The organism is Alteromonas sp. NFXS44 (assembly GCF_040148705.1).
In the GTDB taxonomy this organism is placed as follows: Bacteria; Pseudomonadota; Gammaproteobacteria; order Enterobacterales; family Alteromonadaceae; genus Alteromonas.
Map to the genome: position 1 here is coordinate 1 of NZ_JAGDEA010000002.1, position 57671 is coordinate 57671.

Annotated in this window: 58 protein-coding genes, 4 tRNA genes and 1 rRNA gene (1 of these 63 running past the window's edge); 37 read left to right on the top strand and 26 right to left on the bottom strand. The window is 49.0% G+C overall.

All coding sequences use genetic code 11. The features are described from left to right. The 16 genes from rrf to J3369_RS03225 all read left to right on the top strand — a co-directional run. Window positions 1–103, top strand: a 5S ribosomal RNA gene (gene rrf, locus J3369_RS03150); the annotation flags it as partial. A gap of 515 nt (window positions 104–618) precedes the next feature. Beyond that, window positions 619–1215 (top strand): PEP-CTERM sorting domain-containing protein, encoded by a 597-nt coding sequence (locus J3369_RS03155; RefSeq protein ID WP_303575694.1) that lies wholly within the window; start codon window positions 619–621, stop codon window positions 1213–1215. A 144-nt stretch (window positions 1216–1359) separates the two neighbouring features. Continuing rightward, window positions 1360–1911, top strand: a complete 552-nt coding sequence (gene gmhB, locus J3369_RS03160; RefSeq protein ID WP_349583735.1) for a D-glycero-beta-D-manno-heptose 1,7-bisphosphate 7-phosphatase — start codon at window positions 1360–1362, stop codon at window positions 1909–1911. A gap of 136 nt (window positions 1912–2047) precedes the next feature. Further along, entirely contained in the window at window positions 2048–3037 is a 990-nt protein-coding gene (gene murB / locus J3369_RS03165; protein ID WP_349583738.1) for a UDP-N-acetylmuramate dehydrogenase, read from the top strand. Further along, complete coding sequence (gene birA / locus J3369_RS03170) at window positions 3034–4020, top strand: bifunctional biotin--[acetyl-CoA-carboxylase] ligase/biotin operon repressor BirA (protein WP_303575691.1); 987 nt, start codon at window positions 3034–3036, stop codon at window positions 4018–4020. Before murB ends, birA begins: the two co-directional genes overlap by 4 nt. After that, complete coding sequence (locus J3369_RS03175) at window positions 4010–4750, top strand: type III pantothenate kinase (RefSeq protein WP_303575690.1); 741 nt, start codon at window positions 4010–4012, stop codon at window positions 4748–4750. The genes birA and J3369_RS03175 overlap by 11 nt, the downstream gene beginning before the upstream one ends. Before the next feature lie 116 nt (window positions 4751–4866). Beyond that, window positions 4867–4942 (top strand) — tRNA-Thr (locus J3369_RS03180). Between the two features lie 13 nt (window positions 4943–4955). Beyond that, window positions 4956–5040, top strand: a tRNA-Tyr gene (locus J3369_RS03185). A gap of 33 nt (window positions 5041–5073) precedes the next feature. After that, window positions 5074–5148: transfer RNA gene (locus J3369_RS03190), tRNA-Gly, on the top strand. 8 nt (window positions 5149–5156) lie between these two features. Beyond that, window positions 5157–5232, top strand: a tRNA-Thr gene (locus J3369_RS03195). Between the two features lie 70 nt (window positions 5233–5302). After that, entirely contained in the window at window positions 5303–6487 is a 1185-nt protein-coding gene (tuf, locus tag J3369_RS03200) for an elongation factor Tu (RefSeq protein ID WP_349583742.1), read from the top strand. A 141-nt stretch (window positions 6488–6628) separates the two neighbouring features. After that, complete coding sequence (locus J3369_RS03205) at window positions 6629–7078, top strand: hypothetical protein (protein ID WP_303573929.1); 450 nt, start codon at window positions 6629–6631, stop codon at window positions 7076–7078. Then, on the top strand, window positions 7065–8339 hold the full coding sequence (locus tag J3369_RS03210) for a hypothetical protein (protein ID WP_349583745.1): 1275 nt from the start codon (window positions 7065–7067) through the stop codon (window positions 8337–8339). The genes J3369_RS03205 and J3369_RS03210 overlap by 14 nt, the downstream gene beginning before the upstream one ends. A gap of 23 nt (window positions 8340–8362) precedes the next feature. After that, a complete protein-coding gene (locus J3369_RS03215; protein WP_303573927.1) occupies window positions 8363–9943 on the top strand; it encodes a sensor domain-containing diguanylate cyclase in 1581 nt (526 codons plus the stop codon). A 209-nt stretch (window positions 9944–10152) separates the two neighbouring features. Next, window positions 10153–11826, top strand: a complete 1674-nt coding sequence (locus tag J3369_RS03220) for a carbon starvation CstA family protein (RefSeq protein ID WP_119499905.1) — start codon at window positions 10153–10155, stop codon at window positions 11824–11826. A 139-nt stretch (window positions 11827–11965) separates the two neighbouring features. Continuing rightward, window positions 11966–13033 (top strand): CNNM domain-containing protein, encoded by a 1068-nt coding sequence (locus J3369_RS03225; RefSeq protein ID WP_303573926.1) that lies wholly within the window; start codon window positions 11966–11968, stop codon window positions 13031–13033. 7 nt (window positions 13034–13040) lie between these two features. Here the strand turns inward: J3369_RS03225 and pdsS are convergent, their stop codons facing one another. Then, window positions 13041–15218: a proteobacterial dedicated sortase system histidine kinase gene (pdsS, locus tag J3369_RS03230; protein WP_349583750.1), complete on the bottom strand. Its 2178-nt coding sequence runs from the start codon at window positions 15216–15218 to the stop codon at window positions 13041–13043. Between the two features lie 6 nt (window positions 15219–15224). Continuing rightward, a complete protein-coding gene (pdsR, locus tag J3369_RS03235; RefSeq protein ID WP_119503272.1) occupies window positions 15225–15914 on the bottom strand; it encodes a proteobacterial dedicated sortase system response regulator in 690 nt (229 codons plus the stop codon). 258 nt (window positions 15915–16172) lie between these two features. Between pdsR and pdsO the strand changes: the two genes are divergently transcribed. From pdsO to trmB, 4 genes are all read left to right on the top strand, one after another. Then, window positions 16173–16907 carry a sortase-associated OmpA-like protein PdsO gene (gene pdsO, locus J3369_RS03240; protein WP_349583753.1) on the top strand — a complete coding sequence of 245 codons (735 nt, stop codon included), beginning with the start codon at window positions 16173–16175 and terminating at the stop codon, window positions 16905–16907. A gap of 100 nt (window positions 16908–17007) precedes the next feature. Beyond that, window positions 17008–17937 (top strand): ABC transporter ATP-binding protein, encoded by a 930-nt coding sequence (locus tag J3369_RS03245; protein ID WP_349583756.1) that lies wholly within the window; start codon window positions 17008–17010, stop codon window positions 17935–17937. A 2-nt stretch (window positions 17938–17939) separates the two neighbouring features. Beyond that, window positions 17940–18713, top strand: coding sequence for an ABC transporter permease (locus J3369_RS03250; protein WP_119499909.1), 774 nt, complete (start codon window positions 17940–17942; stop codon window positions 18711–18713). A gap of 2 nt (window positions 18714–18715) precedes the next feature. Continuing rightward, the gene (trmB, locus tag J3369_RS03255; RefSeq protein WP_349583759.1) at window positions 18716–19387 is read left to right on the top strand and encodes a tRNA (guanine(46)-N(7))-methyltransferase TrmB; all 672 of its coding nucleotides are present in this window, start codon (window positions 18716–18718) and stop codon (window positions 19385–19387) included. Window positions 19388–19456: 69 nt separating this feature from the next. Here the strand turns inward: trmB and J3369_RS03260 are convergent, their stop codons facing one another. Then, entirely contained in the window at window positions 19457–20185 is a 729-nt protein-coding gene (locus tag J3369_RS03260; protein WP_303573914.1) for an EAL domain-containing protein, read from the bottom strand. 309 nt (window positions 20186–20494) lie between these two features. On the opposite strand from J3369_RS03260, the gene panP reads away from it, so the two are divergent. After that, complete coding sequence (gene panP, locus J3369_RS03265; protein WP_349583762.1) at window positions 20495–22123, top strand: pyridoxal-dependent aspartate 1-decarboxylase PanP; 1629 nt, start codon at window positions 20495–20497, stop codon at window positions 22121–22123. A 98-nt stretch (window positions 22124–22221) separates the two neighbouring features. Here the strand turns inward: panP and panC are convergent, their stop codons facing one another. From panC to sfsA, 7 genes are all read right to left on the bottom strand, one after another. Beyond that, complete coding sequence (panC, locus tag J3369_RS03270; protein ID WP_349583765.1) at window positions 22222–23070, bottom strand: pantoate--beta-alanine ligase; 849 nt, start codon at window positions 23068–23070, stop codon at window positions 22222–22224. Between the two features lie 3 nt (window positions 23071–23073). Beyond that, window positions 23074–23868, bottom strand: a complete 795-nt coding sequence (gene panB / locus J3369_RS03275) for a 3-methyl-2-oxobutanoate hydroxymethyltransferase (protein WP_119499914.1) — start codon at window positions 23866–23868, stop codon at window positions 23074–23076. Window positions 23869–23929: 61 nt separating this feature from the next. Continuing rightward, window positions 23930–24433 (bottom strand): 2-amino-4-hydroxy-6-hydroxymethyldihydropteridine diphosphokinase, encoded by a 504-nt coding sequence (gene folK / locus J3369_RS03280; RefSeq protein WP_349583768.1) that lies wholly within the window; start codon window positions 24431–24433, stop codon window positions 23930–23932. Beyond that, window positions 24426–25802 (bottom strand): polynucleotide adenylyltransferase PcnB, encoded by a 1377-nt coding sequence (gene pcnB, locus J3369_RS03285; protein ID WP_502877402.1) that lies wholly within the window; start codon window positions 25800–25802, stop codon window positions 24426–24428. The genes folK and pcnB overlap by 8 nt, the downstream gene beginning before the upstream one ends. A gap of 31 nt (window positions 25803–25833) precedes the next feature. Next, window positions 25834–26766 carry a tRNA glutamyl-Q(34) synthetase GluQRS gene (gene gluQRS, locus J3369_RS03290; protein ID WP_349583771.1) on the bottom strand — a complete coding sequence of 311 codons (933 nt, stop codon included), beginning with the start codon at window positions 26764–26766 and terminating at the stop codon, window positions 25834–25836. A 66-nt stretch (window positions 26767–26832) separates the two neighbouring features. Beyond that, window positions 26833–27282, bottom strand: coding sequence for an RNA polymerase-binding protein DksA (dksA, locus tag J3369_RS03295; RefSeq protein WP_119503274.1), 450 nt, complete (start codon window positions 27280–27282; stop codon window positions 26833–26835). A 220-nt stretch (window positions 27283–27502) separates the two neighbouring features. After that, window positions 27503–28204 carry a DNA/RNA nuclease SfsA gene (gene sfsA, locus J3369_RS03300; RefSeq protein ID WP_349583774.1) on the bottom strand — a complete coding sequence of 234 codons (702 nt, stop codon included), beginning with the start codon at window positions 28202–28204 and terminating at the stop codon, window positions 27503–27505. Window positions 28205–28273: 69 nt separating this feature from the next. Here sfsA and pepB point away from each other — a divergent pair, with 69 nt between their 5' ends. After that, entirely contained in the window at window positions 28274–29557 is a 1284-nt protein-coding gene (gene pepB, locus J3369_RS03305; RefSeq protein ID WP_349583777.1) for an aminopeptidase PepB, read from the top strand. A gap of 85 nt (window positions 29558–29642) precedes the next feature. On the opposite strand, the gene J3369_RS03310 is transcribed toward pepB, so the two are convergent. Beyond that, window positions 29643–29825 (bottom strand): helix-turn-helix domain-containing protein, encoded by a 183-nt coding sequence (locus J3369_RS03310; protein ID WP_119499919.1) that lies wholly within the window; start codon window positions 29823–29825, stop codon window positions 29643–29645. 174 nt (window positions 29826–29999) lie between these two features. Between J3369_RS03310 and J3369_RS03315 the strand changes: the two genes are divergently transcribed. Next, window positions 30000–30608 (top strand): YhgN family NAAT transporter, encoded by a 609-nt coding sequence (locus tag J3369_RS03315; RefSeq protein ID WP_349583780.1) that lies wholly within the window; start codon window positions 30000–30002, stop codon window positions 30606–30608. Further along, a complete protein-coding gene (locus J3369_RS03320) occupies window positions 30608–31186 on the top strand; it encodes a YjaG family protein (protein WP_349583783.1) in 579 nt (192 codons plus the stop codon). Before J3369_RS03315 ends, J3369_RS03320 begins: the two co-directional genes overlap by 1 nt. A 174-nt stretch (window positions 31187–31360) precedes the next feature. Here J3369_RS03320 and rsmD read toward each other — a convergent pair whose 3' ends face one another. Next, complete coding sequence (gene rsmD, locus J3369_RS03325) at window positions 31361–31951, bottom strand: 16S rRNA (guanine(966)-N(2))-methyltransferase RsmD (RefSeq protein WP_303573906.1); 591 nt, start codon at window positions 31949–31951, stop codon at window positions 31361–31363. 85 nt (window positions 31952–32036) lie between these two features. Here rsmD and ftsY point away from each other — a divergent pair, with 85 nt between their 5' ends. Genes ftsY through ftsX form a run of 3 tightly spaced genes read left to right on the top strand, consistent with a single transcriptional unit; the run spans window position 32037 to window position 35032 of the window. Beyond that, window positions 32037–33323, top strand: coding sequence for a signal recognition particle-docking protein FtsY (gene ftsY / locus J3369_RS03330; RefSeq protein WP_349583786.1), 1287 nt, complete (start codon window positions 32037–32039; stop codon window positions 33321–33323). A gap of 42 nt (window positions 33324–33365) precedes the next feature. Further along, window positions 33366–34055, top strand: coding sequence for a cell division ATP-binding protein FtsE (gene ftsE, locus J3369_RS03335; RefSeq protein WP_119499924.1), 690 nt, complete (start codon window positions 33366–33368; stop codon window positions 34053–34055). Continuing rightward, window positions 34052–35032, top strand: coding sequence for a permease-like cell division protein FtsX (ftsX, locus tag J3369_RS03340; protein ID WP_303573904.1), 981 nt, complete (start codon window positions 34052–34054; stop codon window positions 35030–35032). Before ftsE ends, ftsX begins: the two co-directional genes overlap by 4 nt. Before the next feature lie 81 nt (window positions 35033–35113). On the opposite strand, the gene J3369_RS03345 is transcribed toward ftsX, so the two are convergent. Continuing rightward, window positions 35114–36352 (bottom strand): EAL and HDOD domain-containing protein, encoded by a 1239-nt coding sequence (locus J3369_RS03345; protein ID WP_349584546.1) that lies wholly within the window; start codon window positions 36350–36352, stop codon window positions 35114–35116. Between the two features lie 153 nt (window positions 36353–36505). Next, on the bottom strand, window positions 36506–37723 hold the full coding sequence (locus J3369_RS03350; protein WP_349583791.1) for an EAL and HDOD domain-containing protein: 1218 nt from the start codon (window positions 37721–37723) through the stop codon (window positions 36506–36508). Window positions 37724–38155: 432 nt separating this feature from the next. Between J3369_RS03350 and rpoH the strand changes: the two genes are divergently transcribed. Then, a complete protein-coding gene (gene rpoH / locus J3369_RS03355) occupies window positions 38156–39010 on the top strand; it encodes an RNA polymerase sigma factor RpoH (RefSeq protein ID WP_303573902.1) in 855 nt (284 codons plus the stop codon). A gap of 40 nt (window positions 39011–39050) precedes the next feature. Here the strand turns inward: rpoH and J3369_RS03360 are convergent, their stop codons facing one another. From J3369_RS03360 to pip, 6 genes are all read right to left on the bottom strand, one after another. Next, the gene (locus tag J3369_RS03360; RefSeq protein ID WP_349583794.1) at window positions 39051–39245 is read right to left on the bottom strand and encodes a YrhK family protein; all 195 of its coding nucleotides are present in this window, start codon (window positions 39243–39245) and stop codon (window positions 39051–39053) included. 3 nt (window positions 39246–39248) lie between these two features. Next, entirely contained in the window at window positions 39249–39707 is a 459-nt protein-coding gene (locus J3369_RS03365) for a carboxymuconolactone decarboxylase family protein (protein WP_349583797.1), read from the bottom strand. Between the two features lie 101 nt (window positions 39708–39808). Further along, window positions 39809–40615: a helix-turn-helix domain-containing protein gene (locus J3369_RS03370; protein WP_349583799.1), complete on the bottom strand. Its 807-nt coding sequence runs from the start codon at window positions 40613–40615 to the stop codon at window positions 39809–39811. 26 nt (window positions 40616–40641) lie between these two features. Next, window positions 40642–41562 carry a bifunctional GNAT family N-acetyltransferase/hotdog fold thioesterase gene (locus J3369_RS03375; protein ID WP_303573898.1) on the bottom strand — a complete coding sequence of 307 codons (921 nt, stop codon included), beginning with the start codon at window positions 41560–41562 and terminating at the stop codon, window positions 40642–40644. Window positions 41563–41702: 140 nt separating this feature from the next. Beyond that, on the bottom strand, window positions 41703–42140 hold the full coding sequence (dtd, locus tag J3369_RS03380) for a D-aminoacyl-tRNA deacylase (RefSeq protein ID WP_349583802.1): 438 nt from the start codon (window positions 42138–42140) through the stop codon (window positions 41703–41705). Beyond that, complete coding sequence (gene pip, locus J3369_RS03385) at window positions 42137–43114, bottom strand: prolyl aminopeptidase (protein ID WP_119499933.1); 978 nt, start codon at window positions 43112–43114, stop codon at window positions 42137–42139. The genes dtd and pip overlap by 4 nt, the downstream gene beginning before the upstream one ends. Before the next feature lie 86 nt (window positions 43115–43200). Here pip and J3369_RS03390 point away from each other — a divergent pair, with 86 nt between their 5' ends. Beyond that, window positions 43201–43443: a DUF6677 family protein gene (locus J3369_RS03390; RefSeq protein WP_119499934.1), complete on the top strand. Its 243-nt coding sequence runs from the start codon at window positions 43201–43203 to the stop codon at window positions 43441–43443. Next, a complete protein-coding gene (locus J3369_RS03395) occupies window positions 43440–44090 on the top strand; it encodes a DUF2959 domain-containing protein (protein ID WP_303573895.1) in 651 nt (216 codons plus the stop codon). Before J3369_RS03390 ends, J3369_RS03395 begins: the two co-directional genes overlap by 4 nt. Window positions 44091–44140: 50 nt before the next feature. Here the strand turns inward: J3369_RS03395 and J3369_RS03400 are convergent, their stop codons facing one another. Together J3369_RS03400 and metF are read right to left on the bottom strand one after the other, a co-directional pair. Then, a complete protein-coding gene (locus J3369_RS03400; RefSeq protein ID WP_119499936.1) occupies window positions 44141–45025 on the bottom strand; it encodes a virulence factor BrkB family protein in 885 nt (294 codons plus the stop codon). A 182-nt stretch (window positions 45026–45207) separates the two neighbouring features. Continuing rightward, window positions 45208–46092: a methylenetetrahydrofolate reductase gene (gene metF, locus J3369_RS03405; RefSeq protein ID WP_119499937.1), complete on the bottom strand. Its 885-nt coding sequence runs from the start codon at window positions 46090–46092 to the stop codon at window positions 45208–45210. 156 nt (window positions 46093–46248) lie between these two features. On the opposite strand from metF, the gene metJ reads away from it, so the two are divergent. After that, window positions 46249–46572 (top strand): met regulon transcriptional regulator MetJ, encoded by a 324-nt coding sequence (metJ, locus tag J3369_RS03410; RefSeq protein WP_119499938.1) that lies wholly within the window; start codon window positions 46249–46251, stop codon window positions 46570–46572. A 48-nt stretch (window positions 46573–46620) separates the two neighbouring features. Here the strand turns inward: metJ and J3369_RS03415 are convergent, their stop codons facing one another. The 3 genes from J3369_RS03415 to rpmE all read right to left on the bottom strand — a co-directional run bounded on the left by J3369_RS03415 (window position 46621) and on the right by rpmE (window position 49768). Beyond that, window positions 46621–47829 carry an MFS transporter gene (locus J3369_RS03415; protein ID WP_349583807.1) on the bottom strand — a complete coding sequence of 403 codons (1209 nt, stop codon included), beginning with the start codon at window positions 47827–47829 and terminating at the stop codon, window positions 46621–46623. Between the two features lie 97 nt (window positions 47830–47926). Beyond that, window positions 47927–49180, bottom strand: a complete 1254-nt coding sequence (locus tag J3369_RS03420; RefSeq protein ID WP_349583810.1) for a malic enzyme-like NAD(P)-binding protein — start codon at window positions 49178–49180, stop codon at window positions 47927–47929. Window positions 49181–49555: 375 nt separating this feature from the next. Further along, the gene (gene rpmE, locus J3369_RS03425) at window positions 49556–49768 is read right to left on the bottom strand and encodes a 50S ribosomal protein L31 (protein ID WP_303573891.1); all 213 of its coding nucleotides are present in this window, start codon (window positions 49766–49768) and stop codon (window positions 49556–49558) included. A gap of 176 nt (window positions 49769–49944) precedes the next feature. Here rpmE and priA point away from each other — a divergent pair, with 176 nt between their 5' ends. The 6 genes from priA (at window position 49945) to J3369_RS03455 (ending at window position 57311) form a co-directional block, all read left to right on the top strand. After that, complete coding sequence (priA, locus tag J3369_RS03430) at window positions 49945–52116, top strand: primosomal protein N' (RefSeq protein ID WP_349583813.1); 2172 nt, start codon at window positions 49945–49947, stop codon at window positions 52114–52116. Between the two features lie 155 nt (window positions 52117–52271). Further along, entirely contained in the window at window positions 52272–52835 is a 564-nt protein-coding gene (locus tag J3369_RS03435) for an SPOR domain-containing protein (protein ID WP_349583815.1), read from the top strand. Between the two features lie 265 nt (window positions 52836–53100). After that, a complete protein-coding gene (gene hslV, locus J3369_RS03440; RefSeq protein WP_119499945.1) occupies window positions 53101–53625 on the top strand; it encodes an ATP-dependent protease subunit HslV in 525 nt (174 codons plus the stop codon). Between the two features lie 73 nt (window positions 53626–53698). Continuing rightward, window positions 53699–55030, top strand: coding sequence for an ATP-dependent protease ATPase subunit HslU (gene hslU / locus J3369_RS03445; RefSeq protein ID WP_119499946.1), 1332 nt, complete (start codon window positions 53699–53701; stop codon window positions 55028–55030). 210 nt (window positions 55031–55240) lie between these two features. Continuing rightward, window positions 55241–56128 (top strand): LysR family transcriptional regulator, encoded by an 888-nt coding sequence (locus J3369_RS03450; protein ID WP_303573887.1) that lies wholly within the window; start codon window positions 55241–55243, stop codon window positions 56126–56128. Window positions 56129–56222: 94 nt separating this feature from the next. Further along, entirely contained in the window at window positions 56223–57311 is a 1089-nt protein-coding gene (locus tag J3369_RS03455) for an alkene reductase (protein ID WP_349583819.1), read from the top strand. 39 nt (window positions 57312–57350) lie between these two features. On the opposite strand, the gene J3369_RS03460 is transcribed toward J3369_RS03455, so the two are convergent. Next, window positions 57351–57671, bottom strand: partial view of an ATP-grasp domain-containing protein gene (locus J3369_RS03460; protein WP_349583821.1) — the 3' end only. Its footprint extends 570 nt past the window's final position; only the last 321 of its 891 coding nucleotides appear in the window; its start codon lies off the right edge, out of view — the gene reads right to left on this strand; its stop codon occupies window positions 57351–57353.

The following is a 57671-nucleotide window of genomic DNA, read 5'->3' on the forward strand; positions in this document are numbered from 1 at the left end:
GCGACGTGGTACCACCTGAATCCATTCCGAACTCAGAAGTGAAACGCGTTAGCGGCGATGGTAGTGTGGGGTCTCCCCATGTGAGAGTAGCACACCGTCAGGCTCCCAATTCGAAGAAGCCCGCTCAAACTGAGCGGGCTTTTTTCGTTTCTGCTCTCTGCTCAGAATCTCTTCTGAACTTCAACGAATCCAGTTTCTCCTTTTTCAAAATTGGAGAGTTTGGATCAGATCATAACGTTGAGTGGAGTGAAATCTGCGTCCGCCTACAACTTACCCTGTACCTTTCGTCAGGTTACTTTACATATAAATTGTCTATTATTTATCGTTTTGACGAATGATTGGTACTTTATTGTTAGTTTTGACTGCCAGTAGGCTCCTTAAAATTAAATCATTCAATGTAAAGTATTAGTAAATTCTAATCATTTGAAGAGCAACATTATCTTTTTGTCAAATATGTTTACAATTTAAACAACGTGATAGCTACTTCCGGCCCAACATGCTGAAAACCAAGACTAAAGTTTAAATCCTGATCCTGGCGTGATTTCTGCTATAAGGTCATTAGACGATAAATGGTTTTGGGTCGTCTATAAAACTATTAACCTTCTAAGGGATTACATTATGAATTCATGGATTAAAAAAATCAGTGTTGTTTGTGCTGGTGTTCTTTGTCTGGCAGGCCAGGCAAATGCGCACCTTGTTGCTTTTGGTTGGAAAGATTTGGGTAATGGAACTATCCGTATGTACGGTCAGCATTGGCATGGTAATCAGTCCAGCGCCTATTCTGACAATGGTGGAGTGAGAATTGGTACCTGGGATGCTTCTGCATCCACTCAGAATACTGCAAGCTGGCAACTGTTTAACTGGACAGGCGTAATGAATGATGTTGGTGGAGATGCTGCTTCTAACGACGCTTTGGTAGCTTCAGGTGTATTAGATGGCTGGGCTGAAGATGTGGGTAACTGGGGTAATACAAACGGTGACAATGATTGGTTTTTCACCGATCCACTCGTATTAGGTAACGGCAACTGGGGTCTGTTCACAGGTACCTCTTGCTGTGTAGATACAATGACTGCTGCTCAGTTGTTTACTATTACTGGTATTTCCAGTGTTCCAATTGGTACAGGTCCGGGTTCTGCTACAAGTGTTCCTGCACCAGCTACATTAGGTATGTTTGCTCTGTCTCTGGTTGCTTTACGTCGCTTTCGTCGTTCGTAAGTAACTTAGTTTAATCACTAACACCATACCTCATTAAGGCCGCACGTTCGTGCGGCTTTTCACATTGCCTTATTGGCCAATTCTTTTACCTCATTTCCGGCTGAGTGATACACTTGCCTCTAAATAATTTCTACTTAGTAAAACATGAAAGCCAAAGCCTTCTTCCTCGACCGTGATGGCGTTATCAATATTGATCACGGCTATATTTCCACGCCAAATTCATTTGATTTTGTTCCGGGAGTTTTCGACGCCTGCCGCGCCATCAGAAAAAATGGATATGAAATCATCGTTGTTACAAATCAGTCCGGTATTGCCCGGGGCTATTACGACGAAACAGCGTTTATGTCGTTAACTACATGGATGCTGGGTGAATTCGAGATGGAAGGGGTCAATATTAAAGCCGTAAAATATTGCCCGCACCATAATAAACATGGAGAAGGGAAATATCTGCTGGATTGCTCATGCAGGAAACCTGAACCGGGTATGCTGCTTGAGGCCGCGGATCAATTTGATATCTCACTCAGTAAAAGCGTCATGGTAGGGGATAAAATGTCTGATATTGAAGCAGGACGCAGAGCGGGGATTTCTCATTTGTATAAAATAGGCAAGGATGAAGAGAATAAAGAAAATGATTACGTTACCTGCATTAATTTATACGACGTGGTTACCCATTTCTTTAGTCCTGGCGACAAATAAATAAACCAGATAACGATATAAAATAGTTCACCTTTGCAAAACCAATAGTCGCTGACCCGCTTTACGCGCTGTGATGCTTTTATTCTCTGGTCAGTTCGCCTACCATTGCGGCAAAGAGAAAAAGTATTATTAGACTGTGCCCACACTAACATCACACCACACTTTCCACCTCGCGGCCAATTGCAAAGCAGTTTGTCATTTTACAACGCCGGATGAGTTTCTCCTGAACTGGCGGGAGTCTGCCTGTAGCTATCTTTTGGGCGGAGGCAGCAACACCCTGTTTTTATCCGATTTTGACGGCACGGTATTTATCAATGGCATGCGGGGGATAGAAGTTAATACCTCCGAAGATACTCACAGGTTGCGTGTCGCCGGCGGTGAGAACTGGCATAACCTGGTTACTCACTGTTTAGATAATGGTTGGTACGGTTTAGAAAATCTGGCACTGATTCCGGGGTCTGCAGGTGCAGCTCCAATACAGAACATCGGGGCTTATGGTCTCGAGGTCGGCAGATATATCGAGTCTGTTGAGTATATTGATATCACTACCGGTGAACAGCACACGTTATCCAACAATGAATGTGAATTTGGATATCGCGACAGTGTGTTTAAACGCCGTCTGTCAGGAAACGTGCTGATCACCTACGTTAATTTTCGTCTGCCGGCAGATAACGAGCTGATTGTGTCTTACGGGGAGCTTGCAACACTGAAGGACCCGTCACCGGAAAGTATCTACAACAAAGTCATTGAAGTGAGAAAGGCAAAGTTGCCTGATCCTGATCTGTTGGGCAATGCCGGTAGTTTTTTTAAAAACCCTGTCATTACCGCGGCCCGTTACGAACAAATTAAAAAAGCATACGGTGAAGTCCCGGGGTTTGCTGCGGAGAGCGGTAAAAAGGTGCCGGCAGCCTGGTTAATCGATCAATGTGAATTCAAAGGCCGAGAAACGGGTGGTGTGCGATGTCATCCCACGCAACCTTTGGTGCTGACCAATACCGGAAACGCTTCCGGTGAGGACGTGATCAAGATGGCACGTGATATTATTAGTGCCGTAGATAAGAAATTCGATATTCAGCTGGAGCCGGAAGTCAGGCTTGTGGGCAAATCCGGAGTAATTACGTTATGAAGCAGGCCTCGAAAATTATACGACAGCACATTTTGTCTGTACTGGCTGACGGACAATTTCATTCCGGCGAAATCATTGCTCAACAGGTAGGGCTTTCAAGAACCGCTGTGGCAGGGCACATCTCGCAGCTTGCTGACTGGGGCCTGGATGTATTTAAAGTAAAAGGTAAAGGTTACAGATTGAATCAGGGCTTTCCTATGCTCAGTACAGAGCAAATCAAAAAACACCTGGCCAGACCGGGGTTGTCGACCATACAGGTAGAGCCGGTACTGGCGTCCACCAATACAGAAATGAAAAAACGTATTGCAACAGCACGGCACGATTTGGCTGATGGTGACGTAATACTTGCCGAAGTTCAAACAGACGGTAAGGGCCGCCATGGTCGTAAATGGACTGCGCCGGTGGGAGGCAGTCTTACCATGTCTATGTACTGGTCTTTTCCGGATGGTTATCAAAGCATGGCCGGATTGTCCCTTCTCGTTGGGGTAGCCATCTGCGAAGCGTTAAGAAAATTCAAAATTGAAGATGCTCAGCTTAAGTGGCCGAATGATATTTATCTGAATGGCCGTAAACTGGCCGGTGTTCTCATTGAGGTTGAGGGCCAGATCGGCGCTACTGCGCACAGTGTCATTGGTATTGGCCTGAACGTGAATGTACCCGACACCCAGTATGACGTAGGACAACCCCACAGTGATTTAACCGGCTACTTAGGTGAAGTGCCCGACCGTAACCGGCTCGCTGCTGCTGTTATCGAATCACTACGGGAGATGTTGCCTGAGTTTACTCAGCGGGGCTTCGGCAAGTTTGTACCTTACTGGGAATCTCTGGATTTATTTGCAGACAAGAAAATTGTTTTGCAAATGGGCGATAAGCGTTTCTCCGGTATTGACCGTGGTGTGGATCAGAGCGGGGCGCTGCTGGTAGAAACTGAAGACGGTATTACCCGCTTCCATGGTGGTGAGGTGAGCCTTCGTGGTATCTGATACCGCTGTTCTGTTGGTTGATGCCGGCAATAGCAGAATAAAATCTGTTGCTCTTGCTGATGTTAAAGATTCAGAGCCTCTTGTTTATACAGATGCAGATGCATTTATTAATTGGCTGTCGGATACAAATTTCTCCCATATTTTTTTATCTAATGTGGGTAAAAAAGACATTTCAGAAAAAATTATCCATTTCTGTGACACGCAAAATAGAGTCATTCAGGAAATTTTTACCGAAAAAGAAAATTTTGGGGTACGCAACAGCTATAAAGATGTCACAAAAATGGGGGTCGACCGGTGGCTGGCTATGGTCGCTGCACAGGAAATGACCAGAAAAATGTTTTGTGTGATCGACATGGGTACTGCAATTACCTGTGATTTTGTTGAAGATGGTCAACATTTAGGCGGTTGGATAAGTCCCGGTTTTCATCTTATGCGTGATGCTCTGGTTAAAAATACAGCAAGAGTCACCTCGGACAACTCAATACCGCAAAATTTAGCACCGGGCTCTTCTACTGAAATGTGCGTTGCACAGGGGTGTCATGCAGCACTAAATGGTGTTTATTTAAGCGCGATTGATTATTTGCTAAGCAAACGATCCGATTTTGCTGTAATTATCGGCGGTGGAGATAAAAATATGCTTGCAATAAATCATTCCACTGATACTATCCGTTCCGCGAATTTGGTGGTGCAAGGTCTTGCCCGCTACGCAAGAAGTCAGCTTTTTGCGTAACATTTTTCGTTTGATTTGAAAGAGTAAAGCGCTCCGACAAAAAAACGAAAAAAAATAAAAAAGACACTTGCACAGAGTAATAAGTTACTCTAGAATGCGCACCCACTTGATGAGGAGCCGACTTAGCTCAGTTGGTAGAGCAACTGACTTGTAATCAGTAGGTCGCCAGTTCGATTCCGGCAGTCGGCACCATTCATCAAACTCTGGAGGGGTACCCAAGCGGTCAACGGGAGCAGACTGTAAATCTGCCGGCTCAGCCTTCGCAGGTTCGAATCCTGCCCCCTCCACCACTTTTTCATTGAGGTGGCCAGAGAATTAGGAACGCGGGCATCGTATAATGGCTATTACCTCAGCCTTCCAAGCTGATGATGCGGGTTCGATTCCCGCTGCCCGCTCCAATTTCCGTGCTGATATAGCTCAGTTGGTAGAGCGCACCCTTGGTAAGGGTGAGGTCGGCAGTTCAAATCTGCCTATCAGCACCATTTCTCCCCAGCTCATGTTTAAATTAATTGTTTTTTATTTTTAACGTAACTTTGCTGGGATACTAGAAAAATGGCAAAAGAAAAGTTTGAACGTACGAAACCCCACGTAAACGTGGGTACTATCGGCCACGTTGACCACGGTAAAACCACTCTGACTGCAGCAATCACTACTGTTCTTGCAAAGACTTACGGTGGTTCAGCTCAGGCATTCGATCAAATTGATAACGCGCCTGAAGAAAAAGCGCGTGGTATCACCATCTCTACTTCACACGTAGAATATGACACGCCTACCCGTCACTATGCGCACGTAGACTGCCCGGGACACGCTGATTACGTTAAGAACATGATCACTGGTGCGGCTCAGATGGACGGCGGTATCCTGGTAGTTGCTGCGACTGATGGCCCTATGCCACAGACTCGTGAGCACATCCTGCTGGGTCGTCAGGTTGGTATCCCTTACATCATCGTATTCATGAACAAATGTGACATGGTTGATGATGAAGAGCTGCTGGAACTGGTTGAGATGGAAGTTCGTGAACTTCTGACTGAATACGAATTCCCTGGCGACGATCTGCCAGTAATCAAAGGTTCTGCACTGAAAGCCCTGGAAGGTGAAGCAGAATGGGAAGCGAAAATTGTTGAGCTTGGCGAAGCTTTAGATAGCTATATCCCGGAGCCAGAGCGTGCTATCGACAAGCCGTTCATCCTGCCAATCGAAGACGTATTCTCAATCTCAGGCCGTGGTACTGTTGTAACTGGTCGTGTTGAGCAAGGTATCGTTAAAGTAGGTGAAGAAGTAGAAATCGTTGGTATCAGAGATACAACTAAAACGACTTGTACCGGTGTTGAAATGTTCCGTAAGCTGCTTGACGAAGGTCGTGCAGGTGAGAACGTTGGTGTTCTGCTGCGTGGTACTAAGCGTGATGACGTTGAGCGTGGTCAGGTACTGGCTAAGCCTGGTTCAATCACTCCTCACACTCAGTTTGAAGCGGAAGTATACGTACTGTCTAAAGATGAAGGCGGTCGTCACACTCCATTCTTCAAAGGTTACCGTCCACAGTTCTACTTCCGTACAACTGACGTAACTGGTGCCGTTGAGCTGCCAGAAGGCGTAGAAATGGTAATGCCTGGTGACAACCTGAAATTCGTCGTTGACCTGATCGCTCCAATCGCGATGGAAGAAGGTCTGCGCTTCGCAATCCGTGAAGGTGGTCGTACAGTAGGTGCTGGTGTTGTAGCTAAAATCATCAAGTAATTGATGACTACACACTAGTCCAAAAAAGGTCGCGCAAGCGGCCTTTTTTGTTTTTCTTTTCCTCCCGCAAAATTAGCAACTTAAAACATATCGGCTATAGTTAAGTCATCTTCTTCGTTACTCAGTAATCCCAGCTTCTTCATGACAAAAAGTTTGGCAATTATCTGGCTGCTGTTCAGCGTTGTATTCTGTACAACGTCTTTTCATGCAAGCGCGTTAAATGCTGAAAACTCCATTGCTGTCGTCGTTCACTCCGACAGTGCCGTACAGTCCCTTTCGAAAGCTGAAGTCATCGATTTATTTATGGGGCGATTTACCGAGACATCTGACGGCGAAGTACTCATTCCCCTTGATTACAAATCTGAGCTTAATCTGAAAGGAGAGTTTTATCAGACCCTGGTAAACCGTTCTCTGCGTCAGGTGAACTCGTACTGGTCACGTTTACTGTTTTCCGGTCGAGCCAAAGCGCCGGTTCAGGTGAATTCGGTAGCAAATCTCGGTGAGTTGTTTAATGGCAATCAGCACTATATTGCCTATGTTCCAATGAATGCTGTTTCAGAGGAGATGAAAATTGTTCTTGTACTCGAATAAAATCCGTCTCTTACTCCTTTTACCTTTGTTGCTGGTCTCTGCCGCGGCACAGTGCGCGGATGACGATAACTGGCGTTTCAGCGGGTTTGCGACAGTCGGCGCCAGTTACAGCAGTAACGACGAGCTTGCGTTCCGTTCCTCTTATCTGAATAAGCCCAGAAAGCATTTTAATGTCTTAACCGATACCATGGTCGGGTTTCAGTTCAACTATCACTTCTCAAACGATCTGGACTTAGTGGTACAGGCAATAGCACAGGACCGCGGTGACAGCGAAGTTGCCAACTATTTTGAAATGGCCTTCCTGCGTTATCAGTTCGACCGGAACTGGTCTGCCCGTGTTGGCCGGATGAATTACAACGCCTATTTACTCTCTGAATACAGAAATGTCAGCTATGCCTATCCATGGGTGAGACCGCCGGTCGATTTCTATTTGCCCACTTCATCGGTGTCGTATGTGGACGGTGCTGAGATCCAATACCGCCATAATGCGAATGACGGCGTGTGGCAGCACACATTTGCTGCCGGTAAATCAGAAAGTAACCTGTTTGCCCTCGACAGTTTTACCACGATTTATTACGACTATGTTCTGAATGCTACCACCACTTACGAGGCGTACGACTGGCTTGTAAAAGTAACCGGATCCTACTTCATGGGAGAGAGAACCCGCATTAGCGGCGGAGATTTCGAAGGCTTTTACGATAGTCTGCTGGCAGTACCCGATGTGCTCTGGCCCGGCGTTGATGAAGTTTATGATCATTTACACATGGACAATGAGCCCATCTGGTATTTGTCTTTAGGGTATCAGTACAACAACGATGAATGGCTCGTCATGGCAGAAATGGTCGCGATGGATTCAGCCTGGACCCTTTTATCTCCCTATGTATCCGGGTATATCAGCCTTGGCTACCGGTTTGGTGACTTTCTGCCTTACATCACCCTCGCGGGCATAGAAGAAACTGAATCATCCCGGCAATTGCCAGTTCCTGATTTCTCACAGGCGCCGGATGCAGAAACAGCACAATATCTCGGTTTACTGTCGTTCGCCAGCCAGGAGATTTCGAATGCGATTTCACAAAGTCAGCGCTCAGTGGGTGTGGGAGTACGGTGGGATGTATCGCCGTCGTCAGCAATAAAATTCCAGTACGACCATTACTGGATTGACGTTCCCGGTTATGCGCTCTGGGGAGTGAGTTTGTATCAGCAAGTATCCGGAGACCACATGAGCAACGTTGTCAGCCTGACATACAGTACAACATTTTGACGTAACGCAAACGGATTGCACGAATGTTTCTACGCAGACTACACATCCGGGTTGCCTCTATTATCGCTCTAATCGGAGGGATTATTGCCATTGCCGGTGGCAGTATCGTGTATCAGCAGAGCGAAGACTCTCTGATGTTCATCACTGAACAACTGGTGGCACAACTTGCTGACAGTACCCGCAAGCCTTCTGCTATCGCCGTTTATGTGGAAGACGATATTCTGGCCAAAGAGATCACCGAAGGTCTGGTAAGAAATGATTTGGTCATGGCCGCCGTGGTGACGACTAATGAAGGAGTACTGGCCCAAAGCGGGGAGCTTACAACGCAGGAAGGTGGTGTTGTTATTCCTTTGATTCATCCGTTTATCGAGGATCAAACCATCGGTAAGCTCTCTATTTATCCTGACATTGAATTTATTCAGCGCAACGTAAGCGAGTTCGCGATGCAGGGGAGTTTATCGATGTTACTGGTTGCTTTGTGCATTACTGTGGCCGTAGCAATAGTGACTAACGAAATGCTGTCCAGACCATTATTGAAGCTGAGTCGCGAGTTTGAGCGGGTTGACCCTTCCGACCCTGACAACCTGCAAACTATCACAGTAGTGAAGAAACGGCAGGATGAACTGGGCAAGCTGATTGGCCGGATGAACGGAATGATATCCGCGACGCGGCATTTCTACTTACAGGAAAAGCAACTTCGCAAAGACACCGAGAAACTGGAACGGCAATTCCGTCTTCTTTTTGAAAGGGCCACGATAGGTATTGCGCTGATTTCCCCGAAAAAAGGTCTGCTACAGGCAAATCCGGCGTTCAGAAATATGCTGGGTGATATCAGTTCGCTGGACACATTTTGTCGTAAATTTAACGAGTCCGGGCAGGTTGAAGCTATCGCTTCCAGCTTCTCAAAAAGAGAAAACGCTGAACAGGACTCTGTCGACCTTTCCTATTACGAGAACGGGGAAGTTAAATGGGTGCACTGTCTGTTTGCTTACGTCAGTGAACAACGCATCAGTCAACATCGCGAGGGTGAAGCACTCATTGAAGTTATCGTTAATGATATTACCGGGCGCATCCGGCGCGAAGAGCAGGTGCGTTTTGCTGCTGAACATGATCCCCTTACGGGTTTGCATAACCGGCGGGGTGGTGAACCTTTCCTCAGAAATCTCATTTCTGCCTCTGCCGGTAATGACAAAACCTTTGTATTGATGATGATCGATCTGGACAAATTTAAACCGGTAAACGATGAGTATGGCCATGAAGCCGGAGATAAAGTGCTTGAAGCGGTGGGGAGCCGGATCCCGAGATTTTTTGCCGATTCCACCTGTGTATGCTGTCGCTGGGGAGGAGATGAATTTGTTGTTGGCCTGCTGGCAGGCAGGACCTTCCTTAATGACATCGACATTCAGTGCAAACTGCTTATCGATATGATCAGCGTACCGGTACCTGTTGAAGGCGTCGGCACGTGTGCTGTTTCTGCAACCGTCGGCGCCATTCTGCTGAAGCGTGAGCATGCTGAACTGACCACTTTACTGGCGAAAGCTGACGAGTTGATGTATGCCGTAAAACGGGAACACCGGGGCGGACATCGCATCGAATCGTATTAGAATTTCCGCACTCTCCGGGCAGTGTTGCATTTATTCAGGTGAATGAACTGTAATGCATTATGTACGCAGGTAAAATTTAACAGCTTGTAAATTATCAGGATGTGTCGTCACACGCCTGTCAATGCTGTATAAAAAAGCTTCACAACTCAGTGTACATTTCGTTACTTTAAATAATGATAACAACGTACCCTCTAACTCAGGATTAATCTATGCAGTCAATAATGATCGTCGTCCTTGGCATCATAGGCATGCTACTAGGATGGTTTGTATACTCCAGGTTCATTGCCGATAAGATTTTCCGTCTCGACGACAGTTTTGTGACGCCTGCTCACGAACTGCGCGACGGAGTCGATTACGTGCCCACAAACAAAGTGGTTTTATGGGGCCACCACTTTACCTCCGTAGCCGGTGCTGCTCCCATTGTCGGGCCGGCTATCGCCGTATACTGGGGTTGGGTTCCTGCTGTGCTGTGGGTGGTATTCGGTACCATTTTCTTCGCCGGTGTCCACGATATGGGCGCTTTGTGGGCGAGTAACCGCCATAAAGGGAAGTCCATGGGGGCGCTGTCTGAAAGTGTTATCGGGAAACGCTCCCGTGCGCTTTTCATGGTCGTCATCTTCCTGGTACTGCTGATGGTAAATGCGGTATTCGGCGTGGTGATTGCGAAGTCGTTTGTCTCTCAGCCTAACGCGGTTTTCCCTGCCTGGATGGCGATTGTTGTTGCCCTGGTGATTGGCCAGCTACTTAAGCGCAATTTCAGCCTCATCCCCATGTGTGTGGTTGGTATTATTGTGCTTTATGCATCGGTTTATGCGGGCAGTTATATCCCTCTTGAGCTGCCGGAAACCATGTTTGGTTTATCCGCTAACGCCAACTGGATCATTATTCTGTTCATCTATGCTGCCATTGCATCGCTGTTACCGGTCTGGATGCTGCTGCAACCACGTGATTTTATCAACGGTATGCAGTTACTGGTTGGCTTACTGCTGCTTTACGGAGCGGTATTTATGTCTATGCCGGATATCACAGCACCGGCGTTTAATACGCAAACTGCTATTGATACACCGAGCCTTATCCCGCTGCTGTTCGTTACCATTGCCTGTGGTGCTGTTTCCGGTTTCCACGGAATTGTATCTTCCGGTACCAGCTCCAAGCAGCTGAATAAAGAAACGGATGCCCGTTTCGTTGGTTATCTCGGTGCCGTAGGCGAGGGAAGTCTTGCGCTTATCACCATCGTTGCAGTAAGTGGCGTTGCCTTAGCCGCTTCCCCTGAAGAATGGCACGAAGTGTACAGTCACCTTGGCGACGGCAGTGTTGCTGCTTTCATTACCGGTGGCGCAAACCTTATCCAGCAAGGCTGGGGATTACCGGTTGATTTCTCATCCACTATTCTGGCCGTTATGGTAGTGCTGTTTGCCGGTACTACCATGGACTCAGGTGTACGTTTACAACGTTATATCATCCAGGAATGGGGCGAAATTTATAACCTTAATATCCTTAAAAATGGCGTTGTCGCTACGTTGGTTGCAGTGGGTACCTGTTTGCTGCTGTCATTCGGTGCCGGTGGCGCATCCGGTTCCGGCGGTATGATTATCTGGCCATTGTTCGGGTCGACTAACCAAATCCTGGCGTCCCTGACATTGCTGGTCATCTCGGTAATGTTGATCAAAATGAACCGCCCGGCCATATACACGCTTATTCCGATGACGTTTGTTCTGGTGATGGCATTCTTTGCCGGTGTCATTAAGCTTCAGGAATACTGGGCAGCGGAAAATTACCTGCTGGTATTCCTGGATGCAGTGGTACTGGTTGTCAGTGTGCTGGTTATGCTGGAAGCCTGGTCTGTTATCGCTAAATTCAAGCGGGAAAAACAGCAAGCATAAGCATGCATCCTTACTGAAATTAAACAGCCGGCACTTGCCGGCTGTTTTGTTTTTACCGGTGGACAACAGAATATCTGCAAACTGTCTGCAGATACGTTATGGTTATTTTTCGCGTCTAATTAACGGGTTTGGCAACTCTATGTTTCTGCTGATTGTTTATATTTTAATAGCGCTGGGCTTTTCATTTCTTTGCTCAATAGCTGAGGCGGTGATCCTGAGTATTTCTTCTGCCTATATCTCAGTGCTGGAAAAGGAAGGTGCACCTTCCGGCAAATTGCTGCGGGGATTAACCGATGATATCAACAAGCCCTTATCCGCCATTCTGACATTAAATACCATTGCCCATACCATGGGAGCTGCGGGAGCGGGTGCACAGGCCGCCGTGGTGTTTGGCGACGCGTATCTGGGGATCATCAGTGCTATTTTAACCTTACTGATCCTGATCTTTTCTGAGATCATTCCAAAGACGCTGGGTGCCACCTACTGGCGGGCACTGGCGACACCGACGGCATGGTTTCTGAAATACCTCACCTGGTTATTAACCCCCTTTGTATGGTTTTCTGAAAAGCTCACAAAAGGGTTTAAAGAAGAAAGCCCGCTAAGAGGACTGAGCCGCAACGAATTGCAGGCAATGGCTGAGTTGTCGTGGCAGGAAGGACAACTGGCCGAAAAGGAGACCGCCTTTCTGAAAAACATGCTGAATATGCATGAAGTGAAGGTGCGGGATGCCATGACTCACCGTACGTCGATGTTCTCCTTATCAGAAACCATGACAGTGGAAGGCTTCTTCCATAAGCATGCTCACATGGAGTTCTCCCGCATACCGGTTTATACCGGCGAAGACAGTGAGCATATCCATGGTTTTGTTATGCGTTCAGATTTACTGCTGGCCTACGCCAGAGGGAATACGCAAAAACAACTGAAAGATTACCGGCGGGATATGATAACGGTATTGAGCAGTATGCCTATTGCCAATGTCCTTGATTTGTTCATGACACGGCGGGTGCACATTTTCATGGTAGTGGACGAATACGGCGGTCTGGAAGGGATTGTTACGCTGGAAGATATTCTTGAGCATCTTCTCGGTATTGAAATAGTAGATGAGAAAGACAATACGGTCAGCATCCGTAAATATGCACAGAATATGGCGCGCCGCAGGGCTGCTATGCTGATGAAAAACGTGCCCGACCTTGGCGGCGATGATTAAAAAATCCCTAGCCCGCCAGAGGCAACTGCACCACAACACAAACCCCGGTGTTGTCCGGCAGGTTACTCAGTTGCACGCGCCCCTTGTGGTAGCCGGCAATCATATTGGCAATAAACAGTCCTAAACCAAGGTGAGGGTGTTCAGCGGATTTGTGACGTTCTTCATCCGGCCTCACCGATACCATCGACTGCAACAGGTTGTCGTTCATGTTATCGGGTAACGGTGGTCCCGGGTTGGTCACCGACAGTTTTACGGATTTACCTTCCCGCCATAAGTGCACCGTAATCGTATCACCGGTGTGACTGAACTCCACCGCATTGGCGATAATTTTATCCAGCATCTGCGCGAATAAATCCCCTGAGCCCCGTAATTTTGCCTCTTCCAGCGAGATTTTAAGTTGGAAGGTGCGTTCAGAAAAAACATGGGCGTAGCCATCAATACAGCCGGAAACGACAGCTGCTGCATCGAACAGTTCGGGGTCTTCCTGTGCGATAGCATGTTCCAGTCGTGTGGCTTCACTCATACTGTTTAAAATGGTGCTTAACCGGGTGATGCCGCTTTGCGCCCGCCCAATCAGAACAGACTGCTGGGAAGGATCTTTCACTTCGCTGATGGTGTCCAGTGATGAACGCACAACGGCAATAGGCGTCCGCAATTCGTGGGAGAGTCGTGAGGCCATGTTTTCCAGATACGAATTGTATTGCTGAAGACGGTTTAACACGCCGGCGAAGGACTGATGCAAGTCATCAATTTCATCTACACGGCGCACTGCCGGTAAACTGCCGACAATTTTTCCGTTATCGTCAATCACTGCCTCAGTGTTGTCTCTCAGTGTCCGCACCCGGTTAGAAATACGGTTAGCAAACAGAAATAAACTGAGGGTGCCCAGCAGCATTACTGCCAGGATTACGTGGAAAAGTTGCTCCAGAGCACGGTTTCGCAGGGTACGGATGCCGTTGGTGGTTTGCTCAACCACCACTGCACCCATTACGTTTTCCTCAATATAAATAGGGTAAGCGGCGGAAAGAATAACGGCTTTACTGTCAGGAGAAAGCCGCCATAAGGAATCCGGTGTGCCGGACAGCGCCGAGGCAATATCTTTTCCGGCCAGCGCATACGCGCCCTGCAACTCATCAACAAATCCGGCTGGCGGACGGGTCAGAATATGATAATAGAGCGGCAGCAAAACATGCTGCTCAAGCCACTGCCACCAGCGATAGCCCTGTTGTTCCTGATTTCTTACTTTAAACCCTGATGCAGACTGGATCGAGCCGGCTCTGGCCAGTACGCGCATATGGTTATCGACTACCCACACCCGTGAATCGGCATATTTAAGTCCGGAAAGGATGCGTTCAATTTCCGGCGACGGCGTCAGTACCGTGCCCATGCCGTCGGCCTGATTGGGATTCGCTGTACCCACCGCATAGCGTTTCTCCCGGCTGGCCAGGTCGTCCACATCAACCAACGCAAAGGCGAGGGCGCCTGTGGTCATACTCAATGGAAAGCGCAGTTCAATACCGTATCCCTCACCGGTTAGTTGCCAGCGTCCCTGAATTCGCAATTCGTTATCTGTGGCTCTGTAGCCCCCCGGCGTATCATCCAGTTTAAACGCATTCACCCAGCCTTCTGAGTAAGGTGCAATGACAAAACGTTCCAGTTCGCCGTCACCGGCAATGACACTGATCAGCAAATGGTCGCTCTGATCGACGGCAAGGGCGTTAGATGCACGCCACACAACACTGTCATCCTGCACATCAAACATGGCATACAGGTATTTTCCGTAGCGTCCTACCATATGATTAAAAGACAGTGTGACCGGCGGAAAATCCGCAACTTTGCCAAACCAGGAAACCACCTGACCTTCACCGTATTGCTGACTGAGACCCGAGACAGCATTCCAGTCTGAGAATTTACCATCCAGCTGAATGGGGGTGGGGATGGGCGGAGCGTACAAATCTGTTCCGGGGCGAACATCTTTTAAATAGGCAGACTGACTGTCAAACAGAGCAGGGCGTTCGTGCAGGGCAGTGGCCACCGCTCTTGCTGTGCCAATCATGGTTTGCTCCTGCCCGGTCCGCAAATACTGCTCAAGCTCCCACACATAGCGGTAACCCAGCCATGGGATGGTGAACAAAAATAGCGACAGCACCAGCAATTGCAGGCGGATAGAAAAGCGTAAGTTCACGAACAATCAGCCCTGCCAGCGATAACCCATGCCATACACCGTATCGATATGATCAAAGGTGCTGTCCAGCTGGATAAACTTTTTGCGCATGCGTTTAATATGGGACGTAATGGTGGTGTCGTCGACAACCATCCGGGATTCGTCCATCAGCTGTTGCCGGCTTTTTACATGCCCGGGATGTTTAATCAGTGCATGCAGCATCCAGAACTCTGTGACTGTCAGGGCAACTGGCTCGTTCTTCCAGCTTACTGTCATGCGGCTGACATCTACACTTAAATGACCAAGCTGAATTTGTTCGCTTTGTTGCTTCGGCGAGGATAATAAATCCGTGCGCCTGAACAGGGCGGCTATACGTGCAAGCAGGTGCGCCATACTGATATCTTTGGTCAGATAGTCGTCGGCTCCCATACGCAGTCCGCTGATGGTATCCACATCGTTATCTCTGGCGGTAAAGAAAATGACCGGCATGGTCTGGGATAGCTGTCGCAGTTGCTGACACAACATGAAGCCGCCTTCCATTTCTTCTTTCAGGCCAATATCAATAATAGCCAGATCAGGCAGCGCCTGTGAGAAAGCTGCAGAAGCGGATGGCCTGTCGGCATAGGCATTCACCTGATAACCCTGCGCCTGCAGTGCAGCAATATAGTTTTCCCTGATAGCAGCATCATCTTCAACAAGAGCAATAGTTCTTGGCATCGTCATTAATCTTTTCAGTTTCAGTGGCATGACTATACACCATGAAAACTGAACAATACCTGATTAAGACAAATATCCCCCGTAACGCCACTTTTTGGCCATATTTGCCCTGTTTGACCGGCGTAGCGTGGTGCTGGTGACCAGATTGCCCTGATTTATCACAATGCTTCGCCACCTTTCCCCATTTCACTTTGGGCATGGTCAGATTGTGCCGGTTTAATGCTTACCATCAACACTCACTCTGGTAAGGAAATGAACATGACAGGTAAAAAAGTACTTTTAGCAGGCATCATCGCGCTTATGGTTAACCCGGTAGCACTGGCAGCCAGCGACAAGCATTATCAGGAACAAAAAGACAAAGCTGCGGCAGTCGGATTAGGAACCGGTGTGGTTATCGGTGCTATTGTGGCAGGCCCTGTTGGCGTAGGCGTTGCCGGTATTCTGGGGGCCGTGATTGGTGACAGCAAGGCAACCAGTGAACAGTTAAAAGACACACAGGCTGATTTAATGGCCAGCAATGCTGCATTAACTGAATCTCAACAGCAGCTTCTGGCAGTAAGAGATGCACTGGAGTCAGCGCAACTACAAGCCTCAATAACGCAGGTAGGTTTAACGTCCTATCTGGAAGAGCAGGTGATGGCGATGGAAAGTGCCATTCAGTTTAAAAGCGGCTCTGACGATATCGAAGCACTGTACAGTACGCAGCTTGATTTAATTGCGAAGGCGCTTAAGCAACATGAAGGACTGGGGATCCGGTTAACCGGTTATGCGGACTATCGCGGCGAAGCCACCTTTAACCAGACATTGTCAGAACAGCGCGCCGGCGCGGTTAAACAGGCACTCACAGCACGGGGTGTGAGTGAAGATAAAATTGCCCTGCTTGCTGTCGGGGAAGCGGGTAGTCAGCATTCTTCTGCAGAAAATACCTTCTTCGACCGCAAAGTGGTTATGCAAATCTTGCCAGCCGGACAGGCTATGACAGCACAGCGTTAATTCCTTTCGTTAATCCTCCCAACCCCCACGTTTAGCGCCCGCAACGGGCGCTTTTTTCATGTTATTATTAACGGCTTAATGAAAACAAAACAGGCAAAGCATGAAAGCGCTGGATATCACAGATTTGAAGAAAATCTACAAAGGTGGCGTGCAGGCACTGCGCGGCGTCAACCTGCATGTAGATGAGGGTGATTTTTTTGCCCTGCTGGGACCTAACGGTGCCGGTAAATCCACCACCATCGGCATTATCAGTTCACTGGTTAACGCCAGCGAAGGCGATGTGAAAGTGTTCGGGTACGATTTGAATACTGAAAAAGAAAAGGCTAAATCCTACATTGGTCTGGTGCCGCAGGAATTTAACTTCAACCAGTTCGAAACCGTACTGCAAATCGTACTGAATCAGGCGGGTTACTATGGTGTGCCCCGCAACGTGGCTAAAGAACGGGCCGAAAAATACTTAAAGCAGCTCGACCTGTGGGAAAAGAAAGACATGCCTGCGCGCACGTTGTCAGGGGGCATGAAGCGCCGCCTGATGATTGCACGGGCGTTAATGCACGAACCCAAATTACTGATTCTGGATGAGCCCACCGCCGGTGTGGATATTGAAATCCGCCGGTCTATGTGGGACTTTCTCAAAACCATCAATGAACAGGGGATCACTATCATCCTGACGACCCATTATCTTGAAGAAGCGGAAATGCTGTGCCGCAATATCGCGATCATTGATAAGGGAACGATAGTGGAAAACACCAGCATGAAGTCACTGCTGGCCAAATTAAGCATGGAAACATTTGTGCTGGATCTTGGCAATTACGCTAACAAGCCGCTCATTTCAGGTTTTACTCACCGTTTGCTGGATGAAAATACGCTGGAAGTGGATGTGGAGAAAACCGAAGGGCTGAATCCGGTATTTACCCAGTTAACAGAGCAATCGGTGCCGGTGCTCAGTATGCGTAACAAGTCGAACCGGCTGGAGGAGTTGTTTGTTACTCTGGTTGAGAATGGCCGTAAAGCCAAAGAGGAGGCGTAATCATGCACGGACAAAATAACTGGATTGCGCTGAATACTATCTGGATTAAAGAATGTACCCGCTTTCTGCGCATCTGGGTACAAACACTGGTGCCGCCGGCAATTACTATGACACTGTATTTTGTCATTTTCGGTAGTCTGATTGGTGAAAGGATTGGTCAGATGGGCGGCTTCACCTATATGGAGTTTATTGTACCCGGACTGATCATGATGTCTGTGATCACGAACTCTTATTCAAATGTGTCATCGTCGTTTTTCAGCGCCAAATTCCAACGCAATATTGAAGAATTGCTGGTGGCTCCTGTACCGACCTGGGTGATCATTTTCGGTTACGTGGGCGGCGGCGTTGCCCGTGCCATCTTAATCGGCATTATTGTGACCTGTGTATCAATGTTTTTCGTTGATGTACAAATTCACAACCTGGCTGCCATTGTGGTTACCTTACTGCTTACCTCGACCCTATTTGCTACCGCCGGTCTGGTAAACGCGGTTTTTGCAAAAACCTTTGATGATATCAGCATGGTGCCCACTTTTGTGCTGACCCCGCTGACCTATCTGGGCGGTGTATTCTACTCGTTAACGCTGTTACCGGAATTCTGGCAAATTGTCAGTAAGGCGAACCCGATCGTGTACATGGTGAATGGTTTCCGCTACGGCTTTTTAGGTGTGTCAGACGTTAATGTTTCTGTGTCCATTGCCATTCTTGTCGGCTTCAACGTGGTGCTTTACGCTGTTGCGCATCATCTGCTGACAAAAGGTCGCGGGATCCGGAGTTAACTGTGAGTACCGGTAATTCCCGTGAAGTATTGAGTAATCAGCAGGGCATTAATGAGAAGCTCGACGAATTGGTTGAGCGGTATCGCCGCACGGAAAACCAGCGTCCGGTGAGTGACCATACCCGCACATCTTTTGATGACGTGTGTGCGTGGCTGGATGACTGGCAGGGCGATGTGATTCTGGATTCCTGCTGTGGGGTAGGGGAAAGCACGGCCAACCTGGCTGAACGCTTTCCTGATGCCAGAGTTATTGGTATTGATAAGTCGGCGCTTAGAGTAGATAAGCACGTGCACTATCAGTCAGAAAGTCAGAACTACGCTGTGTTTCGTGCAGATGTAAATGACTTCTGGCGTTTGGCACGCACGGCGGACTGGAATATTGTGCAGCACTTTTTGCTGTACCCTAATCCTTATCCAAAACCGTCTCAGGTACAAAAGCGCTGGTACGCTTCTGCTTCCATGGTGGATATTATGGCGCTGTGCAGCAACATTGAGGTGCGCAGCAACTGGTTGTTGTATCTGATGGAATTTGCCCGCGCGGCAAGTCACTATGGTTTATCCGGAGATATCAGTGAAATCACCGGTGATAACCACATGACTCCCTTCGAGCGGAAGTACCGTGGCAGCGGGCAACCATGCTGGCGGTTGACTACCCGTTACGATGAAGCTGTTTGATGATATGTGTAAGTAACAAAGGCCGGTTATCCGGCCTTTGTTCTGTCTGTTCCGTATCGGGGGCTGAGATCAGTGGGCAGCGGCGTTGCGCGGCACCGGAGCCGGTTCACAGAATACAAAACCCTGTGCATACTGAATCGGCAGTTGCATCACCTTTTCCAGGGTATCGGCATCTTCGACATGTTCGGCCACAATACTCATATGCCGGCTTTTTGCGAGATCACAGATACTGAGTATGAAATCCTCGATTTCTTCGCTGTGGTCGAGCCGTCGCAATAAGCCGCCGTCCAGTTTTACGCCGCGTATTGGCAGCGACATCAGTTTACGCACATTGCCGCTGCTTTTGCCCAGATTATCAATGAACACCCCCATTCCGCTGTGCATAGATTTATCGATAAAGCGCTTGAGGGTTTCATAATGGTGGCTGGCAACGTCAGCACTGACTTCCACACATACCCGTGAAGGATTCGGATAGTTGGCAAGTTGGGTGATAAGCGAGTTCAGCAGCTCTTCGTTATTGAGATCAGAGGCATCCAGGTTGATGTTCCAGGGCGTATTGGATTCTTCGAAATACACCGCACTTTTGCAAAACATCATTTCAGCCAGTTGGTGAATATGGTTGTTACGCTCAATGAGGAACAGAAAATCGCTGGGCAGGAAAACCCGTTGCTCAGGCGTAACAAGCCGTGCAAGGCATTCATAACGCCATACAATTTCTGACCTGATATCGACGATTGGCTGAAAGTAAGGCACAATAGATTCGAGAGTGTAGCTGTCTGTTATTTCACGAATTGGCATGTCACTCGCCTCTGGCTATTCCTGTCTTTTCACTATAGCAGACGTTGTCAGATTACCCATTCTCTATTTTCACATATTCGTGTTAACCGTAATGATGGGCGGTATTTAAAGTCATTTGGCGTGATTATCACTACCGTTTAATCCGTCTTATACTTGGCGCAGGCGTGTTTCCGGGGTAAAGTTCGGCACTTTGTAAGATACGTGCTAAGTTTTCATTGTCACTGACGATGTTTGTCAGGGTGCAGCCGGTGTTGTACTTTGCCTGTGGCGAAGCGCGGTTTGCTCCAATTTAATTAAGAGGTGTGTGGAGTGGGTGAAGCACAAGTCAGTCTGAAACATCTGTTTCGGGTCTTTACTAAACCTGAACACAAAGACTCAAAGCTCGCACAAATCGAACAGCATTTGTCCGATAACATTCTGGATTTCCTGTCTCAGCACGTAGTAACGAAAAAGACGTCGCTGGAAGAGGTTGAGCAGGACTTTTCTGATCCCTTCGTGCCGGAATCTCCTGAGTTTGTTTCTTCTCACGCTGAGTCGTTGCTGAACAAGCTGGTCGCCCATTCTGTCAATACCTATTCCCCGACCTTTATTGGTCATATGACCTCTGCGTTACCCTATTTTCATTTGCCACTGGCTAAATTGCTGGTGGGCCTGAATCAGAATCTGGTAAAAATCGAAACATCTAAAGCCTTCACACCGCTTGAACGGCAAGTGCTGGGTATGATGCATAACCTGGTTTATGGCCAGGAAGACAGCTGGTATCAGCAGTATTTGCACAGCGCCAGACATGCACTGGGAGCGTTCTGCTCGGGTGGTACAGTGGCAAACATTACAGCGCTTTGGGTTGCACGAAATAAAATTCTCGGGCCGGATAAGAAATTTGCCGGTGTGGCTAAGTCAGGTCTGGCTGCTGCTTACCGCCATTATGGTGTTAACCAGATGGGCGTGATGTGCTCCCGCCGTGGTCACTACTCATTGTCCAAAGCCGTGGATGTGCTGGGGATCGGACGTGATAACCTTATTACCCTGCCATGCCCGCAACAAACCCTGTCACCTGAACAGGCGCTGGCTGAAGGCCATCGCTATCAGGAAGAAGGCAATAAGTTGCTGGCTCTGGTGGGTGTTGGCGGTACTACGGAAACCGGTCACGTTGATCCGCTGGATGAGTTGGCAGATGTGGCCCGTGAGCTGGATTGCTGGTTCCATGTGGATGCTGCCTGGGGCGGCGCTACGTTGTTTTCCGGCACCCACCGGAGCAAGCTTAAAGGCATAGAGCGTGCAGATTCAGTTACCATTGATGCGCATAAGCAAATGTACGTGCCCATGGGCGCTGGTATGGCACTGTTTAAGAATCCTGAAGACGCCAATGCTGTGCGCCATCATGCCCAGTACATTCTGCGTCAGGGTTCGAAAGACTTAGGTGCTACAACGCTGGAAGGCTCCAGAAATGGTATGGCGATGATGGTGTATGCGTCATTACATATCTTTGGCCGCCGGGGTTATGAACTGCTGATCGACCAGAGTATCAGTAAGGCAAAAGCCTTTGCCCGTATGATTTCAGAGCATCCTGATTTTGAACTGGTGACAGCACCCACATTATCACTGCTGACTTACCGCGTTTGTCCGCCGGTTGTTCAGGAAAAACTGAAAACCGCTTCTGATGACGAGAAAGCACGCCTGAATCACAAAATTGATGCGCTGGTGGTGAATGTGCAAAAGCTGCAACGTGAAGCCGGTAAATCCTTCGTGTCACGTACCCGTCTTGAAAACCCGGACCTGAATCCGAAGCCGGTAACTGTATTTCGTGTAGTGCTGGCCAATCCGCTGACGACAGAGCAGGATTTAAAGAATATTCTGCAGGAACAGTCTGAAATCGCCCGCGCCCGCCATGCCTGGGCAGAGCTGGAGAAAACCATTCCTTCTGCGGTTGCCGGTTAATATCTTCCGGTAAGCTCCGCAACATCGCAGTAACCTGCGGGATCAAAAAAGCCGCGCAAGGGTATTTAACCTTTGCGCGGCTTTTGTTTGTGCGTACGCTACTTGCTAAAGTGAATATTGTCGATGAGACGGGTGCTGCCCAGATACGCAGCTATAAGGATAACGAACTCCGTCGACGCTGCAGTCGCATCAGTCAGGTCAGCAGCATTTTTAACTGCCAGATAATCCGTGCGGAATCCCGACTTATTAATGTGAGCACTTACTGTCGATATAAGTGATTTGAAGTCTGTCTCGCCAGCGAGAATTGCGGCTTTCATATCGCACAGTTGCTGATAGATAACCGGTGCAATTTCACGTTCATGCGCCGTGAGATAACCGTTGCGTGAACTCATTGCCAGGCCGGAGGTCTCTCTTTCCGTCGGAACCCCATTGATAGACAGACCCATAGATAAGTCTTTCGCCATCAGACGGATAACCTGCAATTGCTGAAAATCCTTTTCACCGAAAAAGGCGGTATCCGGAGAAACCATATTAAACAGTTTGCAAACAATGGTAGCGACACCACGGAAATGTCCCGGACGACTTTCGCCGCATAAGATAGAGGAAATGCCGGGGACTTCGACAAAGGTTTGCTGCTCAAGGCCTCTGGGATACATTTCTGCCACTGATGGCAGAAAAACAGCATCCACGCCAAGGTTTTCGAGCTTTTCTTTATCTGCATCCAGTGTGCGGGGATAGTTATCCAGATCTTCATTTTTCCCGAATTGCATCGGATTGACGAAAATCGATACCACCACAATATCGCACTCAGCTTTCGCTGCACGCACAAGCTGCATATGACCGTTATGCAAATTACCCATCGTCGGCACAAAGCCGACAGTTTTACCTGCCTGCACCCATGCGCTGCGTTGCACACGCAAGTCTTCAACCGTTGTCAGAGATTTCATGAATTACTCGAAGCTGTGAGAGGCGCCCGGGAAAGCACCGCTTTGAACATCGCTGATATACTTTTGCACCGCTTTTCGCATATCACCGGTTTCTGCCAGAAAGTTCTTTGAGAACTTCGGCATGTAATTGGCTGAGATGCCGAACATGTCGTGCATCACCAGAATCTGTCCGTCAGTACCGGCTCCTGCACCAATACCGATAACCGGAATGGACAGTGCTTCAGACACTTTTTTACCTAAAGAGGTCGGCACACACTCCAGCACCAGCAACTGCGCGCCGGCTTTTTCCAGCGCAAGGGCATCTTCAAGGAGTTTTGCCGCTTTATCTTCTTCACGGCCCTGTACTTTAAAGCCGCCAAAAACATGAACAGACTGCGGGGTAAGACCAAGGTGTCCGCACACAGGAACACTGCGCTCTACCAGGCCTCTGACAGTCTCTGCCAGCCACGCACCGCCTTCAATTTTCACCATGCTGGCACCGGCAGCCATCAGTCTGGCAGCGTTCTGATAAGCATGTTCAGGTGTGTCATAAGACATAAAAGGCATATCAGAAAGCACAAAAGCCCGTTTCGTACCTTTTCTCACCGCGCGGGTGTGATAAGCAATATCGTCTGTGGTGACGGGCAGGGTGTCTTCTTCACCTTGCAGCACCATGCCCAGCGAGTCACCGATAAGCAGGACATCAATATTCTGTTCATCGAACATCTTGGCAAAGCTTGCGTCATAGGCGGTGAGGGCGGTTATCTTCTCGCCGGCTGCTTTTTTGGTTTGAAGACCGGAAATGGTGATTTTTTTCATGGGAACAACCTCATTTGACACACCCCTGAGGGTGTTGAACAGATTGCGAACTATACGGATTTTAAGACTGATTGGAAGGCGTTATACGCCGAAGTCCCTCAAGATTGCAGCGTGACACCCACAAGGCGATGGGGTTACCGTCCGGCATGATCATAGATGGCGCAATTTCAAACAGCGGCACCATCACAAACTCCCTGGCGGCCATACCATAGTGAGGCAGGGTTAACTCAGCGGTGTTCATCTCTGTATTGCCGTAAAGCAGCATGTCTAAATCAAGAGTTCGCGGGCCCCAGCGCTCACCTTTGCGCTCACGGCCATGAGTATTTTCAATATTCTGTAATGCCCGCAACAGGTCCACTGGTTCCAGTGCCGTTTCCAGCAGGCACACTGCGTTAATATAGTCCGGTTGATCCTGCGGACCCATAGGAGAGGAACAATACAGAGATGAACGGGCCAGAACACGGGTATCAGCCAGTTCGCCCATAGCCTTCTTGGCAGCCTCAAGGGTTGCACCTGAATCGCCCAGATTACTGCCCAGACCAATATAAACGTGTTCTTTATGCATTTCCGGCATCCCGTTTTTCAGGTGAGCGGCGGCGTCGCTTTCGCGGGCCTGATGACTTGTTGCCTTCCGACTGGCGCAATGCGTTCAGTAACTTTTTCTGCTTACCCTGGTCAGCGTGCTGGAATTCGGTCCACCAGTCAGCCAGCTCCATTGTGTTCCCGCCTTCAATTTCGCCCCTTGCATGCAGGAAGTCATAGCCGGCACGGAATTTAGGGTGCGACAGCAACTGAAAAGCACGGCGGCCAAAGCGTCGTGGTAGCCGTTGTTGCAGGATCCAGATATCACGGATAACCGTGGAGAAACGTTTCGGGATCATAATACGTTGCACCTGACGGTGAATCACTTCACCGGAGGCAATATTAAAGGCGTCGTGCTGGTTCAGGCCGCTTTCTGCCTGCAGCTTCTGCGCATGTTCTTCCAGCGGATACCAAAGCAATGCCGCGTACAGGAAAGCCGGTGTTACCCGCTGGTTGCTGTTGATGCGCTCATCGGTATTTTCCAGCACTTTAAGAATAAACTGACACTCACGGCTGTCAGGATTTTTCGCAATGCTTTCTAACTGCGGGAATAACGGCGTTAACAACCCGTATTGCTGCAATAAGCGGAAGGTTTGCACACCGGCGCCGCCAAGGAACAACTTCAGGGTTTCTTCAAATAATCTTGCCGGCGGAATGTTTGCCAGTAAGTGTGCCAGCTCAGGGATAGGTTTTGCTGTACGGGGCGTAATCGTCATGTCCAGTTTGGCAGCAAAACGGATAGCTCGCAGCATGCGCACCGGGTCTTCACGGTAACGGGTTTCCGGGTCACCAATTAAGTCTACCTCGCGGTTTTTAACGGCATCGCGGCCACGGGCGAAGTCGGTAACTGTAAAGTCAGCCACGCTGTAGTACATGGCATTGAAGGTGAAGTCCCGGCGTTCGGCGTCTTCTTCGATAGTACCGAACACGTTATCCCGGACCAGCTGGCCCTGCGCGTCCTGCTGACCCAGTTTATTGTCTGATTCGCCTTCACTGTGGTGACCACGGAAAGTGGCAACCTCAATGATTTCCCGGCCGAATACAATGTGGGCAAGACGGAAACGGCGGCCGATCAGCCGGCAGTTTTTGAACAGGCTTTTAATTTGTTCCGGTGTGGCATTGGTAACGACATCGAAGTCTTTTGGCAGTTTACCCAGCATAAGGTCGCGGACACAGCCACCCACCAGGTACGCTTCAAAACCGGATTTATTCAGGCGGTACAGCACTTTCAGCGCGTTATCACTGATGTCTTCCCGTGAAATACCATGCTCGGCACGGGGAAGGGTATAGGCCTGTATCGTTGCTTCTGAGGCCGGGTCCTTACTTAATACCCGTTTTACCGTTTTAAACACGCGCGTAATGATGATGCTGTCTCCGAAAAAATTAAATGCCACAAAAAATAAAGGGTCTATGATAAGTGGATTCTGACGCAGCGACAATAATTTCGCGCTGCCTTGGTATTCTATCACAACCCCAGTGTTCAACTGCCCATTGTAGCACTTCCGCCGGCGGGGCATTTATACCATCTTCCGGAAGAGCTAAGCCTAAGAAGTTCAGTGCTGCGGCGAGGTTTTCCGACGGGGTTGAGTTATTGAGGGCTGCAGCATGATTCTGCTTACTCAATTTGCGCCCTTCAGACACAGAGGCCACCGGAACATGGGCATACGCCGGAGCACGTGCCTGCAGCAATTTGTAAAGGCTTAAGTGCGTTGCTGTTGTGGTAAGCAAATCGCTGCCCCGTACGATATGGGTAATACCCTGGTGTATATCGTCGGCCACCACCACCAGATTGTAAGAAAATAATCCGTCGCGACGTTTGAGCACGGTGTCTTCAAGGGCGTGGGCGTGGGCGTCGGTAACGTGTACCTGTCCCATAATACGATCATCAAACCGGGTGACCGGAGAGGTCATCTTTAACCGGATAGCCGTGCCGTCACCAGTGAGATGTTTGTCTCTGCAGGTGCCGGGGTATGTGCCGCCGGCTTCTTTAATCATCTTCCTCGTGCAACTGCACCGGTATGCCAGGCCTTGCCGGATAAACTGGTCTGTGAGCGCCTGATAACGGGCATGCTCTGCAGATTGATACATAACCTCACCGTCCCAGTGAAGATGGTGAGCTTCAAGTGTGTCCAGAATGAGTTTGTCGGCACCGCCAACGCAGCGGGGTTCGTCAATGTCTTCCATTCGCAGTAACCACTGCCCGTGATGATGTCTGGCATCAAGAAAGCTGGCAAGGGCGGCTATCAGCGAACCGAAATGAAGAGGACCTGAGGGAGAAGGGGCAAATCTGCCGGTATAAGAATGATGACCCGTCATAATATTACGAGTAAAAATGACTTAAGGCGCGGGTTTAACACCGGCGCCCTGAGTATCAGAAAAGCGTTAGCCCTGAAGCTGCTTTTCTTTGATTTCTGCCATTGTTTTACAGTCGATACATAAATCAGCTGTAGGGCGTGCTTCCAGACGGCGGATACCAATTTCGATACCGCACTGATCACAGAAACCGAAATCATCGTCTTCAATGCGACGCATGGTTTTCTCGATTTTCTTGATCAGTTTACGTTCACGGTCACGTGTACGCAGTTCAAGGCTGAATTCTTCTTCCTGCGCTGCACGGTCGACAGGATCAGGGAAGTTAGCAGCTTCGTCTTTCATGTGCGTCACAGTACGGTCTACTTCTTCACGCAGCTGATCACGCCATGCTTTAAGCAACAAACGGAAATGCTCCATTTGCGCATCGTTCATGTATTCTTCGTCAGGCTTTGGCTGGTAAGGCTCAAGGCCGGCTAAGGCTAAAAGGCCCAGGGATTTCGTTTCTTTTCCTGTTGGCATGTGCCACATCTCCTACACTACGACACCCATATGTCCTGAACAACCGGGAATCTATAGCAGAATCGCTATGTTCAGGCAACCTTTGGTGTCAAAGTTACCCTTCCGTTATTTAATGCATCCATTGCTCTTCGAATGCAAAACGCCGGTGGCGTCTGTGCACCACAACGGTAAAAAGCAAGCCGCAAATATGGCGTTCCGTTGAGAAATTGCAACCCCTTTTTCACAAAATTACTGGTAGTGATTGATTTAACTTAATATTTTGTTCGTTGATTTCGCAACCTAAAGCGATGATTTGCATTCCTTTATCATGCGCAACCCTTACGGCTGCGGCATAGTTTGGATCAATATGTTCTGCAATCCGTACTTCACGTATACCAGTATGCTGCACGCAAAACACCAGAGTCGCCGGCACGCCTGCTGCGGCCAGATTACCCAGTGTCTCACAGTGTTTTGCGCCACGGGTTGTTCTGGCATCGGGAAAGTAGCCTTTTCCCTCTTCCAGCAAAGTGACAGACTTCACTTCTATATAGGCATCGCCTTCAGCGGTAGTGATACAAAAATCGAAGCGGCTGTCGGCACCGGGTGGTGTCACCTCTGCTTTCCAGTCCTGTACGTGAGAAAATTCGGCTATGGCCTTGTTATCCAGTGCTTCCGCTACCAGTTTGTTAGCATTGTGTGTATTGATGCCGATGAAGTGTCCGTCAAAGGTCTTTGCCAGCTCCCAGGTATAGGCCAGTTTGCGTTTGGGATTATCTGAGGGGCTGAGCCAGACCTCATATCCAGGTTCGGCGCAGCCAGTCATTGCGCCGGTATTCGGACAATGCGCAACCACTTCTTCGCCTGAATCCAAGGTTACATCGGCAAGAAACCGTTTGTAACGACGAATAAGCTTTCCGTGAAGTAAAGGCGTAGTAAACTGCATACAAATAACCAGTCAATTTAATTGTCTGAAGATAAAGAACACATTGTAACAAGCTAATAAGGAATTGTTATGTCGATTTTTTCTGTGTCACTTTCCACCGGAAAGGCACCGGCTCACTGGGGCGAAAATGCCAGATTAAGCATTACAGCAGACGGTGCTGTTATCCATGTTACTGAGAAAGGCGACAGCATAAAATTGATTCGTCAGGCGGGCCGTCGTATCGACGGACTCGGCATCGCTGAAGTTCAGCTGACCGGTGACTGGTCTAAAGAGCAACAATGGGCTTTTGCCCTGAGTTATACCCGTGCGAGAAAGCCCGGGTCAATCCGCTGGGCAGATACCGGCGATGTTGCTGAATTAGATAAAGCGTATGCTGCCTTGTTGTTTACCCGCAGTCTGGTGAACGACACCCCTGAAGATCTATCACCTGAAACCCTTGCAGGTCGTGCAGCACAGTGGATTCAGTCGCTGGGCGGAGACAAGGTCTCTTACAGTATGACAGTGGGTGAAGCACTGCAGGAAGCCGGCTGGACAGGCATTTATAACGTGGGTCGTGGCAGCGAGCGTCCGCCGGTGTTACTGGAGCTGGACTATAACCCCACCGGCATCAACGATGCACCGGTCGATGCTGTGCTGGTAGGTAAAGGCATCACCTTTGACAGTGGTGGTTACAGCATTAAATCCAGTGAAGGGATGCTGGATATGAAATGTGATATGGGCGGCGCGGCAACAGTAACCGGAGCCCTCGGACTGGCTATCAGCCAGGGGCTCAAAAAGCGTGTGAAACTGCTTTTATGTTGCGCTGAAAACCTGATTAGCGGTCACGCATACAAGTTGGGCGATGTACTGACCTATAAAAACGGGCTTACAGTAGAAATCGTCAATACCGATGCAGAGGGTCGTCTGGTGCTTGCTGATGGCTTGATCCGGGCAACTGAAACCGGTGCTCCCCTCATTATTAACGCGGCGACGCTGACCGGTGCGGCAACGGTTGCATTAGGTAATGACTACCATGCTGTTTTCAGTATGGATGATGACGCCAGACAAGCGATGCTTGAAGCAGGTAAAGCCGAGGGCGAGGGCTTCTGGCCATTGCCGCTGGAAAAATGGCATCAGGATAAGTGTCCGTCTGCTTTTGCCGATACTGCCAACAGTCGTCCGATGAAAGGTGGCGGTGGTGGCGGCGCCTCAAATGCAGCCGGTTTCTTATCCCGTTTTGTTAATGAAGAAGGTAAGGGCTGGGTACACCTGGATCTGGCTGCAGCTTACAACGGCAGCGCTACACCGGAAATGCCGGCAGGTGCAACAGGTATCGGTATCCGCAGTATTGCGCGAATGCTGCAGCAGTACTGAACACTGATTAACAGATAAAGAAAAGCCCCCGGTTTTTACGAATAATGCCGGGGGCTTTTTCATTCTGAATTAAAAATGAAGCAGGTCAGATGCCGCCTAACCGTTCAGCCAGCACTTTATAACGCTCCACATCGCCCTTATCGAACAGCGGTTTACCTTCGCTGTCCTTCTCTTTTGCAACTAAAAGGCTTTCTCTTTCAAGGCGCTCTACGCGGATAGGCTGTACGTCAAGAAATGTCGCCACTTCTTCAATAGACATCAAACTCATAGTTCTCATTCCTGTCTGATTAGATAGTAAAATCAACGCGTAAATGCGACAATCCTGCGCTTATCTATCATTCTTATTTACGCTGTTGGCTAAATTTCCGTTTTTTAACCGGAAATCTAAACATAGCAGCGGGTCCGGGTAAGTCCAATTACACTTTAGGGGAGAATTTCTTTCATGGATACGTGGTCTGCGACCATCATGTTATTTCTGATCATGGATCCACTGGGGAATCTGCCGGTGTTTATGTCGGTGCTGAAGACCATCGAGCCTAAACGACGCCGTGTCATACTGGTAAGGGAGCTGGTATTTGCACTTATCATTTTGCTGATATTTCTGTTCAGCGGTCAGGCTGTGCTGGATTTCCTGAATGTTCGTCAGGAAACCGTGAGTATTGCCGGTGGTATCATTCTTTTCCTGATTGCCCTGAAAATGATTTTCCCTCCACAGTCGGGTAACGCGCTGGGGCTGGCCGTGGGTGAAGAGCCGTTTCTTGTTCCGCTGGCAATACCTATGATTGCGGGACCGTCGACCCTGGCTGCACTGATTCTGATTGCTAACCAGGCGCCGGACAGAATGACGGACTGGACGATTGCATTGGGGGCAGCCTGGGTGATCAGCGCGATCATCTTGCTATTCTCTGAAGTGTTTCACCGCTTGTTGGGTGAGCGCGGCTTAACCGCCATGGAACGTCTGATGGGGATGATTCTGGTGATGATTTCAATACAAATGTTTTTAGATGGTGTCAGCCATTACTTTCAACATGCTTCCGGAGCGATACAATAATGAAAAAACTGTCTACATTTGCACGGGTGAGACAACTGGAAGGATGGCGTGCCGTTGCCTTCAGCGCTGCGCTGCTGGAGCGGATGTTACCGAATTATGCGTTATTTAAAGAAGTCACGGGCTTTGATGATGAGGGCGTTTGCAAAAACTGTTTGTCTTTGTTGTGGGAGTCGGTGCGCAGCCCTAAAAGCAAAATTAACTTTTCTGTTCAGCTTGAGAAAGTAGAATGCGTCACCCCGGATACAGCAGATTACGACACCTTCGGTGTTTATCCTGCTATTGATGCAACAATCGCTCTGGCTGCGGCGATTGGCCTTGTGCTGAAGCAGGATCTGCAAGGGGCTGTGGTGGTCAGTAAGCTGTCGCAGGGCAGTGTGGAAGCCTACCTGCTGGCATCCGGCGTTGACGAAGAAGACATTAAAGGCCATCCGCTGATGGTATTTGAAGTAGAGCTGCAAAATGCCATGCTCGACCTGCTGGAAAAAGACGGCAGTCCGCTGTCCACCTGTGACGAACTCAAAGCCCTCGCTCTCGAAGAAGGCATCTCCAACATCGGCCTCGAAATCAATCCTGAGTGAGCCCTTTCGGCGGTATCGGCGTGTAGCGCGGCTGGTGAGTGCTGAGTGAGAGCACTGACGCCAGGAAGGCATTGTTGCCGGAAACACGCAAACCCCATCCCTGGGGCTCGGCTGCCGCATCCCTGCGGCAGACGGTTTCCGGCAACAACACCTTCCTTCGGCTTAACCGCCCAGTCAGTCTTCCAGTGATAGCAAGCAGTACATCACCTGTGCGAGTTTCTTTTCTTTAACTGCCTGCAGGCGTTCGCTGATGAGCGGGGAGGGGGCGTTGATTTCCTGTTCGACGTAAATTACACCGTCGGGTTTCAGAAGGTTCCGGCTCAGAATGACTTGCAGAACCGGCCCAACGAGGCCGTGATTGAAGGGCGGATCGATGAAAATGATATCGAACTGTTTATCTGTGGAAGACAATACTTGAACAGCATCGCCATTGATCACTTCACCATTTGCAGACATTGCTGAAAGGTTGGTTTTCAGTTGTACGGCCACATTTCTGTCTTTCTCAATGAATGTGCAATGTCCGGCATAGCGGGAAAGTGCTTCAAAGCCGAGTCCGCCTGAGCCTGCAAAAGCGTCGAGACAGTGAGCGTCGGGTAAATCATGCATCAGCCAGTTGAACAGGGTTTCTTTGTTCCTGTCAGTGGTGGGACGTAACCCGTCCACGTCTGCCACGGGCAGTTTCCGGCCGCGATACTGACCTGAAATGATCCTGACGTTGCCTGATTTCGTCTTTTGTGTCTGAGGCTTTCTGGATACTCGCTTCATAGGGGCTGACAATGTATGATAACGGCTATTGAAAGCCGGCCAGTGTAGCCGAATTTTGCCGATTTACTAAGGATTTGACCAAACAATGTCGAAACTTTTTGGCTGGTTCAGAAAGAACAAGCAACCTGAAAAAGAACAAAGTGAAGTAAAGCCGCAGGAAAGCACCGCGGTTGAGACGCCAGCAACAGAGGTGCCTGAGCCTGCGCAAAGCAATGTTGAAGCGGATGCCCCTGCCGGAGAAACTAAACCTGAAGAAGCTGTACTTATAGAGCCCGTAGTTGAAGCGAAAGTGGATACACCGGCTGAACCGCAGGATATCGTTCAGGCTCAGCCAGAAAGCCCTGCTGCAGTGCAGCCTGAACCTGAACCGGAAGGAGAATCTGAGCCGGAACCGGTTGTTGAATCAAAACCCGAAGCCAAAGAAGAGAAAAAGTCTCTTTTCAGCCGCCTGAAAGCCAGCTTATCGCGCACTAGAACAAACCTTGGCAGTGGCTTTATCAGTTTGTTCCGCGGCAAAGCCATCGACGATGATTTGTATGAAGAACTGGAAACCCAGTTGCTGATGGCTGATATGGGCATGGACACCACACAGAAAATCATCAACAAACTCACAGACAGTGCCAAACGTTCGCAACTCAAGGACGCTGAGGCGCTGGTGGATATCCTTAAAGGCCAGATGCGTGAGATGCTTAAATCTGTTGAGCGCCCGCTGGCTGAGGATATGAAACAGCATAATGCGGGTAGCGGACCGTACGTTATTCTGATGGTGGGAGTGAATGGTGTAGGTAAAACCACCACCATCGGTAAGCTGGCAAAACAGTTCCAGCAACAGGGTAAGAAAGTCATGCTGGCTGCAGGTGATACCTTCCGTGCTGCCGCCGTTGAACAGCTCCAGGTTTGGGGTGAGCGTAACAAGATTCCTGTTATCGCCCAGCCCACAGGCTCAGACAGTGCATCTGTATTGTACGACGCTCTGGAAGCCGCAAAATCCCGTGGTACAGATATTCTTATCGCGGATACCGCCGGCCGCCTGCAGAATAAAAATAACCTGATGGAAGAACTGAAAAAAGTGGTTCGGGTAATGAAGAAACTCAACCCGGACGCACCTCATGAAGTCATGCTCACACTAGATGCAGGAACAGGCCAAAATGCGGTAAGTCAGGCGAAGCTGTTTAACGAAGCCGTTGGTCTGACAGGTTTAACGCTCACTAAGCTTGATGGTACTGCTAAAGGCGGCGTAATTTTCTCTATCGCCGACCAGTTCGGTATTCCAATCCGTTACATTGGTGTGGGTGAGGGAATTGACGACCTGCGCACATTTAACGGCGATGAATTCATCGACGCACTTTTCAGTGAGAGCGAAAACGATTAACGTAGAGAATTCAGTATCCTTTCGTCGTTGCAGGATTAGCAGATGATCAAATTTGAGCAGGTAAGTAAAACCTACCCCGGTGGTCAGCGCGCACTGTCAAAAGTGAGCTTTCACATTGAACCGGGCGAGATGGCTTTCCTTACTGGCCACTCCGGCGCGGGGAAAAGCACGCTGCTCAAATTAATCAGTATTATGGAACGCCCCAGTGTGGGCAAAGTATTGATTAACGGTCACGATCTGAACGAAATCAAACGCCGGCAGATAGCATTTATCCGCCGGGATATCGGCATGATATTCCAGAGCCCGCATTTGCTGGACTCAAAATCTGTTTTCGATAATGTGGCGCTGCCACTTATTATTGAAGGCTATACCCGCAAAGAAACCTCTAAGCGTGTTGAAGCTGCGCTGGAAATGGTGGGATTACGGGATAAAGCCCGCAGTTTACCGATGATGTTGTCAGGTGGTGAAGCTCAGCGTGTCGGCATTGCCCGTGCGGTGGTTAATAAGCCGCCTCTGCTGTTGGCCGACGAACCCACCGGTAACCTCGATCCTAAGTTGTCTATGGAAATCATTCGTCTGTTTGAAGACTTCAACCAGGCCGGCGTTTCTGTGTTTGTCGCGACCCACGATCTCGGGCTTATAGCCCGGATGAAGTACCGTACACTCACATTGAGAAACGGGCAGATGATCACCGACGGATTGTCTGAGGAACAGGGAGGAAATTGGGCATGAGTATTTTATTCAAAGGCCGCTCTCAGGGAGCCAGTGATACTCGTATTGGCATCGTTCAGGTTATCAGCGCGTTCTTTATCAGTCATGTCCGTCAGGCATTAGGCAGCCTCGGGGAATTGTGGCGTCAGCCGGCCGCATCGTTAATGACTATTGCGGTGCTTGGTCTGAGCATAACCTTGCCGGGCACACTCTATATTCTGGTTAAAAATACTGAAAAAATCAGTGCAGGCTGGGATCAGGCCTCGGAAATCTCCTTGTTTTTAAAAGAAGACACACCACCGGCCAGCGCGCAGCAACTGGTTGCCAGGCTGAACACCTGGACGGAGATTGACAGCGTTACGTTTATCCCCGCAGATGATGCACTGAAGGAATTTCAGCATTTATCCGGACTGGGTGATGCTATCGCCTATCTGGAGTCCAATCCTTTACCTGATGTGGTGCTGGTGACGCCGGACGAGAAACATGCTTCGCCTACAGCCGCCAGATTACTGCTTGAAAAGCTCAAAGATCAGCGTGAAGTCGACATCGGTAAGCTGGATATAGAATGGCTTGAGCGGTTGTATGCGCTGCTGGATATTGCCAGAGAGCTGGTGTCGCTCATTGGCGTGTTGTTGTTTGTTTCTGTGGTACTGATCATCGGTAACACCATCAGGCTGAACATCCTTAGCAAGCGGGAAGAAATTCTGGTGATGAAGCTGGTGGGCGCGACTGACGCATTTATTCACCGGCCGTTTTTATATACCGGTTTCTGGTACGGATTGTTGGGTGGTTTGATTGCCTGGTTCGCCGTCATCATTATCTTATGGTGGATGGACAGCAGTATTCAGGCATTTGCGACGCTCTATCAGAAAGAATTCAATATTACCGGTCTGTCCGGTACTGCCTTACTGACGATGCTGGGTTTGTCGATTTTGTTGGGTCTTCTCGGTTCATTGATGTCAGTACAGCGGCATGTCAGAGAAATCGAACCGCAATAACCACTTCGTCACCTGTTTTTAAATGACTGAGCCGGTTACTTTCTCTGTGTATCCGGTAACCAGTTGTCCGTGCATAGCCTCTCAGCGTATGACCGGTTTAGGAAAATATGCCGAAATGGTGGACCGGACGCCGTTTCCCCACTGAATAGCCTGATTGTAAAGTACGTGAAGTTGCTTCTGGTCGATATCCAGCACTTTGGACTGCTTAATAATGTTCATCCACAGGGCGCCCTCGAATGCTCTTGCCAGCGCCACATAGCTGTTGAATTCGCTGGATTTACCCAACAACGCATCGTTCACTTCGTCGGTCAGCGGAAGTTGTTTAAGGACGTCAGGCATATCCTGATCAAGCAGAGCATCCAGCAGCGAAAACAGACCTATCAGGAAGCCGATTGGCGGATTCGTGTTAATGCCACGCTGCTGAGAAAGCAAATCGAAGAATTTCGCCCGCACCAGCGACATATGGATCAGCTCCAGCGGTTTATTGTCACTTAAATTGGCCAGCGATAATAAAGCGATGAACTTCTTAATTTCTACTTCGCCCATGTAAGTCAGGGCATGTTTTAGTGAGGTAATTTTGTAACGTTTATTGATTGCCGGGTTATTAATAAATTTGAGTAGCAGGAAGCTGAGAGCAGCGTCACGCTCAATGATCTGGTTGATTCGGCTGATGTTAAAGTCGTTGCGGGCACTTTCTCCCATCAAATCAACCAGGTTCATTTTCGAAGCCGGCAAGTGACGATGGAGTCTTGCTTCCGGCAGGGCGAAGAAATAGCCCTGGAAGAAATCAAACCCGAGAGAGCGGCAACTGTCGAAATCTTCGTGGGTGTTTACCTGTTCCGCCACCAGTTTGATATTGGCATCAAGATAACGGGGAATATTCTTTTCAATCAGATCGTAGTTTGTTTTGGTGACATCAACTTTAACCACATCAATCAACGGAAAAATGTCCTGTTTCCCGCTCAGCATCATGGGGTCATCAATGGCCAGACTGAATCCGAGATGTTTAATATGCGTGCAGGCTTCCAGTAATCCCGGTGTCGGTGCCATGGGTTCATTCAGCTGCACGACAACAGACTCGGGATTTAAGGAGGTAGGAAAGCGGGAAATCAGGGTGTCCGGATTAAAGTGAATAAACGATTTCTTTTCACCGGAAATATCGTCCAGCCCCAACGGATGGAAATGTTGGGCAATATATTTTGCTTTGTCCGGCTCTAATTCCGGGTATGCCCCACTTTTGCCGTCACGGAACAAAAGCTCATACGCGAAAACATCCTTTTCACGGTCTAAAATAGGCTGGCGTGCAATAAATGCGAACATACGACCTGACAATCCCTTCAACAATGGTAACGACAACTTTATAAGTTGACTGCTCATAACACGACATGAGCAAGATGATATCAACTTTATCTTATGGGCCGCAGATTATCTATGCTCACGTAATTCTTTTCACTTATACAATGGGCGGAATTATTAATTAATACTATTTTCCATCGCGCCGGCCCACTTTAATGACGAGTTATACATACCATGAAGGGTGGTCTGGCTAATACCATATTTCTTTGAGAAGGCTTTTATTGTGGACCAGCGGGCGGACTCAATATGTTTTGCCAGCAAAAGACAATCACTGAGCATACCCGGATTACCTTGTAAAGCGTGCTTCACTTCTTCACTCACCGGTACTTTCTCCAGCAATTCGCTCATGGGTAGCAGCATCATGGCATCCAGCAACGACAGCAAGCCGGCGAGAAAACTGGCGGGAGAATCGTTCAGCTCGTTCATACCTGTAACCAGCAAACTGCAGAACTTTGCTCTGACGAGGGATAGTTGTAACAGTTCCCGCGGACTGTCATTGTTCAGGTTTGCCAGTGCAATAAGTGATACGAACTTTTTCACTTCATTTTCACCAAGGTAATTCAGTGCGTGGCGCAAATCTTTCACCTTTATCCGTTTATTGTAAAAAGGATTGTTTATAAAGCGAAGTAACAGAAATGTCAGCGATGCATCTTTGTTGATAATGTTATTGATGCGGTCGAAATCCAGCGGGGATTGATTACATGCGCTGATAAGCGCAAGCATATTCATTTGAGCAGGGATAATTTGTTTGTGGCGGACGAGCTCCGGCCGCGCCAGAAAGTAACCCTGAAAATAGTGAAAGCCCAACTCTCTGAAACGCTCGAATTCGGCGTAAGTTTCAACTTTCTCGGCGAGCAGCTTAATTTCATGCTGTCGTATTTCCGGTAGCAAAGAAAGGATCCTTTCCTCTTTCATTGAACGGATATCAAATTTTATAACCTGAACGTAAGGCAATAGTGGTCGCCATTTTTCGTCAGCGTCAAAATCATCAAGTGCCAGTTCAAACCCTATCTCCCGAAGGTGCCGGCATGCAGCAATGAGAGTCTCATCAACTTCGACGGTTTCCAGGATCTCAATCATCACCATTGAAGGATCCAGCGATGTGGGAAAGAGGTGAATTAATGTATCGCGATGAAAATTAATGAAAGCTGTCTTTCCACCTGTTATTTCATCAAGGCCTATTCCCAGGTGAGTTGAGCTGATTATTTTCGATGTGGCTTCATCTGGATCGATATCTGGAAATCCGTTACTTTTACCATCGCGAAAGAGGATCTCATAAGCGAAAACATTCAGTGTTGTGTCAAAAATTGGCTGCCTGGCGACAAAAGAGAACATACATACCTCCTGTATGATCTGTTTCCGTTATTATTATTTTGTTAGTTTTGACCGGCATGAATCTCATTATGTGTGTCTGTCGTATACACAAGCGAACATTTACAGCTGTCAATTACTACCCCATGGATTTAGCGTATACGTTTGAAGGATCAGGAAAAATTGGTATTTCGTCTAATTCCCGTGCTAAACGCGGTGAGTGGACTGATTTGAGAGATTAATTACATGACAGAACGTTTAGCAATATCTATCGTTTAGTCTGTCGTGCTGAGTGGTGGTTTCATCGTCTGTACGGAACTTATTTGATGCAAATCAGGTCTTGATATTTAGTAATTTGTCACTATATTCCTAACTTGGAATTATCTGCGACAATCAGGGACTCGAAAGGCACTGCCCGTTTTGGTACAATACAGTGCTTAGCAAATTGAGGTGAATATGAGCAATAACATGCAAACAATGGCATTATCGGTGCCCCACAGCGGTAGCATCGAAGGCTACATTCAGGCTGTGAGCAGCATCAACATGCTCTCTGCTGATGAAGAAAGAAGTCTGGCGACACGCTTGCGTGACGAGGGCGATCTGGAAGCGGCAAGAAAGCTGGTCATGTCGCATTTACGCTTTGTTGTACATATTGCTAAATCCTATTCAGGATATGGTTTGCCGCAGGCTGATTTAATTCAGGAAGGTAACATTGGCCTGATGAAGGCAGTTAAGCGATTCGATCCGGGCGTAGGTGTGAGACTGGTGTCTTTTGCTGTTCACTGGATTAAAGCTGAAATTCATGAATTCGTACTGAAGAACTGGCGTATCGTTAAAGTGGCTACCACGAAGGCGCAACGTAAGTTGTTCTTCAACCTGCGCAAGGCGAAAAAACGTCTGGGCTGGTTTACTCACGAAGAAGTGCAAACTGTTGCTGATGAACTGGGTGTAAGCACGAAAGAAGTGCTGCAAATGGAAGCACGTATGAGTAGTCAGGATCAGGCATTTGATCTGAGTGCTGATGACGACGAGAGCGGCAACTTTGCGCCTGTGCAGTTCCTTGAAGATAAAAGCGCAGATGTTGAGATGGACGTTATCAATAATGACTGGGATAGTAATGCTTCCAAACGTCTTTATTCTGCTATCAAAACGTTAGATGAGCGTAGTCAGGACATTATTGAAACTCGCTGGTTGGTAGATAATAAGATCACACTTCAGGATCTTGCCGATAAATATCAGGTTTCTGCTGAGCGTGTACGCCAGATTGAAAAAAATGCCATGAAGAAACTTCAGGCAGCAATGGCAGCGTAAGCATTAACTAATACGCGATACAAAATTGAAAAAAGCGCCTTCAGGCGCTTTTTTTATGCTTGAGGAAATCTACTGTGGATGTGTATATCCATAGTGCCGATCCCAACATGAACAGATAAACACCGGTAACGGCATAATCTGCAAATTGTGGCAGAAACAGGGAGCTGCCACTGAGAAAGGCGAAACCGGCCAGAATATTGAGCAAGTAACAACTTGACGGGGCAATTGAAAACACAGTTTACCTCTTTTCTGTTAATTCCGGAGTAAAGTTGAATCCTATCGACAGACGGTTCCAGCTGTTAATTTCTAAAATAACCGTGGTGAGGTCAATGACTGACTGCTCATCAAAAAATGACGATACGTGATGATAATCGTCATCGCTTACACCGCTTTCCAGACGGGTTAACGTTTCAGCCCATCTGAGTGCCGCTTTCTCCTGGTCAGTAAAGTATGGCACTTCCCGCCATGCCTGCAACATATCCAGACGTTCCTGTGACTCGCCGTGTTGCCTGAGCTCTGCTGCATGCATGTGCAGGCAAAAAGCACAGCCGTTGAGCTGTGAGACACGTAATCTGACGAGATCGGTTAAAGACTGTGTAATCGCGATGTCTGTGGCCGGGCGGCTTAATGCGGTCAGGCATTTAACAATGCGCGGGGCACAGGCATATACGGTGTCCTGTGTAATACGAGTTTGCATATCTGCTCTCCTGTAAAGTAACTGGTAAGCAGTGTAGGCAATGGTTAACCGTCATTATTGTAAAAACACGACATGGATGTGGATAAGCAACAAATATGGGCTTACGGGTTATTTTTTTGTTTTCTCTGACGATACCTGGCGGGTGTTTCGCCCACAAACTCACGGAAGTGATTGGTGAAATGTGCCTGGTCAAAGTAGCCGCTCGACAGGGCGATATCACTGAGCGGCGCATTACTGTATATCAGACTGTTCCGCGCCAGATAAATTTTACCAAACATCAGCATTTCTTTAGGTGCCAGGCCGAGTGCCTGTTTGCACTTACGCTGTAATGTCCGTGTGGAACAGCCAAACAACTTTTCAAGATTTTGGGTACCGGCCTGGTAAGAAGATGTTACCAGTGATTCTGTCAGTTTAAGACGCTGCTGCGTGTTGTTGCTGTGCCGGTGAATTTGCAAAGTAAGCCAGTCTGTAAGTACAGCGTAAACCTGAGGCAATGGCTGTCCACATAACGCCTCTGGCGGGGGCAGCGGCTCCTGAAACAGTGCAGACAGCGGAATGTCTGTATTTTGTGGTACCGACTCTGCTTTTATACCGAAACATTCTGAGAAAGCGCCGGGATGAAACCGGAAACTGACAGCAGAGGGACGATTGAATTTTGATAAATTGCCGGCTTTCGTTCCGAATAAGACGGTGGCGTCGTAATAAACATCGTCGACTGAGAATGTCAGGCTATGGCCGCCATCCGGATAGCACCGTTCTGTGGACAGCGCAGTGTGGGTAGCATGTTCAGACTGCCACACCGAGTGAATCCAGACCTTTAAATGAGCAGGTACGGGCACAAAAGTCATGTGCCCGGCGGTAAGTGAGGCGGCGGGAATAACTTGCTGTGGGGGGATGATGACTGTCATAACGTAACCTGCCGCCGCACAATTAATTACTCTTCTTCGTCCTGCTCTTTCTTAGGAGGAAGTACCCAGAAAACACCACGGAATTCAGCCACGGCGTTGTCGTCATCCATAATATCGACCTGTAATGTGAAGCTGCATTTCTTGCGCTTTTCCAAGGGAGCAAATTTGCCGCTTAAGCTCTCCACATGACAGGTGGCACGGGGTTTCATTGTAATCGGCTTATGATAGTGAATATCACCGTCACCCAGCACAATATCGCCCATCAGCTGGCGTTCTTTCAGTTGCAGGAAAATCATCCCCCAGCCGGTGAGAGTGGCCAGAGAAAAAATACTGCCGGCGAACATAGTACCGTGAATATTGATATTTTTATTCAGTGAGGCCCGTGTCTCCAGTGTACGGCCGGTATACTGATGCAGCTTGATGCCCATGTGTTCGGTAATCGGGATTGTTTCGGTCCAGGTGTCCTGAAGCTCTTTACACCACTTCGGATGCAGCATAACGATCCCGGGATCAGTAAGTTTCTTCACCATTTGCTGGCGTTTCAGCATACCCAGTTCATTCGGGGCTTCCCGTTCGATAACGAAGCCGCAGGAGCTGAAAAAATCGATGGAGGTTTCACGGCTGTTAGTTACAGCCCGTATTGCGCCCATCTCACGGGCGACGCCTTCCAGCGCCCCCAGAATCATCTGGCCGAGGCCTCTGCGCTGATAATCAGAGTTAACAGCAATGTGACGAATCTGAGCTTCTTCTGCCGTATTCAGATGAACGCGACCGGCAGCAACAATATCTCCCTTGCCGTTTACGATGACGCGGTGCTCCGCAACCTGTTCATACTCATCTTTTTCTGAACCGGGAGGAAAATTCCATGGCTGGCGCAGATAAGTCCATCGAAACGTGAAGTATTTTTCTAGTTCTTCTTCTGTTTTCGGTGTGGCTACTCTAAACAATGTATGAGCCTTTTTAAAAATGCATCCGTCGCCCATTTAACCCTAAGGTGACCCTGCTTAACAAGGCAATTCACCGATATCAGGCTATCCGGCCGGGATTAAGAGAATAAATAATTGAAATGTGAAACGTTTGCAGAAAATTACACGGTGAAATGGAATGTAACCGGCCCGTCGTTAATCAGTGAAACCTTCATATCTGCACCGAAACGTCCGGTCCGGACCGGAATGCCCAGCGAGCTGAGGTGCTCTGTGAAGCGGTTATAAATGGCTTCGCCATGAGAAGGACTGGCGCCTTTTGAAAACCCCGGACGATTTCCTTTTTGCGTATCAGCCACCAGCGTAAATTGTGAAACGACCAGTACCGCGCCGCCGGCCTGCTGAATATTCAGGTTCATCTTACCGTCGTCATCACTGAATATCCGGTAATTCGCTACTTTCCGGGCGAGTTTTTCAATTTGTTCTTCGCCATCTTCTTTTTCTACTCCGAGGAGCAACAGTATGCCGTGACCGATGGCTCCGGTGATATCGCCGTTTACTTTTACACTGGCTTCAGATACCCGTTGGACTAATCCAATCAACGCTTTTTCTCCCTGAGATAGCGGGACATATCACGGGTGGCCCTGCAAAGAGCCAGTGCTATGCCCGGCTCGGATGTGCTGTGTCCGGCTTCCTGAACTATCTGCAATTCACTGTTTGTCCACGCTTTATGTAACGTGTATGCCCCTTTTGTGCTGCATATTACATCGTAGCGGCCGTGAACGATAGTGCCCGGAATGTGGCTGATGGCCGCTGTATTCTGCAGAATAAAATCTTCAGGGATAAAACAGTGGTTGGCCAGGTAATGGCATTCAAGTTTAGCCAGGCTGGTCATCAGGCCTACCGGATAATGGCCGGTGAGCTCACCGGTTCCTGCGGGCAGTGACAGCCTTGAAAGGCGTTCTTCCCAGATGTACCAGCGTTTCAGCGCACTGAGTCGCTGAAGATCGTCAGAGGAGTCAAACAGCTTGCGGTAGTGGGCACACACAGAGGCGGTATTCAGCTCGCCCTCAATACCATCTATAAAGAGTTCGTAGTGTTCGGGAAAGAGGGTCGCCGCTGCTCCCTGATGAGAGATAAACCAGTCCCGGTCTTCTTGCCTGGCCAGAAAAACGCCCCGCAGAATGAGTCCGGAAACGGTATCCGGTGCATCTATAGCCGCAAGTAAAGCCAGTGTTGAACCCCACGAACCACCAAACAGGATCCATTGCTCTACACCTAATAACTGTCTTAAGCCTTTTATGTCGCCCAGAATATGTTGTGTAGTGTTGTTTTCCAGAGAACCGAAAGGCTTCGAACGGCCACATCCACGCTGTTCAAATGCAATGATGCGGAAACGGTTGCCATCGAAAAAGCGCCTGTAACCCGGAGATAAACCTGCGCCAGGACCGCCATGTAAATACAGAACGGGAAATCCATCCGGATTGCCACTTTCTTCGTAATACAGTGAGTGACCGTCACCCGTGTCAAAATACCCACTGCTGTAACATCCAATGTCAGGGTAAAGTCGTTTCATTTTATTTCAGTGCGTTGTATGTCTGGTTTTTTTGGTTTAGTTTAGCTACTAAAACACATATTTACGTAATATACGAGGAAGTTTATATGGCAGGTCAGGGGTCAGGCGGTAACGTCATCGCAGCAATCTGTAACTTTTTTATTCCCGGATTAGGTCATCTGGTCCAGGGGCGGATCTTAAGAGCATTCGTGTTCTTCGTGATTTGCTTCGCCTGTTACGGGCTTGCCGCAACAGTCATTTTCTTTTTTCTGTGGCCGGTGGGGGCGATTTTCCACCTGTGGGCCATTATTGATGCCGCCCGCTACAGGGGGCCTGAGGTACAGTTATGATGGGTAATGTTAAGACCGGTTTACTTGCAGTCGCAGCTTGCGTTGCGCTGTCCGGATGTCAGTCTGCTTATTACGGCGCCTGGGAGAAGCTTGGCGTAGAGAAGCGGGACATTCTGGTTGACCGTGTTGAAAACGCGAAAGAGTCTCAGGAAGAGGCGCAGGAGCAGTTTGCGGATGCACTGGAAGAGTTCAGCGCGCTGATTAATTTCAACGGCGGTGAACTGGAAGACGTTTACGATGAACTTAACGGCGAATTTCAGGACAGCCAGGCTGCCGCCGCTGACGTTACCGCCCGTATCGACAAGGTAGAAAGCGTTGCAGAAGCCCTGTTTTCTGAGTGGGAAGACGAGTTGGAGAAATACGACAGCGACAAACTGCGTCGCTCCAGTGCAGAAAAGCTCCGTGCGACCCGTCGCCAGTATGAGACCATGATTAAGGCCATGAGGAAGGCTGAGAGCCGCATGGAACCGGTTTTGACGGCGCTTCAGGATAATGTGCTTTATCTGAAGCATAACCTGAACGCCAGTGCAGTGGGCGCGCTGGAAGGCGAGCTGAAAACTATTCAGCAGGACGTGTCCCGTTTAATCAACGAGATGAAAGCGTCGGTTGCAGAGTCAGATGCGTTTATCCGCACCATGAAAAACTGAACGACTCAAAACTGAAAAGCTGGCAGATTGCTGCCAGCTTTTTTTTATGCCTATTCCAGCGGGACCTTCCGCGGCTCCTCACTGGCCCGGATGTCACCGAAGGCATCTTCCAGACTGCAGGTAAATTCAGCACCAATCAGCACCACCATCCACGATACATAAACCCACAAAAACAGTATTGGCAGCACGGCCAGCGCACCGTATATCACCTGGTATGAAGTAAAGTTAGTAATATAAAGAGCAAACCCTTTTTTCGTGAACTCAAAGCAGATAGTCGCGACGACCGCACCAATGAGAGCGTGGGAATAGCGCACACGGCGGTTGGGCACCAGCAGGTAAAGAATCACGAAAGCCAGCAGTGCAGCGAAACTCGGGATCAGAGTGAGCATAAAGGTACCCACGCCGGGCGTGTACTCTTCAGCAAACTCCGCCACGCCAACCAGATATGAGCTGATTGCCACGCTGGAGCCCATGAGCATGGGTCCCAGAGTAATCACCATCCAGTAGATGGCAAAAGTATAAATAACCGGCCGGTCGCTTTGCGTACGCCAGATACGGTTCAGGGTTTTATCCACATTTGAAATCAGCAGCAGGGCGACGACCAGTAACGACAAAATACCCACAGCCCCCATTTCCGAGGCATTGGAAACAAAATCGGTCATGTACTGCTGGACGACATCGCCGGCAGTTGGGACAAAATTAGAGAAAACGAATTGTTCCAGTTTACTGCGTACTGATGCAAAAGCCGGAAAGGCTGACATAACAGTAAATGTCACCATGATGAACGGCACCAGTGACAGCAGTGTCACGTATGCCAGATGTCCGGCCGAGATAGTAATGTTGTCCGCTTTACAGCGGCGCAGGAAAATATGGAAGAAGGCATTGAGTGCGGGACGTTTGTCATTCCACAGCTTTACCCAGCGATTATCTGTCAAAACAGACTCCTTTCAAACTGCACGGATAGTTTCATGCTTGTACAGTGTAACCATTCGGAGTCATGGGGGGAATGTTTTGTTGGTTTCTCAGCAGATTGTAATGTCTGGCGCAGTGGCGAATTGACGAGAATAGTCAGATATCTCCGCATCCAGCGGAGATACCGTAATACATCCGCCTCTCGTTAGCCGGCGCGAACGCCCAGCATGTGGCAGATGGCGTAGCTGAGTTCGCAGCGGTTCAGGGTGTAGAAATGGAAGTGCTTCACCCCTTCTTTCGCCAGCACTTTTACTTGCTCCATGGCGATGTTTGCGCCAATCAGATTACGTGTTGCCTGATCATCGTCATCCAGCCCTTCGTACATTTTGTGCAGCCAGCCGGGTACGTGAACATTGGTGAAACCGGCAAACTTGATCAGTGTCTGATAATTCGTAACCGGCAGGATCCCGGGAACGATATCCAAATCGATACCGGCTGCAGCAGCACGGTCACGGAAACGCAGGTAAACACTGGTGTCAAAGAAGAACTGAGTAATTGCTTCAGAAGCCCCGGCTTCCGCTTTACGTTTCAGGTTTAGCAAGTCGAACTGGGCATTCGGCGCTTCCGGATGTTTTTCCGGATAGGCAGCAACGGAAATATCAAAGTCTGCTACGTCTTTCAGCAGTGCCACCAGATCAGAGGCATACATTTCGGTTTTATCAACGCCCTTCGGTAAATCGCCCCGCAGAGCAACAATGCGGCGAATACCCGAATCCCAGTATTCCTGAGCAATTTGTTTGAGTTCATCACGGCTTGCGTCCACACAGGTCAGGTGAGGGGCTGCCTGTACACCGGTTTGTTGTTGAATGCGTTTAACAACATCATGGGTGCGGTCACGCTCACCACTGTTTGCACCGTAGGTCACCGACATATAAGAAGGCTTTAGAGGCGCCAGGCGTTCAACAGATTTCCACAGCGTTTGTTCCATCTTTTCCGAGTTAGGTGGAAAAAATTCAAAAGAGACATCAATGTCACGCAATTCGGACAATGACTGGTTTAAGGCGTCGATACCTTGTGCATAGGAAACCATTTTGTTGACTCACTCAATTCTTTGGACGTTTAGACGTCTAAACTAATTAATATATGTCTGGACGTCAAGAGGTTTACACGGCTTAATTGACCTTTTCGCTACATTGTTTAGAATTTCCGCTTATAAAGTAAAATAACAGGCAGTCCGAGATTTCACATGGCAGAATGGAATGGTAAGTATATACACCCTTACGCAGAGCATGGAAAAAAGAGTGAGCAAGTAAAGAAAGTCACTGTTTCTATTCCGATTAATGTGCTTAAGGTGCTCACAGACGAGCGAACCCGCAGACAAATTAATAACCTGCGTCACGCGACGAATTCAGAGTTACTGTGCGAAGCATTCCTTCATGCTTTCACCGGGCAGCCGCTGCCTGACGACGACGATTTGCGCAAAGATAACCCTAACCGTGTTCCTGCCGTTGCAAGGAAAATGATGGAAGAGATGGGGATCGACCCCACCGCCGACAACGAAGAAGAATAAAGTAAAGCCAGAGCAAATCACTCTGGCTTTTTTGTATCAGGGGCAAGCTTAGTCTTGTCTGGCTGAGGGCGGCTCGATTTTTTGTAATTCGAACAGGGGCCTGAAAGTGGAACGGAACAGGAGCACAATACCCAGGCTCATTACTCCGCCCGCAACCGCACAGGCTACCGGACCAACAGCTGCCGTTACCGAGCCACTTCTGAAGTCTCCGAGTTCGTTGGAAGACGCGATGAACAGGGAGTTCACTGCACTCACCCGGCCACGTAAAGCGTCCGGTGTCATAATTTGTACTACTGAGCTTCTGATCACCACACTTACCATGTCTGAACCGCCATAGACCAGTAAAGCGAAGCAAGCCACATAAAGGTTCTGTGAAAAGGCAAAGCCGATTATGGAAAAACTGAAAATGATCAGTGACCAGAACAGCAGCGGGCCGTTGCGTTCAATGGCCCGTTTACGTCGTACCATTGTCAGACCGATAAGCGTCGCACCAACAGCCGGCATGGCCCGCAATAAACCCAGTGTTTCCGGACCTTCATGTAAGACGTCTTTCACAAACACAGGTAATATGGCCATGACACTGCCACATAGTATGACCACAAGATCAGTAAACAGCGCTCCGCGGACAACGTTGTTGTGCATCAGGTATTCCACGCCGCTGAATATATCTTTAAGTGCCAGTTTGCGCTCTGAATGAATATTCAGAGCGGGCAATAAAGAAAAGCCACCCAGCGTAAACAGGCCGAAAATGATGAGCACCCAGTAGAGCTGACGGTCGAGCGCAGCCAGTAACACGCCGGCGAGGAAAGGCCCCACGGTTAAGGCAATATTCCAGATAGAGCTTATGGCAGCCACCGCACGCCCCAGATGATCGGAGCTGACGATATTCGGTAACACAGACTGAATGGCCGGTGCGAAGAAGGCCCGCCCTGCGCCTAATACCGATAACGAGCAAAACAGCGCCCATTTATTCAGTTCCGGCTGATTCATCAGCAGGGCAACGGCCAGCACCACCAGTAACTGCAATCCGGCAGAAATTAATAAAATGCTTTTGCGGGAAAAGTTGTCTGCAGCCCAGCCTGCCACAAGGAATAAACTGATCACCGGCACTATCTGGAAAATGCCTACCAGCGCCAGGTCAAACGCCTCGCCGGTGGCTTCGTATAAATGCCAGCCAATGCTGACTGCCATGGTTGAGCCGATAAGCGTGGTAGCTATCCGTCCGATGATGAGCCCGATAAGTGCTTTTGACCACATGAAATCTTTGTCCGTCAGATTAGGGGAAGCGGGAAGATAAACGAAAACGGGCCGGTAGTATAACCGGCCCGTAACAAATGAAGTCAGTCTGCTTCAATCAGTCTTTGTTACCCGTGTATTTTGCCGGTAAGGATTCAACACCGGCAACGCCTGAGTCAATCGCTGCCTGTGCAACGGCACTGGCAATACGGTGAAGCAAACGGGGATCCATAGGTTTAGGGATGATGTAATCTTTCCCAAACGTCAGCGATGCTGATTTACTGGCTTTCAGCACTTCTTCAGGCACAGGCTCTTTCGATACTGAACGTAAAGCTTCAACCGCTGCGACTTTCATTTCGTCATTAATGGTTGAAGCACGCACATCCAGTGCACCACGGAAAATGAACGGGAAGCACAGTACATTGTTCACCTGGTTGGGGTAATCTGAACGGCCTGTGGCCATGATCAAATCACTACGTACCTCATGGGCCAGTTCCGGTTTAATTTCCGGATCAGGGTTTGAGCAGGCAAATACCACCGGGTTTGGTGCCATCAGTTTTAAGGTTTCAGGAGGCAGAACGTCAGGACCGGAAACACCAACAAAAATGTCCGCACCATCCATAACATCGTCAAGGGTACGTTTGTCCGTGTTGTTGGCGAACAGCATTTTGTGTTCCGTGAGATCGTCGCGGCGGGTATGAATCACCCCTTTACGATCGAGCATATAAATGCGCTCACGCTGGGCGCCGCACTTGATCAGCAGCTCCATACAGGCAACGGCGGCAGCACCGGCTCCCATACAAACAATTTTGGCGTCTTCGATGTTCTTGCCCTGAATTTCCAGCGCGTTGAGCATACCGGCCGCTGTTACAATGGCGGTACCGTGTTGATCGTCATGGAATACCGGAATCTTGCAGCGTTTAATCAGCTCCTGCTCGATTTCGAAACATTCCGGCGCCTTGATATCTTCAAGGTTAATACCGCCGAATGTATCAGCGATATTGGCAACCGTGTTGATGAATTCTTCAGTAGTCCGGTGTTTAACTTCAATATCGATGGCATCCAGCCCGGCAAAACGCTTAAACAGTAACGCTTTACCTTCCATCACTGGTTTTGATGCCAGCGGACCTAAATTGCCTAATCCGAGAATGGCCGAACCATTACTGATAACTGCAACCATATTACCTTTAGCAGTATAGCGGTACGCTGCATCCGGATCTTCGGCAATTTCACGTACCGGCTCGGCTACGCCGGGGCTGTAGGCCAGTGCTAAATCATCTACGCTGTCAGCCGGAGTCGACAGTTCTACCTTTATTTTGCCCGGAGTAGGGTATTCGTGGTAATCCAGGGCGCGTTGTCTGAAATCTGACATTCTTTTGTGTGTCCTTCTCAGGGTTTGGTCTTTGCACAACTACTACTTGTCGTTACTGCGCTAATCTGTTGTTTTCGTTATAAAGCGCAGCTTGCGACAAATGTAACACAACGCCTTTCACAGTACATATCTGATCAGGAGCATATCTTATGCTTACTTTAGTTGGCAAAGGGCGGCTTCACAAAACGGAATTATCAATGCCGGCTATTGATGAAATTTATAAATAAACTTTAATTTATGATTTATTTTATATGGCTGGGCGGGCTGTTGAGCAAAGCGTAACGGGACAAGCACCGGTTAAGTATTTTAGATAACGGATTTAAGGCACAAAAAAAAGCGCCGTAAAGGCGCTTTTTTCGTAATTCAATGCCGGACTTATTTTTTGCCCAGTGCACCAAAACGCTTCTTGAAGCGGTCAACACGACCACCAGTATCAACGTTACGCTGCTTACCAGTGTAGAACGGGTGGCAGTTTGAGCATACGTCCAGGTTCAGTTCTTTACCTGCAGTAGAACGTACTTTGATAACATTACCGCAAGAGCAAGATGCAGTAATTTCTTCGTAAGTAGGGTGGATACCTTGTTTCATGGGTTACCTCATTATATAAGGCCGTATCGCAATCCAGCCCGAAGCTGAACACCATACGCAACTATATTCAATACAAGGCACAACTGGCCTTGCCGTAAAGAGCGGCGCATATTAATGTATGACGCCGTTTTGATCAAGAACGATAAGTAAAAAAGTGCGGAAAATATAGGCAGATTATGCGTTTTGTTGAGGTTGCGGTTCCTGTACCGTTACGACAAGCTTTTACCTACTCCTGTGACACGCTACCGGAAGCAGGCTGCAGGGTCAGTGTGCCTTTCGGCCCCCGCACATTAACCGGCGTTGTTCTGGGAGAGGCGGAAACGCCGGAAAACAGCGGAAAAATCAAACCGGTTCACCAAGTCATTGATGACAGACCGGTGCTCGACAGTGTGATGCTGAAACTGTGTCACTGGTTATCCCAGTATTATCTTCATCCGGTGGGTGAGGTTATTCACACCGTCTTACCGGTCCTGCTGCGCAAGGGCGAACCGGCGAATCCGGTGGAAGAAATCTGGTGGCATGCCGGCGATAACATTGATGAAAATCTGGCGTCCCTGAAGCGGGCGAAGCGCCAGTACGCTTGTCTTGAGGCACTGGCGGATGAACCCGTACGCGAAGGCGATCTCAAAAACACCTTTCCTTCCTCCATCATCAGCGCACTGGAAGAGAAAGGCTTTGTGTACAGCGAAAGTAAACCGCCGCCCCTGCGACCGAAAATGTGGCTCGATTATTTTCAAGTTGGCAAGAAGCCGTTGCCTGATAAAGAGCAGGCGGTTGCCATAAGCGCATTGTCGCAACAGGCCGGTAAGTTTGCGCCTTTTTTGCTGGAAGGGATCACCGGAAGCGGGAAAACCGAAGTCTACCTGCAGGCCATTGAAGATATTCTTTCTGCCGGGAAGCAGGTATTGATTCTGGTACCGGAGATTGGCCTTACTCCGCAGACGGTTACCCGTTTTGCCAACCGCTTTGGTATCGATATCGGCGTATTACATTCCCAATTGAATGACAAAGATCGCCTTTCAGTCTGGCAGCGTGCGCGGGAAGGTGAACTGGGCATCATTATTGGTACCCGCTCTGCGATTTTTACGCCAATGAAATTCCCGGGCATGATCATTGTGGATGAAGAACATGATGATTCATTTAAGCAGCAGGACGGGCTGCGATATCATGCCAGAGATCTCGCAGTCATGCGCGCCAGTACTGAGCACATTCCTCTTATTCTGGGCACCGCGACGCCTTCACTGGAAACACTGAACAACGCCCTGACGAAGCGGTATGGTCACCTGCAACTGACCCGGCGGGCCGGCGGCGCTTCGAACACCCATCAGCAGGTACTGGATGTACGGGACCAGCGTATGCAGTTTGGTATTGCCGATGGCATGCTGAGCATCATGCGCCAGCATTTATCGATGGGAAATCAGGTACTGGTATTCGTTAACCGGCGGGGTTACGCACCGGCGCTGCTTTGCCATCATTGTGGTCATTCTTATGATTGCCGCCGGTGCGAACGGCCCTACACGGTTCACCGCACACAGCAACGTTTGCAGTGTCATCATTGCGGCGGCGCCAGACCGGTACCCCGCCAGTGCGAACATTGCGGTGAAAATAAACTGATTACTGCCGGAGTGGGAACGGAGCAGATTGAAGATGGTCTGGCGAAGTTGTTCCCCGTCGTGAAACAAATCCGTATCGACAGCGACTCGGTGCGGGGCAAAGACAAATTGCAACGTTCTCTGGATGACATTAACGCGCAGAAGTATCAATTGCTGATCGGTACGCAGATTTTGTCAAAAGGGCATCATTTTCCCCATGTGACTCTGGTTGTTGTACTGGACTGCGACGGCGCCTTATTCAGTGCTGATTTCCGCGCCAGTGAAAAGCTGGCGCAACTGGTTACTCAACTGGCGGGGCGTGCAGGCAGGGCATCGAAGCCGGGGGAAATGTGGCTACAAACGCATAATCCGGGACACCCGTTGCTGCAGGATTTAGTGCACAACGGTTACGCGCATTTTGCCCGCCAGGCGCTGGAAGAAAGAAAGTTATCATGGATGCCGCCCTTTCAGTCTCAGGCGGTGATCCGTGCTGAAGCCACTAATGCTGAACAGGCGTGGGATTTTCTTGAACAGGCGGGGTCGCTGTTGCAAAGGCCGTCGGTGAGATTAAACGGGCCGCTTCCCTGCCTGATTGAGAAGCGTCAGGGGCGTTACCGTTTCATGCTGGTCCTGCAGTCAGCGCGGCGTAATGATATCAACGGGTTACTCAGAAAAGCCTTACCGGTATTATCAGCGATGCCAGTGGCAAGCCGTGTTCGCTGGTCACTGGATGTTGATCCCTCTGACTTCAGTTAGTATTCGCTTCTTAACGCATATAGCGGCAGCATTTTCGGATAATTCACGATACACTGCTGTGCGGTTTCACCGGAAAGCGCTGATTTAATCACGTGATAATCAGCCAGCAGGTGATGCTTTTTTCAAACAATATTTGACGGGATATTACGCCGGATATGGCACAACGTGATTATGTAGCTCGTGGTCGTGCGCCACAAAATAAAAAGAACAACAATAAACGCAAGCCGCCTTCGCCGGAGACGAACCGGACTAAGATTTGGGCACGTCTGATGGTTGTGGTGATCGCTATTCTGGGTCTTATTTATTTCCTGTTCTCTATTAAAGACAATGTTGATGAAACGGCTGACTCGCCGATGGAACCACTACCGCAAATTGTCGAAGAAGAGGAATTGCCTGAGCTGCCCAAGGAAGAATGGGAATACATTAAATCGTTACCCGGCTACGAAGTCGAAGTGGAAGTAGCGGAGCAACAAAAATCCGACAAACTGTATTTACTCCAGTGTGGTTCATTCCGCACCCGCTCGCAGGCTGAAGAAATGAAAGCCAAAATCGCCTTTCAGGGTCTTGAAGCACAGGTCCGTGCCACTACCGGCTCTAACGGTGAATGGTTCCGTGTCATCATGGGGCCGTTACAAACCAAACGTGATGCAGAAAGAGCAAGACACAGCCTGAGAAAAGTAAACATCACCACCTGCATGATCCTGTACTGGAATCTTTAAGGCTGAAAACCTGGCCCTTTTAGCCGGATTCAGAAGAAGCCATTACAAACACGCCGTAAACACATCCATGTGGGCTTGGCAGCAGCTTCCTTGCTGCTGACGGTTTGTAATGGCTTCTTCCTGCTCCGTCTGCGGGCCTGACACCGGACTTTATTGATGCTGGTGGATTGTCCCTTGAAAAAATTATCTCTTCCCCCACTTATCTCTTCATTGAAATTAATTTGCTGCGCGACAGCCAGCGACACCCGGAATATGGGGAAGTGTAGTGACTACTATTGTATCTGTAAGACGCGACAATCAGGTCGTCATTGCCGGAGACGGACAGGTTTCTCTGGGCAATACCGTAATGAAAGGCAACGCCAAGAAAGTGCGTCGCCTGTACCATAATAAAGTGCTCGCCGGTTTTGCCGGTGGTACTGCTGATGCATTTACGCTGTTCGAGCGTTTTGAATCTAAACTCGAGATCCATCAGGGGCACCTTACCCGCGCTGCGGTGGAACTGGCCAAAGATTGGCGTACTGACAGGGCGCTACGTAAGCTCGAAGCGCTTCTGGCGGTGGCTGATGAGACGGCATCTTTCATCATTACCGGTAACGGTGATGTAGTGCAGCCTGAAAACGATTTAATCGCTATTGGTTCCGGCGGCGCTTATGCGCAGGCGGCTGCAACGGCGCTGCTGGCAAATACTGAATTGTCAGCCCGTGAAATAGCAGAAAAGAGTTTAACCATCGCAGGGGATATCTGCGTATATACCAACCATCACCAGACGGTTGAAGTACTGGATTATTGATCGACTGCAGGCCGTATGACGGTCATGCAGCCGGTAGCTGAGCACCATCAGCGTTAGTAAGAGAAGGTTTATTATGTCTGAAATGACACCCAGAGAAATTGTTCACGAGTTAGATCGCCACATCATTGGTCAGCAGGACGCAAAACGCGCCGTATCTATCGCCCTGCGTAACCGCTGGCGCCGGATGCAATTGCCGGAAGAGCTTCGTGTTGAAGTGACGCCTAAGAATATTCTGATGATTGGTCCAACCGGTGTGGGTAAAACTGAAATTGCCCGCCGCCTGGCGAAGCTGGCAAATGCACCTTTCATTAAGGTTGAAGCCACGAAGTTCACTGAAGTGGGCTATGTTGGTAAAGAAGTTGAGACGATCATCCGCGATCTGACAGATATCGCGGTAAAGCTGACTAAAGAGCAGGAAATGACGAAGGTCAAATTCCGTGCTGAGGAAGCGGCGGAAGAGCGTGTGCTGGATGCTCTATTGCCACCACCGGAAGACGTGTGGGGTAAAAAGGAGCAGGTTGAAGACCGTGGCACCCGTCAGGCATTCCGTAAAAAGCTCCGTGAAGGTCAACTGGACGACAAAGAAATTGAAATCGATGTCGCACTGCCGCAAATGGGTGTTGAAATCATGGCGCCTCCCGGCATGGAAGACATGACTAATCAACTGCAGTCGATGTTCCAGAACCTGAATTCTGACTCGCAGAAGAAAAAGAAAAAACTGAAAATCAAAGATGCGCTGAAAATGCTTACTGAAGAGGAAGCTGCCCGTCTGGTAAATCAGGAAGATCTGAAAGAAAAAGCGATTCATGCGGTTGAACAGCACGGTATTGTGTTCATTGATGAAATCGATAAGATTTGTAAGCGTGAAGGCAACAACTCTGCAGATGTGTCCCGTGAAGGTGTGCAACGGGATCTGCTGCCACTGGTGGAAGGCTCTACTGTATCGACTAAGCACGGTATGGTGAAAACTGACCACATGTTGTTTATCGCATCCGGTGCTTTCCAGATGAGTAAGCCCTCTGACCTGATCCCTGAGTTGCAGGGCCGTCTGCCAATCCGTGTTGAACTGTCAGCACTGAAAGTGGAAGACTTTAAACGTATTCTGACTGAACCGAATGCAGCACTGACAGAGCAGTATCGCGCGCTTATGGCTACAGAAGGCGTGACAATTAAGTTTGAAGAGTCTGGCATTCAGCGAATTGCTGAAGCGGCCTGGCAGGTAAATGAGCGCCTTGAGAACATTGGTGCCCGTCGTCTGCACACGGTGCTGGAGCGTTTGATGGAAGATATTTCTTTCGATGCATCCGAGAAGTCCGGTGAAACTTTTACTATCGACGCCGCCTATGTGGACTCACACTTAGAAACGCTGGTGGATAACGAAGATCTGAGCCGCTTTATTCTGTAAGGCTCTGTTTGTTACTTACCACATGAGTCGCTGCCGGGCTGAACGGTAGCAGTTCATCAATAACACTAAAACGCGCGACTGTCTGACGGTTGCGCGTTTTTTGTTGCCTGCAAAGTTGATAGCGTCGAATACGTCAGGTTTCTTTCTGGTTATTTGTATAAAATGGAATTAGTAACCCGCTATCTTTGTGGAAAATGAAAAGGTTGAGCAATGCCGGTTAATGCCAAAACAGAAGATTTAGAAGCCTTTGTAACGGTGGTGGATACCGGTGGTTTCTCTGCCGCCGCAGCGCTGCTGGATCAGCAGGTTGCCAGGGTATCACGCTCGGTAACGCGGCTGGAAAAGACCCTCAACGTTACCCTGTTTAACCGCACAACCAGACGGGTAGAGCTGACGGAAGAAGGTGAGCTTTTCTTGCGTTACGCCAGAGACGGTCTGAACATGCTGGAAAAAGGCGAGGAGGCATTGCGACTGCTCGGGCGGACACCATCAGGCAAGCTGCGGGTTGATGCAGCCAGCCCGTTTGTATTTCATCAGCTGACACCGTTAATAGACGGGTTCTGCCGCACCTATCCGGATATATCTCTGGAGCTGACCAGTCACGACAGCATCATTGACTTACTGGAGCATAAAACCGATATCGCCATTCGTATCGGCGATTTAAGTGACTCCAATCTCCATGCCAAAAAGTTAGGGCGAAGCCGGTTACATGTAGTTGCAAGTCCGGAATACCTGGCTAAACATCCGGTCAGCGGCGATATTACAAGTCTCTCGCAGCATCGTTTAATTGGTTTCAGTGACGCGCCGCATTTAAATAACTGGCCACTTAAAAGTCCTCAGCAGCTTACATTTGCTATCAGTGCCTCAAGCGGTGAAACTGTGCGGCAACTTTGCATTGCAGGGCAGGGGCTGGCGATGCTGTCACACTTTATGACGTATGAAGATATTGAGGCCGGCCGGTTGGTGCCTGTGCTGACAGACCATGTCCTGAGTCCGAACCGGCGGGAACTGGTACAGGCGGTATATTACCGTAACAGTGCCGTGTCTTCCCGTATCTCTGCCTTCCTGGATTATATCGCGCCGCGTCTTACCCTATAATTGCAAAAATAACAAAAGTGTTTTTAATTTATTGCTGTTAATGCTTTAAATAAGCTGCGATATGCTTCATCCATTGAAAATGGAAGGAGACTTTATGAGTCTATTATTTAACAGTATTTCTCTTGCCGGCAAAACGCTGAAAAACCGTATCGTCATGCCCCCGATGACCCGCTCAAGGTCAACGCAGCCCGGTGATGTCGCCAACGATTTAATGGCTAATTATTATGCCCAGCGTGCCGGTGCCGGTTTGATTATCAGTGAAGGTACGCAAATCAGTGAATTGGGCAAGGGTTATGCCCGGACCCCGGGCATTTACACCGGAGCGCAAGTCGAAGGCTGGAAGAAGGTCACAAATGCCGTTCACAAGGCGGGAGGTGTGATGTTTGCGCAACTGTGGCACGTTGGCCGCGTATCCCACGAAAGTAATACGGGTGGCAGGCAGCCGGTTTCTTCTTCAGCGCTTCAGGCTGAGGGCGTGAAGGTATTTATCGACGAAAATAACTCACCGGGTTTTGTGCAGTCTTCTGTACCCAGAGCACTCAGTAAAGAAGAAATCAAAGCGGTCGTTGAAGAGTACCGGCACGCGGCGCAATGTGCCAAAGAGGCCGGATTTGATGGCATCGAGCTGCATGGAGCCAATGGCTATCTCATCAACCAGTTTCTTGATTCACAAGCCAACAACCGTACTGATGAATACGGCGGCAGCCTGGAGAACCGTCTGCGGTTCCTGAAAGAAGTCGTGTCTGCTGTCAGCACTGTGTTCGACAGCAGTGCAGTGGGGATCCGTCTGGCTCCGCTGACGACGTTGAACGGTGCGGTAGATGAAAACCCTGAACAGACGTACGTTGAAGCGGTGCGGGCCCTGAATGAGTTAGAGGCCGGCTATGTACATATCGCTGAAGCAGACTGGGATGATGCGCCGGAAATGGCGGTAAGGTTTAAACAAGCGATCCGCGAAGCGTTTGACGGTATTTTGATTTATGCCGGCAAATATACCCGTGACCGCGCTGTCCAGGCGCTGGAAGAAGGATGGGCTGATATGATTGGTTTCGGTCGTCCCTTTGTATCGAATCCCGATCTGCCTGCCCGTTTACAACAAGGCATCGCGCTGGCTGAGCATGATCCTGATACCTTGTTCGGCGGCGCAGAAAAAGGTTATACCGATTATTCTGTCGCGTCATAACGGTGATCTGAGATCACTTGGTTTATCAACAGCAGCGGACTAGTGTTCCGCTGTTGTTATCAGCGCCCGGCATAAGGTTTCTGTGAGCGGGTGCTGTGTTTCATTTTCAAATTTCAAAAAGTACGGGCAGGGATTCGCTTCCAGGAAGAAAAACTCGCCTTTGCTGTTACACCGCCAGTCAATGGCACACCATTTCATCCCGAAAGCGGCGCAAATTGTTCTGGCCAGTGAGCGAATATCCTCAGGGATGTTTGTAGCCTGCGCCTCTGCGCACTCATCAGTACGGTAATCCGGCTTGTCCGAGTAGATAACACCGGAAAACACCTCATCACCAATAACGTACGTCCGCACATCAAGCCC

Coding starts and splice junctions, on each gene's coding strand:
- ftsX (WP_303573904.1), top strand. CDS start 34,052: ATGAGTATTTTATTCAAAGGCCGCTCTCAGGGAGCCAGTGATACTCGT.
- J3369_RS03250 (WP_119499909.1), top strand. CDS start 17,940: ATGCACGGACAAAATAACTGGATTGCGCTGAATACTATCTGGATTAAA.
- J3369_RS03220 (WP_119499905.1), top strand. CDS start 10,153: ATGCAGTCAATAATGATCGTCGTCCTTGGCATCATAGGCATGCTACTA.
- J3369_RS03435 (WP_349583815.1), top strand. CDS start 52,272: ATGGCACAACGTGATTATGTAGCTCGTGGTCGTGCGCCACAAAATAAA.
- J3369_RS03390 (WP_119499934.1), top strand. CDS start 43,201: ATGGCAGGTCAGGGGTCAGGCGGTAACGTCATCGCAGCAATCTGTAAC.
- J3369_RS03395 (WP_303573895.1), top strand. CDS start 43,440: ATGATGGGTAATGTTAAGACCGGTTTACTTGCAGTCGCAGCTTGCGTT.
- J3369_RS03450 (WP_303573887.1), top strand. CDS start 55,241: ATGCCGGTTAATGCCAAAACAGAAGATTTAGAAGCCTTTGTAACGGTG.
- gluQRS (WP_349583771.1), bottom strand. CDS start 26,766: ATGACGGGTCATCATTCTTATACCGGCAGATTTGCCCCTTCTCCCTCA.
- metJ (WP_119499938.1), top strand. CDS start 46,249: ATGGCAGAATGGAATGGTAAGTATATACACCCTTACGCAGAGCATGGA.
- J3369_RS03320 (WP_349583783.1), top strand. CDS start 30,608: ATGAAAAAACTGTCTACATTTGCACGGGTGAGACAACTGGAAGGATGG.
- ftsE (WP_119499924.1), top strand. CDS start 33,366: ATGATCAAATTTGAGCAGGTAAGTAAAACCTACCCCGGTGGTCAGCGC.
- pdsR (WP_119503272.1), bottom strand. CDS start 15,914: ATGCCAAGAACTATTGCTCTTGTTGAAGATGATGCTGCTATCAGGGAA.
- J3369_RS03345 (WP_349584546.1), bottom strand. CDS start 36,352: ATGTTCGCATTTATTGCACGCCAGCCTATTTTAGACCGTGAAAAGGAT.
- rpoH (WP_303573902.1), top strand. CDS start 38,156: ATGAGCAATAACATGCAAACAATGGCATTATCGGTGCCCCACAGCGGT.
- J3369_RS03415 (WP_349583807.1), bottom strand. CDS start 47,829: ATGTGGTCAAAAGCACTTATCGGGCTCATCATCGGACGGATAGCTACC.
- J3369_RS03370 (WP_349583799.1), bottom strand. CDS start 40,615: ATGACAGTCATCATCCCCCCACAGCAAGTTATTCCCGCCGCCTCACTT.
- rpmE (WP_303573891.1), bottom strand. CDS start 49,768: ATGAAACAAGGTATCCACCCTACTTACGAAGAAATTACTGCATCTTGC.
- J3369_RS03245 (WP_349583756.1), top strand. CDS start 17,008: ATGAAAGCGCTGGATATCACAGATTTGAAGAAAATCTACAAAGGTGGC.
- J3369_RS03205 (WP_303573929.1), top strand. CDS start 6,629: ATGACAAAAAGTTTGGCAATTATCTGGCTGCTGTTCAGCGTTGTATTC.
- J3369_RS03260 (WP_303573914.1), bottom strand. CDS start 20,185: ATGCCAATTCGTGAAATAACAGACAGCTACACTCTCGAATCTATTGTG.
- J3369_RS03350 (WP_349583791.1), bottom strand. CDS start 37,723: ATGTTCTCTTTTGTCGCCAGGCAGCCAATTTTTGACACAACACTGAAT.
- J3369_RS03315 (WP_349583780.1), top strand. CDS start 30,000: ATGGATACGTGGTCTGCGACCATCATGTTATTTCTGATCATGGATCCA.
- dksA (WP_119503274.1), bottom strand. CDS start 27,282: ATGCCAACAGGAAAAGAAACGAAATCCCTGGGCCTTTTAGCCTTAGCC.
- pdsO (WP_349583753.1), top strand. CDS start 16,173: ATGACAGGTAAAAAAGTACTTTTAGCAGGCATCATCGCGCTTATGGTT.
- J3369_RS03225 (WP_303573926.1), top strand. CDS start 11,966: ATGTTTCTGCTGATTGTTTATATTTTAATAGCGCTGGGCTTTTCATTT.
- J3369_RS03310 (WP_119499919.1), bottom strand. CDS start 29,825: ATGAGTTTGATGTCTATTGAAGAAGTGGCGACATTTCTTGACGTACAG.
- priA (WP_349583813.1), top strand. CDS start 49,945: ATGCGTTTTGTTGAGGTTGCGGTTCCTGTACCGTTACGACAAGCTTTT.
- sfsA (WP_349583774.1), bottom strand. CDS start 28,204: ATGCAGTTTACTACGCCTTTACTTCACGGAAAGCTTATTCGTCGTTAC.
- J3369_RS03155 (WP_303575694.1), top strand. CDS start 619: ATGAATTCATGGATTAAAAAAATCAGTGTTGTTTGTGCTGGTGTTCTT.
- folK (WP_349583768.1), bottom strand. CDS start 24,433: ATGCATAAAGAACACGTTTATATTGGTCTGGGCAGTAATCTGGGCGAT.
- J3369_RS03365 (WP_349583797.1), bottom strand. CDS start 39,707: ATGCAAACTCGTATTACACAGGACACCGTATATGCCTGTGCCCCGCGC.
- tuf (WP_349583742.1), top strand. CDS start 5,303: ATGGCAAAAGAAAAGTTTGAACGTACGAAACCCCACGTAAACGTGGGT.
- pepB (WP_349583777.1), top strand. CDS start 28,274: ATGTCGATTTTTTCTGTGTCACTTTCCACCGGAAAGGCACCGGCTCAC.
- J3369_RS03420 (WP_349583810.1), bottom strand. CDS start 49,180: ATGTCAGATTTCAGACAACGCGCCCTGGATTACCACGAATACCCTACT.
- gmhB (WP_349583735.1), top strand. CDS start 1,360: ATGAAAGCCAAAGCCTTCTTCCTCGACCGTGATGGCGTTATCAATATT.
- metF (WP_119499937.1), bottom strand. CDS start 46,092: ATGGTTTCCTATGCACAAGGTATCGACGCCTTAAACCAGTCATTGTCC.
- panC (WP_349583765.1), bottom strand. CDS start 23,070: ATGAAATCTCTGACAACGGTTGAAGACTTGCGTGTGCAACGCAGCGCA.
- J3369_RS03215 (WP_303573927.1), top strand. CDS start 8,363: ATGTTTCTACGCAGACTACACATCCGGGTTGCCTCTATTATCGCTCTA.
- hslU (WP_119499946.1), top strand. CDS start 53,699: ATGTCTGAAATGACACCCAGAGAAATTGTTCACGAGTTAGATCGCCAC.
- birA (WP_303575691.1), top strand. CDS start 3,034: ATGAAGCAGGCCTCGAAAATTATACGACAGCACATTTTGTCTGTACTG.
- J3369_RS03455 (WP_349583819.1), top strand. CDS start 56,223: ATGAGTCTATTATTTAACAGTATTTCTCTTGCCGGCAAAACGCTGAAA.
- rsmD (WP_303573906.1), bottom strand. CDS start 31,951: ATGAAGCGAGTATCCAGAAAGCCTCAGACACAAAAGACGAAATCAGGC.
- panB (WP_119499914.1), bottom strand. CDS start 23,868: ATGAAAAAAATCACCATTTCCGGTCTTCAAACCAAAAAAGCAGCCGGC.
- ftsY (WP_349583786.1), top strand. CDS start 32,037: ATGTCGAAACTTTTTGGCTGGTTCAGAAAGAACAAGCAACCTGAAAAA.
- pip (WP_119499933.1), bottom strand. CDS start 43,114: ATGAAACGACTTTACCCTGACATTGGATGTTACAGCAGTGGGTATTTT.